Below are 57,671 nucleotides of genomic sequence, written 5' to 3' on the forward strand. Positions count from 1 at the left end.
CAAAGTTTAACTAACGATTGCTCCAAAGATCGTTGATTATCTTCACAAAACACACTGTTAACATTATTTTTGATGTTTGATTTTTCGCCGCCACTAATAGCATTTAACTTAGTTAAAAAGGGCACCCCATATCCCAAACTTTGAAGCACCGCTAGCCCAGCCTGACCAAAAGAGACAGATACTATAGCGTGCTGATAGTATTCTTTTAACTTCTCTGGGTCATTGATTTTCCCGAGAAACTCTACTTCTGATCCCAAATTAAGCTGGCTAGACAATGATTTAAGTGACTCACCCTCACTGCCCTCACCAATGAAAGTCAAACGTATGTCTGCTGGGAGTTGTTGCTTAACGTTTGCAAATGCTTTTAGCAAAACATCATTCTCTTTACGTTTATTCAAGCTTCCAACAAACAATATACGATTTTTAACCGGTGACTCGAATGATCTGATCCTACTGCCAACATCAAAAGTGTTGTTACCTACATACATAGTTCGCTCTTCCAAACCATAATCTAGAAAATCCGCTAGAGCTTCATAGGTGTAGAAGACACTTGCATCAGCCCTTTTCATAAAAAAGGCCCTCACGTGATTTGCAATGCGACTATTGGTAATCCATGCTCCCCATAATAGATGTTGTTGGCTAGATTTTTTAAATAATAAGTAAAGTAAAATATTCACCCAGCGAACATCAAATAAAGAGATTACAATGTCGTACTCATCGCTAAATACGGCATTGTATACGCCTGATTGAAACATAAAGGGGCCGAGCTTTTTCACTGGAGTAATTATTTCAGCGTACTTATCGTCTTCTGTTACGCTCGGTTGACCCGAATGCAAGACAGTGACCTGATACTTTTTCGCCAGCTGATTAAAAAAGGGCTTGCGATAGTGCAATATGTAATTATACAAAATCAGCACTTTCTTTTTTCTTCTACTTTTTCTACTCTTTTCATTCTTAGCCGTTCAATCAAACATTATTTCATTTGTTCTAAAAACTTTTCAGGATCAGTGGCATATTGTCCTAGGTCAGACAGTTTTTTATCATCTAAAGTCCACCACTTTGATGCCAGTAATCGTTCAATCAACTCAGGCTTAAACCTCATTCTCAGTATTTTAGCTGGATTACCAGCAACAATTGCATAAGGTGGAACGTCTTTAGTGACAATACTTCCCATTCCTATCACTGCACCGGTTCCGATCGTAACACCTTGTTTAACTATTACATTTTGACCTATCCACACATCATTCCCAACCACAGATTGAAGAGGGGCCACTCTTTGATGCTCAGAGAACTTAGCTTTTACACTATCTCTGCCGTAGTAGAACACAGGTGAAGTTGAAATCCACTCTATCGGATGCATACCACCGCCAATAATTACACCATTAGCAATAGAGCAAAATGAGCCAATATCAACATTACTCATATCGCAGTTGTAGCCGCAAAATGAATGCCGATCCATGCGTACATTCACCATTTGACTGCCAGGTTCAACCTTAGAGGTTGAGTGAATGGTCGAATTGTACAACGAAGTACCACGAGTTTTCTTAATAAACTTGGCATATAAATAGGCGATTGAGAATTTCATGCTCTATCCTAGTTTTTATTGAGCTTAAATATATCGTTCCAAAGATGAACTTGGTATAAACGAAATAACAACCGCTCATATTTGGCCGTCTCGAAAGTGTCACCTGCGAGAACGTCACTCAATGACTTCGTAAAAATAGGCCACTCCAAAATGGGGGATTGACGAAGTTCCTTAACCATAAAACCTTTGGTTTCTGCCTTAATGTCAGAGGAGAAGCCAATTTTATCTCTCTCAAGCTCAGCTTTAAACCGTTGATAAGCGGGCAAAGTGCGTAGCACATATTTGTCCTTGGCATCATGCAACTTAAGCTTATCACCGCGACTAAAGACAAAATCAACGAGGCGATGATCCATAAAGGGAGAGCGATTTTCAACGGAGTTATTCATTGCAACAATATCGCCATAATAAAGCAGATTTTCCAAGCCTAGCTGATGTTGTTCAATCAAATAACGATTGAATGCACTCGCATTAGTTTTGCCATCATCGTTCTTTTTAACCTGTAATGGCTCTGTTGTCGCTTTGTAGCGCGTAAAAAAGCGCTCGTAACCGTAGACTCGACGCATCCAACTCTTGGCAAATGGTGGAAGCATATTACGTAAGAACATTATTACTGATGATATAAAGCCCTGTTTGAGTTGGGCTTTAAAGCACTTAAGTGCTTGCTTAAACTGACCTTTAAACAGGAATACAAAAATCATTAAAATAAAATAATTCTTATATCCAGCCAACAACTCATCAGCTCCTTGACCATCAAGAGCGACTTTTATTCCGTTTTTTTGCTACCGACTCATACAGATAATCAATGGAGATTACAGCTGGTGAAGAGTGACCACGACCTAAGTGCTGAACCAATCGCCGAAGCCTAGCTTTAAATTCTTGTGGGTCTTGTTCTTGCTCACGTGTTGTGAGCTCCATCCCCAGTTTATCTGCAACTGCTTTCGCATATTTACTTTCATCCTCATGATCATTTGAAGCATATGTAAAAGCTGGTATAGGATTTTGCTTGGGACCAAATTGCTCGGCATAGTCAGCAATAATAGTGCTATCTACCCCACCTGATAATAACACGCCAAAAGGAACATCTGAACGTAACCTTAGTTTTACCGCGTCTTTCAGTAACGATTCAAAATCAATAAAGCTCTGTTCGTCAACAGACTGAATTTTACCTTTATAATAGTCCCAATATCGATAAGTCTGAATATTACCCGTGGCATCAATTCGACAATAATGAGCTTTGGGAAACTCTTTAATGGCACTAAAAAACGTTCTTCCCTGACCATCATAACCTCCCTCTTGCAAAAACATCTGAATCAGCCCGTAGTCTATATCGCCGTTGCACAAAGGTGCTAACTGTTGAATTTCGCTGGCAACATAAAAAGTAGATTGATTTTCTAGAATAAAAAGTGGCTTCTGGCCAAAACGGTCTCGAGAAATGAGCATGGACCGGTCAGACTGGTCGTAAATGACTAATGACCACATGCCATTGAAACGCTCAAAACAGTCCCCGCCCCAACAATGATAGGCCTTGAGTACTACTTCGGTATCTGATTCACTCTCAAAATGATAACCGAGACTTCTCAACTCCTCTCTTAATTCAATGTAATTGAAGATCTCTCCGTTATACACCATAACGAGATGCTCAAAAACATAAGGTTGATTGCCGCTATCGGCAATACCAACAATAGAAAGCCTGGTATGGCCAACAAAACAAAAACCATCTGTAAAGTGGCTGCAGTTATCAGGGCCTCGATGAGATACCGACTCGATAGCGGCAATCAGTTCCGCTTCACTGTTATGCTGATCCTTTATATTGAATGAGGCAAAGATTCCGCACATAGAAAAATAACTCCTTCTATCGTTTTAAACGATTAATAGCTTAATAAGTGATGGTAGATGGTAATTTTTCATTGAGCTCTTCAATCAAACATTGCTCAGTGTAATCAGCTCTCATCTTTTTCATCGCCTCAATATGTTCCGTCATTTTTATTAAAGGATCGCTAGCAAATAGCTTCTCAGCCCATTGAGGTTGGTCAAAGTCACAAATAAACCCGAGTTCACCGTATTTGGTAACATACTCATTTACAGGGCTAATATTCGTTGAAATAAAGGGAATAGAATAAGCGATACAATCACAAAGATTACCACTTAGCTTCCCTTCATAATCTCTGTTTTGAGACAACAAGATATAACTTGATTGGCACACCGCTGTTTCGTATTCCTCACTGTTCATCCAATGTTTTATTACTTGGACGTTAGCCTTGTTCTCTATAGTAGACAACAACTCTGCTTGATAATCACCAGGGTTGTAAACGCGATAGTCCCAGATACCCTTTTTATCGGCTAGTACTAAATCTACCAAAGGCTGCAATGTTTTATCGGGCTTAGCTGGGCCAAAAAATGAGAGTATTGGCCTATTTGATAATGAAGCTGCAGACCTTTCGCGATTAACCCCTTGATGGTACTTGACTACCTCAAGCTTTTTTTCGTCTGAAAAATGGATAAGACGATTAATTAAGGTTATCTCGAATTGTGTGTGGCAAAAGACTTTGTCCACAAGTAAAAAGATAGCTTTTAGCAACCAACGCAGTAAACGCCCTTTTCCCGTAATTCGGCCTTTGGCAATATTGTTAGTTGGCACTAAAACATATTGATTGTTACCACCTAAGTTTTTTATCAAGAAAACTAAAATTGATAATTCTTCGAATCCTTGAATCACAACCAAACTGTTTCGCACTCTTGGCGAAGCAAAGACTTTTCTTATCAACTTGGAGCGTCCAGCAAAATCGTCATCTGGTTGCCCCTCAAAAGTGTTAATTGCTCCTTGATGTGAAGGAAAAAGTTTTTGCAGGTTAGCCTTTGAATACGCTGAAGTTATGATATCTGCTTCTATCCCTTGGGACTTGAAATATTTGATCCAGAATACATCGTCAAGAATCATATGTCCGGTTAGCTTGCCCCCTGTCAAAGAGGAAAAAATTAACGTTTTTCTAGTCATTAGCCATTGTCTCGGTGCTATCACCCATCACACTAAGGTTTTCGTCATTAAGTATGAAGTAGGTGCAGTATCGTTGTCGTCGACAACAAAGCCATAACTCCGATATAGATTAAAGGCAGCAACATTGTCTTTATCGACTCTTAATACGATGGATGACAAACCATGTTGATAAGCATGATTAATCAATTCACGCATCATTATTTTACCTAACCCCAGCCCTTTATGAGACTCAATAGCAGCAATTCCGAGCCATACCGTATCTTTGTCTTGATCAAGATGGCCGTACACTACGGGCTTACCATCTATTAACAACAGTAAAGTGGAAAGATGATTCTGCAGAACACTATATTCACGAGTAGAGAAATAGCGAAAAGCACTCAAAGATGAGTGAGCATTGGTCAAAAACTGTTGCAGTAACCTTTGGTCTAACGCATCAGGTTCTGCATTTGAGTCGAGTAATTTAAACGCTAAAGGAGTCGACGTCACTTGATCTAGCTGCGTCAACAGCGTTTGACAAACAAAATCTATATCGTCATCACTAATGAGTGCTCCGCTAGGAAGTACTATTACGTTAGATGCGATATGCTGTGCATTTGGAATTGAGCGCTGACTAATATCAGCAAAAATAGGTAATTCGTCTGCAGTGTAAAAACCAGGTCTCGTTTCGATGCCGTATTTTAATAAACGATCCATTAACTCATCTCTACTGATGCTCAGTAAAGAAAAAGGAATGTAGATAGCAACCGCCCACATTATTGGAGAGCTTATTTTGGGATAGCATTGAAATGAAATTAACGGATGGTTCGATAACGCGCTTTGGTAGCGTTCAAACACTCTTTCTTTTTGTTTTAATATAGCGTCGTACTGTTCAAATTGTGCTACACCGATAGCAGCAAGAACATTGGATAAACGGAAGTTGTTGCCATGTACTTCGTGCCAATAATGTTTCTTCTCTCGACGTAGACCATGACTTCTGAGCAAGACCATTTTTTCATACAACTCGGGATCTTTGCAGCTAACAATTCCACCTTCACCGCTTGAAATAGTTTTTGTGGCATGCAAACTAAAAGTACAAATATCGCCGAACGCGCCGCAATACTTGCCTTGATATTGTGAAAAGATTGCTTCTGCACAATCTTCAATAAGATAAATCCCATGTTTTTTCGCTATGTCTGCTAATTCAGCCATAGCAGACATCACACCGTAATTATGAATACAAACAATGGCTTTGGTTTTGGAGGTGATCAATGCTTTGACGTGAGCAACGTCCATATTCCAATCAAATAATGACACATCTGCAAATACCGGTACCGCATTCATTTGTCTTAGCACATTCGCAGCAGCCATGAAACCGAAACCCGGTACGATAACCTCATCACCAGGCTTGATATCAATGCCTAAAAAAGCCAATTGTAATGCTGCTGTACCATTAGAAACTGCGAGTACATTATTCAAGTCTAATAACGTTGAAAACTGCTGCTCTAACCTACCAACATATTGGCCTCCGGACACCCATTTAGAGTCGATAGCGTCAGTCACATACTGGCTTTCATTACCCCAATGATAAAAATCCGACCAGTTGATTTTCTTTTCATCTGACATTTTTAACTCCCTTCTACATTAAGAGCAGAAATTGTTTTTTTAAGCAATAAGAAGAACCTAGTTGACGCATAGACCAATGAAGTGATCTGTATCGCTAGGATACATAAAATAAAACCGGAAACCCCCACATCTGGAGGCAAAAAGTACAGGGTAACAAGTAGTACAACTGCAAATTTCATAGACATAGAAAAATATTGGCGTTGTTCATCAAGTGCTACCCAACACATCGTGACCAAAGAGTTAAGGTTAATAATCACAAAAAAACTAGCAAATAAAAAAAGCAAGTCCGCTAATGAACGATAGTCTTCTGTAAATATTAACGTGACAAACTCTTCGCTCCAATTAGTTATCACTAATGCTAAAAGCCCTATCGGCAACGTTGACATACACAAATAGCGTTTTAGGGCGCTAAGTATATCCTGCATCTTCCCATTGCTGATAGCACTAGAAATGCTCATCCTAAATACGCGCTCAACTTGACTCTGAAAAATTGATGCTGCGGCAGTAATTTGTAATCCAAGTGAGAAAATTCCCAATTGCTCAAGACCGTATTTATTCTCAAATATAATTCTACTAAACCCACCGTAAGCTAATTGAGCCATAGCAATCATTAGCAAAGAAAAATTGTCGTTCAATAAACGTATCCACTTTCCTTTTGTGGGAAAAGAAAACGCTCTAAAGTAGGGAAGTTGCACTCTAAATTGAATCATCAAACTGATGACATTGGCAATAAAATAAAGCCAGAATACCAAGAGTATACTTGGCTCCATTAGGTTAAGAAATAACGTTACCGAACCGACATAGAGCAAGCGCTCTAGAAGAAAAATATACGAATATACAATATTGCGATGACAAATTTCGAATAGAAAGGCAAGGTTCATCGAAGCAAGAAGTACACAAAATACACCAAATGCCATTTTTCCATCGAATTCAAAAATATAAACGGCCACCAAAAGTGCCATTCCACTAACTAAAAGTGCACTTAGTCGAAATGCAAAAACAAGATCAAATACTTTTTGCTTTGAGTCTTCCGTCACACTCATCTTAGCCGCAGTTATATCAGTGGAATAATTTACGACTAAGCCAACTATTCCCGCAATTACTAGCACATATGAATAAACTCCAAATGTCTCGGGGCCTAGAATATTCGCTAGGTATATAGTTAATAGATAAGAGACCGCGGCGCCAATTATACTATTTTTGGTCAATACTGATAACTGTTTAACTGACATATGCAAGCCTATTTGGGTCATTCAGCTTGCTTGTTTTTACATGATTATACTTTGGAGAGCGCATCACTAAAAACATAAGTGCCGTCAACAATAGCCCACCATTGGTAAAAGAAGCACACGATACTAATACCAATAAACACATGGCCATCATAGAACGATAGGGGTCTAGATTACCTGTTTGTAAAACTAGATAACCATATAACCAAATAATAAAGCCACAACCGAAGCGGAGACCTATGTCTATCCAAGTATCATGAAGATTATAAAAATAACCACTGCGTAGTTCCTGCGGTGTAAATGCGGTTTGTTGCTCAGAAACAAAATTAAACGCGTCATCCTTATCATGTAAGCCTGAACCAAATCCACTACCTACTAATAAAGTATACCAGTCACGACTGAAGAATAGCTTAGTTTCTTCAAAGCGCACAGGGTCGAGTCTTCTGAACAAATCCATGGGATTTTTAGTGGACTGTACTTCAGATAAAAATGCCACTGCCTTATAACTTTTTAAGCGCTCTTGGTTATCACTAATAAATTGAAGTAACGGTAGTACAAATAACAAAACGATAAACGACATCTTGAAAAATGATCGGCCATAATGAATTACTACAAAGAGCAATATAGTTCCCATATAGGTCAATATGATCATTCTTGTAACATAAGCGATTAATACAACCGTGACTAAAGATACTGCCCCTATCGCTAACAGCGTTTTTCTTTTCGCTATAAAATAAAAAGGAACAAGTACAACTAGAGACTTAACTGAATCATAACTTAGATAGGCATGCTCTATGAAACTAAAAAACAATAAGAAGTTAGCTAGTTCAGTTAGTGAAAAAACTACTAGTAAATAGGTGAGCAATTCGATATCGAAACTAAAAGAACGACTTCGAGTACTTCTACATACCACCCCACAAATCAACGCGAATAATAAGAGATCGCGTGAAAGAGTAATAGCGTCTATCGGGATTTCGCTGAGCAATGTTTGAAGTGCATAAATACAACTGAGGAAAAGCACACCTATCGTTCGGCTAATGCTAAAGCGAATATGCTCAAAAACTATATAAATACACGCCAAATAAATGAGATAACGGACCGGCCCTGCTGTAGTTACAAAAACATCAGATCCGTTATCAACACTAATAAACAGTGCAAAGACCACTAAAGTATTACGAAGGGATTTGTCACTAAAGTAGTATATTGCTAACACAAGCGGCACTATACAGACATAACTATAAATGCCAGGTAATAGAAAACGCTGAGCGCCTAATACAGCGCAACAACTAAGCAATATAGTAAGCACAAAAGATCCCGATTTAGACACTACGGTTGAAGTTAAGTGGTTCAAATCACATTCCCTGTGAATACATTCCCAAAATGCCATGCTTTAGATTTTATTAAAGCTGGACAATCTCAAAATGAGGCAAAGGAAACACCAACTTACGACCTTTCATTGATGGCAACTGTTCAAAAAACGCTCTAAAGTGCCATGGTAACACTAACAAATAATCAGGCTCTGAAGCTAACACTGCTTGCTCAGATTCGATAGGGATCAGAGTACCTGGTGTAAACGTACCAAACTTATCTGAATTCACCTCTCCAATACAACTTAGTAGACTCTCGTCAATATTATAGTATTGAAGTAGAACATTCCCCTTTGTAGAGGCTCCAAGCCCACATACGGTTTTACCCTGAGCTTTGGCATTATTCAAAAATTCTAATAAGGCATCGCGCTCGGTATTAACATCAGAATTGAATTTTTCATAAACTGATAGGCCGTCAAGCCCCATTGCGGTTTCATCTGCCAAAATCTTATCTAAGACTGCAGTGTTAGGCTCATAAGAGGCGTCTTTTTTCGCCGCTGTAATAGAAAAGCTACCACCATTTATGTCGTTGAACTCGACATCCAATACCTTTAAACCCGCCTGTTTGGCTATCCAATTAATCTGTTTAAGTGCATAAAACTCTAGATGTTCATGACAAATAGTATCGAATGAATTTGTTCGTAACATGGCGGGGAGATAACTTTGTTCAAATACCCATATTCCTTCATCGGCCAAAGCTCCTTCAATTTCACGTGCAAAAGCCAGTGGGTCTTCTAAATCATAGAACATAGAAATAGAACTTATCACTTTAGCTTTCTGACCATCGAGGGCTTCACGTACAGTTTCAGCTGAGAAAAAGTCCGGCACTAAACGAATTTCCGGCGGGTAATATTCAGAGAACTTCACACCCGTTGGATCAATACCAACTAATTGGTATTTGTTTTTAGGGTAAGCTTGTAAGGTAGTTGAATCATTGCTACCAATATCTATTACTAGGTCATTCGGCGACAAAACACCTAAATCGAGAATTCGTGCAACTTTTGAATGAAGGTGTTCAACCATACTTGCATTGAGTCCCGAACGATAACCATAGTTCATTCCATACATTTCACTCAAATCATAGCTGTGCTTTAGCTGTACCAGACCACAACTATCGGTGCCGTTACACTTAACTAGAGTTAGTGGCCCACTTGTTATGTCCTGTCCTTTGCTTTTCGGGAATACTCCAGTCAACGCCTGATCACCTAAGGTGACAATTTCAGCCAGTTCATTACTGCCACAGATACGGCAGCTAGAAATCTCTTTGATAATATTTGCAGAATTCATTGGTTTATACGACCTTATAAACTTTATTATTTTCGACTACTCACTAGTAACCATGTTGCTTTACTAAACTGTCTCTTTTGGCATTTTTTAGATCGCTTTGTACCATTTCTCTTACCAACTGTTCGAAACTAGTTTGCGGCTCCCAGCCCAATTTTTTCTTTGCCTTCGAGGCATCCCCTAGTAGTGTTTCAACTTCCGTTGGACGGAAATAACGAGGATCGACAACGACTATACACTTCCCATTTTCATCGTATCCTTTTTCATCAACTCCCTTACCTTCCCAGCGAATACTCATTCCGAGTTCTTTCGCTGCAATATTGACAAATTCTCTTACACTGTATTGAACGCCAGTCGCAATGACAAAGTCTTCGGGTTGATCTTGTTGCAACATCAGCCACTGCATTTCAACGTAGTCTCTTGCATGACCCCAATCACGCAAAGCGTCTAAATTACCTAAGTATAAACAATCCTGCATACCAAGATGAATTCTCGCTAAGGCTCGTGTTATCTTACGCGTTACAAAAGTTTCTCCACGAATAGGGCTTTCATGGTTAAAAAGGATACCATTACAAGCATATATACCATAAGCCTCGCGGTAATTGACTGTGATCCAGTAAGCATATAGCTTGGCAACTGCATAAGGACTACGAGGGTAAAAAGGAGTAGTTTCTTTTTGGGGCGTTTCTTGTACTAATCCGTATAACTCACTAGTACTTGCCTGGTAAAAACGCGTCTTTTTCTCTAAACCTAATATCCGAATAGCCTCAAGAATTCTCAAAGCACCAAGAGCATCTGAATTAGCAGTATATTCGGGTTCTTCAAAACTTACTGCCACATGCGATTGAGCTGCTAAATTGTAAATCTCATCTGGCTGTGCTTGCTGAATTATACGCAACAAACTCGTCGAGTCAGTCATATCACCATAAGGCAAAAACAAACGAACATCATCTTCGTGAATATCTTTATATAGATGGTCTATTCTCGAGGTATTAAATGACGAACTGCGACGACGAATTCCGTAGACGATGTATCCCTTAGAAAGCAACATCTCAGCGAGATATGCGCCATCTTGCCCTGTTATTCCTGTTATTAAAGCAACCTTTCTATCAGCCATTTAAACCCTCAAATTCTATATTCTATGTTATCCCAAAGGGGTGATCTTGATCGACTCTGGTACGATGACTACTTCTTTCTGTTTATCATCGGACAAGTCATTAATAAATGCCATCTTAAAAAATAATGGCTGAGTCTTATCAATTACAAAATCGAAATAATATGTTTGACTCTCATCAATCAAAAAACTCTCTTCTTTGAGCTTGATGCCCAGAGCATTATATACCTCTACCTGAAGTATTGGCTTGTCATTACTATGATAGCGACCCCTTGCAGTGTAGCTAAAATTATAACGGCCTTTCTTTACACTAAATAGTTTTGAACTCAATGCCATATTAGCGAGCATTGTCCATTGCTCAGATTGGTCTAAAACGTTTATATCGAAACGGTTGGTAAACCAATCTAAACGTGTGAACTCGCTAATATCATCATAAACAAAATCTTGACAATCCAAAGTTTCTGCTAAGATTGTGGCAAACCCACTCTTACCATTCAAAAAAGTAGGCTCATGACGATAATACTTATATGCTTGTAGCTCAACATCCAGTAGCTCTTGTTTATTAACAACAAGAACAAACGCACTTCTCGGCAGAGCATATGAACACAGACCACTTAAGCCCGATTGCTCAAAACTATAGGGATTGAAACGCCACCCACTGTTCTTCGTTAACTCCTCGCGAGTCATTTTTAGACGATCGTCGACAAAAACAATATCATCTGTAGATACAGTCAAACCATAAGTAATGTTCGCCAATCGAGTACCAACAGATACTTTCTGGTTTGAATAGAGACGCTGATGATAAGAACTAAAAAGGTAAGCCAAAAAAAGCGAAGATATTGTTAAAGCAACTAGTAATAATCTCTTTTGTAATGAACCTTCACTAATGTCAGAACTAACCCTGTTACTGCACGAAGCAACGAAGCTCGCATTACATGTGACAATTGCAAGCAAGTAAGCGGTAAAAATAATCCAAGGTAAGCTATGATCAAGATAGTAGTCAAAACTTAGCCCTACCAAGACCATGCTCAGTAAAGGAGCAACTGTTGCAAGTCTACCAGCAGCTTTTAGTTCCAACAATATCTTAGCTATAAGTACAGCAAGTACCGCAAACCCAACTAGGCCGCTATCCAATAGAATTTGCAATAAAAAATTATGAGCGTTTCCACCGTTAATTGGATTGAGTACTGTCCTAGCACCGCCATTGCTCACTCCGAAATAAGGGTTCTGACTAATTAACTCAATTGATTTTGTCCATAAGTCAAGGCGACCACCAAAAGCATAATTATCAAATCTTGGGATGATATCAGACCAAGCCAAAACCTCCCCATCTGCTAGTACCTGAAGGTATGGCAATAACGAACTGAATTTGATCAGTGCATAAGGAGAAACAAGTACAAGAACGTGTGCAATAATAACGAAAAGAAATAAATATATTAAACCGTGAACTAATGTGCGCTTATTCCGTACCTGCTGTACTGATAGTACAAGGAGTCCCACTGAAAAGGTCAAAAGAAAATTGCGAGAGCCAATAGAACTGCCTGCTAGAAATAATGCTGACATCAAAAAAATAAAGCAACAAAACTCTATTCTACTTATTCTGTTGAAATTATTTTTGAGCCAGATTAAACAGAAAATTACCGCTAAAGACAATATCGTGCCTAAATCGGTGTTTATCTTAAAAATCGCATTAACATTCTGTTCTGGCCAGATTTCAGAACCAACAAAGAACCTTCCTAAAACCTTAGCTGACTGATAGTCATAAACTTGCCACAACGAAAGTAGTGCGATAAATAAAAACAGCAACCAAATAAGACTGTTTGACCATTTGGCGCGGCTCAAAGAGAACCCTCGGTTCCCCTCTGGTAAACTAAATAGCCAAAGAGCAAGAGGCACCGCTGATGACAAAATGATGAAGTATAATCCAAACCGCAGAACATCTTTTTGGCTTGTATAATAGTGCAGATTAAGCCATAGACTGACAAGGCATATTACTTGGTAAGTCAGCAACAGTAATAGTGTTAACTTATTGCGTTTAATAAAAGCCCTAAATCCACAGCTACTCCATATCTTGTAACACAACAATAAAAACAAACAGAGTAAAGCGATTGGCTCTAAAGAAAACTGCCAAGAATCAAACACCGCGTCAGGGCGTGCGGTGGAGAGCAGAATCAAAAACAAAAAGCTACCAACATGGGGCAGTTTTTTAATCATGACTTCTAGCCCAAGTTTCTATCTAGTTGCTTTTTTTGTTTAACACGTCTTTCAATAACTAATTTAAATAGCACTAAAACCAATGCCATCACAAAGCTAATAAAAGACCCAATAATCACGATTAGCGCCTTAGATGGCTTTTTGTATCTTCCCGATGCAAAAGGTGGACTCTCTACTGCGTATAAAGAGACGTCAGAAAAATCAAGTGATAGAGCGTTTAATTCATTTAACTCGTTTAGTAACGAAGCGAGTTCAGGAATAAAAGGGTCGTCAGTTTGCCTGTCTCTTAATATTTGTAAACGCTCATCGTTTTCGATCTCTATAATTTGTACATTTATATCGTTAAGTTCTTGAATAAACTTTGCGTCATCAGCAGCACTTCGCTCTTTCATTTGCGCAAGTACTTGGTCATTTTTGACCGTTTCTATTTCTAAATCTAAAGCATTCAATTCTTCTAGATATTTTGAATCATTATCACGCTCTTTTAGCGTTTTTACTAAAGTTTCTAAATACTTGGTACCCATTAAATACAATGGTAACGATTCGTCACCATTAACATTAATCTTTGTGGTTGTAGGGATACTGTCACCTTCTTTCAACTCATCAAGTGAAGTTGGATAAACGATATTTAAAGCTAGTGCAATTTTATGGGCTTCTTGTGCCTCGGCGATTTTTGTAGAACGATCCTTTTCAGCTTTTAATATCAATAGTTGACGCTTTTGTTGTAGTTTATTTAGCTTGAGCTGATTTGCTTCTTGTAAAATTTCAATCTCTGTTTGACGGCGACTAGTTGCGTTGGTTACTAGTAATTGCTTTTTCAAGCGTAGTTGTTCCAGTTTTTCTGCATTTCCTTCTATTAACCTTTCAATTTCAAACAGGCGCTGTTGCTTATAAACTTCTCTAAGCATCGTGATTTTTTGGTTTATTTGTTCTTTTTTGCCTGCAACCAAAATTTCTTCATTCTTTTCTAACTGTTTAACAATTTTCGTATTAACAAAAGGTAGGTACTGGTTTAAAAAGTCAACTGCCAATAATTCGTTGCGGTGACTGAAAGTAATAGAGAAACGAGTGCCGTCATTTAACAGATTAACGTCTCGTTTATTAGGAATGCGAATATCGTTTTCCATCATAGAAAACAGGCTAGTGAAATAGCGCTGTTTTTCAGCATCCAATGAAGCCTCATCAACATTCGGAAAAAACTCAGGAAGAATCTGCGACTCGTCTATAAAAGCATTAAATGAAACTTTCGAAGTACTGTAATCATAAAAAAGCTTAAACACTTCGTCTGGCTCATACTGAGTAAGTCCATTGTTATTTAGTGAGCTTATATCAGCAAGCGAAGGTCTCGACAAATCTACTGACACTTGGTAGACCTTTGTTTTAAAAGACGCAAGCCCCAAGGACAACCCAATGCCAATGAACGTTATTAAAAGTATCAACTTCCATCTTTCTACAATTAATAAAAAAAACTCAATAAAATCAATTTCGTCTTTTTGATAACTTTGGGTAGTTTCTTCACTACTTAACTTGCTCTGCATTTTAACCCACTAATTATTCTGGTTTTAACTTCAATCCCTGTAAAGGCAGTATAAGTATAAACATTAACGATGATCTAGAATTGTATTTCAGACTATTCACTTAAAGTTTAATTAAACTTATTTGATAGTTCTTACATTTCTTTTTGACCTGCTAGGATGGAAAAATTTAGTAAACCTTGACGGTATTACATTAATTTACTAAGGCATTCTCTTTATTTGAGTACACCGTCTAGCCATTAACTATCAACAGCACATCTAAAATTTAGACTTCATCAATCAAGATAGTTATATCAAGTTATCTAGCTTCTAGTTGTTGTAATTAGTCACCTTTCAACTTATTTTCCCCGCAAACTGTTCATTGGTTCGTTAAATATAACCATAGTGAGTTTGTATTGGGTTGAACGTAGAGCAGTAACCTTCTAGATTAACAAGTACAACATTACAACGTATCAGACTATCACAGATAGCGCGGCAGTATAAATGAACACATCAAAATTTCAAATACAATGTGTATCACCAGTAATAAAGTTAGTGCATTCATATTGTAACAACTCAGCAAAACGAAACCATAAAAAAAGGGCCTGAGTTTTCACTCACGCCCTTTTTTCTATTTCGAGTATTAATTACTCTTCAGTTGCTTCTACTGTTTCTTCTTCAGCTTCTACAACTGGACGGTCAACTAGCTCAACATATGCCATTGGGGCATTGTCGCCAGCACGGAAACCGCATTTAAGAATGCGAGTGTAACCGCCTGGACGAGCTTCGTAACGAGGACCAAGCTCGTTGAATAGTTTACCTACAACTTCTTTATCACCAGTGCGAGCGAAAGCTAGACGACGGTTTGCAACGCTGTCTTGCTTAGCCATAGTGATTAGAGGCTCAATTACGCGACGTAATTCTTTCGCTTTTGGTAACGTAGTTTTGATCACTTCGTGCTTGACCAAAGAACCGGCCATGTTTTTGAACATAGCTTGACGATGGCTGCTGTTGCGATTCAACTGACGACCACTCTTACGATGGCGCATAGTTTTATCCTTCTCTACAAATCAGTTTGATAAAAACCTGATTAATCTTTTTCAGCGATGCTCTCTGGTGGCCAGTTTTCTAGGCGCATACCTAGAGATAGACCACGAGATGCTAGAACATCTTTGATTTCAGTTAGCGATTTCTTACCAAGGTTTGGTGTTTTAAGTAACTCAACCTCAGTGCGCTGTACCAGGTCACCAATATACTGGATAGCTTCTGCTTTCAAACAGTTTGCAGAACGTACTGTCAGCTCTAGGTCATCTACTGGACGAAGCAGAATCGGATCGAATTCTGGCTTCTCCTCTTTCGCTTCTGGCTCTGATACATCACGTAGATCTACGAATGCATCAAGCTGTTCAGCTAGGATAGTAGCAGAACGGCGGATCGCTTCTTCAGGATCCAATGTACCGTTCGTTTCCATGTCGATGATTAGTTTGTCTAGGTCTGTGCGTTGTTCAACACGAGCAGACTCTACACTGTATGCAATACGTTCAACTGGGCTGTATGAAGCGTCAACTAACAAACGACCAATTGGACGATCATCTTCTTCAGAGGAGCGACGGGTAGAAGCTGGTACGTAACCACGACCCATTTCTACTTTAATACGCATGCTGATTTCAGCTTCGCCAGTTAAAGTACAAATTACGTGGTCAGGGTTAACGATTTCTACGTCGCCATCATGCTGAATATCACCAGCAACAACAGGGCCAGCGCCAGATTTCACTAGAGTTAGGGTTGCCTCAGTTTTACCTTCAAGGCGAACCGCTAAACCTTTTAGATTTAGCAAGATTTCAATTACGTCTTCCTGTACACCTTCTTTGGTGCTGTACTCGTGAAGAACGCCATCAATTTCTACCTCTGTTACTGCACATCCTGGCATAGATGACAATAAAATACGACGTAGGGCGTTACCTAAAGTGTGGCCAAAGCCGCGCTCTAGTGGTTCCAAAGTTACTTTGGCACGAGTAGGAGAAACGTTTTCGATCTCAACTAATCTCGGTTTTAGGAATTCAGTCACAGAACCCACAATGCTTCCTCTTTAGTTAGCTTTACTTAGAGTAAAGTTCGACGATCAACTGTTCGTTAATTTCAGCAGACAGGTCAGTTCTTTCAGGAACGCGCTTGAAAGTGCCTTCCATTTTGCTGCTATCTACTTCAATCCAGGTTGGCTTCTCACGTTGGTCAGCCAGTTCTAAAGCAGCAACGATACGCGCTTGCTTTTTAGCCTTTTCACGAACAGAAACCACGTCTTCGGCAGAAACGTTAAACGATGGAATGTTCACAACTTGACCATTAACCATGATCGCCTTGTGGCTTACTAGCTGACGTGCTTCAGCACGAGTACTAGCAAATCCCATACGGTAAACTACGTTGTCAAGACGCTGTTCTAGAAGTTGCAACAAGTTTTCACCTGTGTTGCCTTTTAGACGAGCAGCTTCTTTATAGTAGTTGCGGAATTGTTTTTCCAGAACGCCGTACATACGACGAACTTTTTGTTTTTCACGCAGCTGAACACCGTAGTCAGACAGACGGCCACGACGGGCACCGTGCTGACCAGGCGCTGTATCGATTTTACATTTAGAATCGATTGCGCGAACGCCGCTTTTTAGGAACAGGTCAGTTCCTTCGCGACGGCTAAGTTTGAGTTTTGGACCCAAATATCTTGCCATGATCTTTCTCCAACTGTCCGTCGATTAAACGCGACGTTTTTTCGGTGGACGACAACCGTTGTGAGGAATAGGGGTCACATCGGTAATGTTTGTGATCTTATAACCTGTAGCGTTAAGAGCACGGATCGCAGACTCACGGCCTGGACCTGGACCTTTAACAAAAACTTCAAGGTTCTTAAGACCGTATTCTTGTGCAGCAACACCTGCACGCTCAGCAGCAACCTGTGCAGCAAATGGGGTAGATTTACGTGAACCACGGAAACCTGAACCACCAGATGTCGCCCATGCTAGTGCATTGCCTTGACGGTCTGTAATAGTCACAATTGTGTTGTTGAAAGACGCATGGATATGAGCCATACCGTCTGCAACCTGACGTTTAGCGCGTTTACGCGTGCTACGAGCTGGTGCTTTAGCCATAACTTACTCCCCGCTTACTTCTTAATTGGCTTACGAGGACCTTTACGGGTACGCGCATTAGTTTTAGTGCGCTGACCACGTAGAGGCAAGCTACGACGGTGGCGAATACCACGGAAGCAACCCAGGTCCATCAAACGTTTGATGCTCATAGAGACTTCACGGCGTAGATCACCTTCAACGGTGAATTTAGCCACTTCGTCACGAAGCTTATCAATAGTAGCTTCGTCTAGCTCTTTGATTTTTGTATTTTCTGCAACACCAGCACCCGCACAAATGCTTTTCGCACGTGTGGGGCCAACGCCATAGATCGCTTGGATAGCGATTACAGCATGCTTGTGCTCAGGAATGTTAATGCCAGCGATACGGGCCATTAACAGCACTCCTCTTGTTTATTTGTCGACGACCTAAAAAGCCCGATAGGATACTTACCCGTCGACTAAATTGCAAATTAAGGTTCAAAATACTTTTAAACAAAACTAGCAGAACCTGATAAGTACTGTCAGGTTCTGCTTACAGCTTTGCCAATATTCTGTACCGCTTAGATTAGCCTTGACGCTGCTTATGCTTAGGGTCAGAACTGCAAATTACACGCACAACACCGTTGCGCTTGATAACTTTACAATTACGGCAAATCTTTTTAACTGATGCACGAACTTTCATTACATCACTCCCCTTTCTTTCAAAATTAAGGGGCTAACTTATCGGCCGTAGCCTTTAAGGTTAGCTTTTTTCAGCACAGACTCATATTGACTTGACATCAAATGTGTCTGTACTTGTGCCATAAAGTCCATGATAACCACTACGATAATTAGAAGCGACGTACCACCGAAGTAGAACGGCACATTCCAAGCAATTAGCATGAATTCAGGCACTAAACAAATAAAGGTTATGTACAGTGCGCCAGCCAGTGTAAGGCGAGTCATTACCTTGTCAATGTAACGCGATGTTTGCTCACCTGGACGAATGCCAGGAATGAACGCACCAGATTTCTTCAAGTTATCTGCTGTATCACGCGGGTTGAAAACCAACGCCGTGTAGAAGAAGCAGAAGAAGATAATCGCTGCTGCGTATAACATCACGTACAGCGGTTGACCAGGAGATAGCATAAGCGCTACATCTTGCAACCACGCTGTTGATTCATTCTGTCCAAACCACCCTGCGATGGTACCCGGGAACAGAATTATGCTAGAAGCAAAGATTGGTGGAATTACACCAGCAATGTTGACTTTAAGCGGTAAATGGGTGCTTTGCGCAGCAAAAACTTGACGGCCTTGCTGACGTTTCGCGTAGTTTACCACAATTCTGCGCTGTCCGCGCTCTACAAATACAACTAAGTATGTAAGAGCGATAACAATTACGCCAATCAACAACAGAAACAACATGTTTATGTCGCCCTGCCTTGCTTGTTCCGCAGTCTGACCTATCGCTGTTGGCAGACCGGCAACAATACCAGCAAAAATCAATATAGAGATACCGTTACCAATACCTCGTTCGGTAATTTGCTCACCTAACCACATTAGGAACATAGTTCCTGTGACTAGACTCACTACTGCCGTGAAGTAGAATCCGAAGCCAGGGTTTATCACCAATCCATTAATCAGGTTAGGCAGACCAGTCGAAATACCAATTGACTGGAAGACCGCCAATACTAACGTTAAATAACGTGTGTACTGACTGATCTTACGACGACCTGCCTCGCCTTCTTTTTTAAGCTCCACCATCGGTGGGTGAACCACCGAGAGCAACTGCATGATAATGGATGCAGTAATGTATGGCATAATGCCCAAAGCCAGAACGGATGCACGCTCAAGCGCACCACCAGAGAACATGTTAAACATTTCTACAATGGTGCCTTTTTGTTGCTCGAACAAGTCAGCAAGTACAGCCGGATCGATGCCAGGAATAGGAACATAAGAACCTAGCCTGAAAACAACAATCGCACCTAGTACGAACAACAATCTTGCTTTAAGCTCACTCAAACCGCTTTTCGCGCCTGAATCCAATCCTGGTTTAGCCATCTAGCTTATTCCTCTACTTTACCGCCAGCAGCTTCAATCGCTTCTTTAGCGCCTTTAGTAACCTTCAACCCGCTTACTGTAACAGCGCGTGATACTTCACCGCTCTTAACAACTTTAACGAACTGGATTTCTTTCTTAACGATACCAGCTGCTTTTAAAGTCTCAAGAGACGCAGTATCACCATCAACCTTTGCGATTTCAGCAAGAGTTACTTGATCAGTAACAAAGCTCTTGCGCGAAGTGAAACCGAACTTAGGAAGACGACGCTGGATAGGCATCTGACCACCTTCGAATCCTGGCTTAACACGGCCACCTGAACGGCTTTTTTGACCTTTGTGACCTACGCCACCTGTTTTACCAAGACCTGAGCCGATACCACGACCAGTACGCTTACCAGTAGGCTTTGAACCTTCGGCTGGAGAAATTGTATTTAAACGCATGTCTTACTCCTCCACGATCTCAACCATGTAATATACACGGTTGATCATGCCACGTACGGCTGGGGTATCTTCCAGTTCACGAACATGGTTGATTTTACGAAGGCCTAAACCTTTAAGCGTAGCTTTGTGCTTTGGCAGACGGCCAATTGCACTTTTAGTTTGCTTTACTTTAATCGTTGCCATGTCTGATTACCCCAAAATTTCTTCTACAGACAATCCACGCTTCGCAGCAACTTTCGCCGGGCTGTTCATTTCTGTCAGCGCGTTGATTGTTGCACGTACAACGTTGATTGGGTTTGTAGAGCCGTAACATTTTGAAAGTACGTTTTGTACACCAGCTACTTCAAGTACTGCACGCATCGCACCACCAGCAATAATACCGGTACCTTCAGATGCTGGCTGCATGTAAACTTTAGAGCCAGAGTGACGACCTTTAATAGGGTGCTGTAACGTGTGACCGTTAAGATCTACGTCAACCATGTTGCGACGAGCCTTTTCCATTGCTTTTTGGATTGCAGCAGGAACTTCACGTGCCTTACCGTAACCAAAACCAACGCGACCGTTACCGTCACCCACTACTGTCAATGCAGTGAAACTAAAGATTCGACCACCTTTAACCACTTTAGAAACGCGGTTTACAGCGATCAATTTCTCTAGAAATTCACCATTTTGAACGTCTTGTTTAGCCATTATAAACTCCTAGAACTGAAGACCAGCTTCGCGAGCTGCATCAGCTAATGCTTTAACGCGACCGTGGTATTGGAAACCACTACGATCGAAAGCCACTGCTTTAATGCCTTTCTCAAGTGCGCGCTCTGCGATTGCTTTACCGACTACCGTCGCTGCTTCAGCATTACCTGTAGACTTAAGACCTTCTGCAAGGCCTTTCTCAACAGTTGAAGCTGCAGCCAACACTTCAGAACCGCAAGGAGCGATTAACTGAGCGTAGATGTGGCGAGGTGTACGGTTTACTACCAAGCGATGCGCGGCCAGTTCACGAATTTTTGCACGTGCGCGAGTAGCGCGACGAATGCGAGCTGTTTTCTTATCCATCGTATCACCCACCTACTTTTTCTTAGCTTCTTTACGACGTACATTTTCATCAGCATAACGTACACCCTTGCCTTTATAAGGCTCTGGTGGACGGTAACCACGAATGTTCGCCGCAACCTGACCAACCACCTGCTTATCCGCGCCTTTAACGAGGATTTCAGTTTGGCTAGGAGTTTCAACCGTAATGCCTTCTGGCATTTCGTATACTACAGGGTGAGAGAAACCTAGAGTAAGGTTCAACTTGGCACCTTGTGCTTGTGCACGGTAACCAACACCTAACAATGTAAGTTTTTCTCGAAACCTTGTGAAACACCTTGAACCATTGCATTTAGGATAGAGCGAGCAGTACCTGCTTGTGCCCAACTATTTGCAAAGCCTTCACGAGGAAGTGCTTTAAGTTGGTTCTCTTCCTGTGCAATTTCAACAGCGTCATTAAAAACGCGAGTCAAAGTGCCTTTACTACCTTTAACAGTAACTTCTTGACCAGAGATAGAAACTTCTACACCTGATACAACGTCTACTGGGGCTTTTGCTATACGTGACATTTCAACTCCTCCGTTATGCTACATAACCGATGATCTCACCGCCCATGCCAGCGTTACGCGCTGCACGGTCAGTCATCACACCTTTAGAAGTCGACACGATAGCGATACCTAAACCACCCATGACCTTTGGAAGCTCATCTTTTTTCTTATAGATGCGCAGACCAGGACGGCTTACACGTTCGATAGTGTCAATTACTTGCTTGCCTTCGAAGTACTTAAGCGTAACTTCTAAAACAGGCTTAACGTCACCAGAAGCGGCGAAGTCTGCAATGTAACCTTCTGCTTTCAATACTTCACAAATTGCAACGCGAAGTTTTGAAGAAGGCATAGTTACAGAAACTTTCTGTGCCATCTGGCCGTTACGGATGCGGGTAAACATATCCGCGATAGGATCTTGCATGCTCATTATCAGCTACTCCTTACCAGCTGGCTTTCTTAAGGCCAGGGACTTCACCGCGCATCGCAGCTTCACGAAGCTTGATACGGCTAAGACCGAATTTGCGTAGGTAACCATGTGGACGTCCAGTTACACGACAACGGTTACGTTGACGAGACTTACTAGAGTCACGTGGCAGTTGTTGTAGCTTCAGAACAGCGTCCCAACGCTCTTCTTCAGAAGCGTTAACATCGCTGATAATCGCTTTAAGTGCGGCGCGCTTTTCAGCATACTTAGCTACTAGCTTAGTACGCTTAGCTTCACGTGCCTTCATTGATTCTTTTGCCATAACCCTACACCCTTACTTTTTGAATGGGAAGTTAAACGCGTCCAGCAGAGCACGTGCTTCTTCATTAGAGCTCGCACTGGTAGTGATAGTAATATCCATACCACGAACTTTATCCACTTTATCGAAATCGATTTCAGGGAAAATGATTTGCTCACGCACGCCCATGCTGTAGTTACCACGACCGTCGAATGATTTAGGATTCAAACCACGGAAATCGCGGATACGCGGGATAGCGATTGAAATCAAACGCTCTAGGAATTCCCACATACGCTCGCCACGTAGGGTTACTTTACAGCCAATCGGATAACCTTCACGGATTTTAAAACCCGCTACTGATTTTCTTGCAACCGTAACAACAGGCTTCTGACCGGCGATAGCCGTCATGTCAGCTTGAGCATTCTCAAGTACCTTTTTGTCAGCAACTGCTTCACCTAAACCCATGTTTAGAGTGATTTTTTCAATCCGAGGGACTTGCATGACGCTTTTGTATCCGAACTGCTTAGCAAGTTCAGCTACTACTGTTTCTTTATAGAAATCATGCAGTTTCGCCATCGTACTCTCCAATATAATTAAACAAGTTCGCCGTTAGACTTAAAGAAACGTACTTTCTTTTCGTCTTCGAAACGGAAACCAACGCGATCTGCTTTGCCCGTTGCCGGGTTAACAATCGCAACATTAGAAACGTGAATAGAAGCTTCTTTCTCAACGATACCACCAGCAACACCCAATTGTGGGTTAGGCTTAGTGTGTTTCTTAACGAGATTAACGCCTTCTACAATTACACGGTTATCAGCAATAAGCACGCGAAGAACTTTGCCTTGCTTGCCTTTGTCTTTACCCGCTAATACGACTACTTCATCATCACGACGAATTTTATTAGCCATTATCGTGACTCCTTATAGTACCTCTGGGGCCAATGAGATGATTTTCATGAAGTTTTCACTTCTCAACTCACGGGTAACCGGGCCAAAGATACGCGTACCAATTGGTTGCTTGTTTGCATTAAGCATAACAGCCGCGTTACCGTCAAAACGGATGGTAGAACCATCTGCACGACGAACGCCTTTTCTAGTACGCACCACCACTGCGTTCAGTACGTCACCTTTTTTAACTTTACCGCGAGGAATTGCTTCCTTAACAGTAACTTTGATGATGTCACCGATACCTGCATAACGGCGATGCGAGCCACCAAGAACCTTAATACACTGAACCCTGCGAGCGCCGCTGTTGTCTGCAACGTCCAGGTTAGTTTGCATTTGGATCATGTTAGTGCTCCGCTCTTAAAATTAAGACTCTCCCGAGTCGTTAGTGCTGCTAAAAACAACTGGATATCGTTGCTTTTATGTACATACCCCCATAAAAAGGGCGCGAAATAATAACAGAAAACTTTTTGAAGTGATAGCGGTAAATTGAATTATTTTTAAACTAAATGAACAATAAAAAAGCCCCGGTTAAAAACCGGGGTCAGCAATCTCTGAATTGATAATCAAGCAGGATTTTTGAGCATGTATTTAATGATTCAAAGCCGCTATTCAACGGCGCTTAGTAGCCTTCAATAATCTAACTGTAACTACAGCTTAGGATATTGAGTCATTGGCGCCGTTTTTCAAGTCACTTTATTCCATCTTTAAAACAAGGTTTCATAGCTAGCTGTGATACCAGTAAACCTAAGTCACTTTTTTCGTATAGAGCCTCGACGTTTTAAGACGCAAAACATTGGAAATATCACGCAATATTAGTAACTTAAAACCCAATGCGCCCATCACTTAATACAAGATTTTAATTTCGTAACCTGTAGACGTGTTCGCAGGCTCCACTGTCACAATGTAATTTTCTTCTTCAGTAAAACCAAACAACGACGTTCTATCTAGTAGAATTTGTTCATCGTTGTCATCTTCATACACAGCAATCACTTCATAGTAATCAGATGGAAGAACACGACTTGCACTTTCAGCAAATTCTAAGTTTTGTAAATCGTACTCAGCGGTGTCAATCGTTTCGTCGTTGCGAACTAGGTAGAAATCAACATCATCGTAATCGCTCACCAAGTTAATGAAGTTTACCGTTTTGTCATATGCTTGTGGCAAGCCACTCTCTAAAAATGTAGCCGCACCGAGTTTATTGTCTGCGCTGTAAATTAGTATCGCTTTACTTTCACCCTGATTGAGCGTGATGAGTTTATTGCTCAGTGCCACTGATGAATTTGAAGGGTCACTCACCGTAACTCTGTAATCTCCATAGCGGATTGCACTGAAATCAGATATTTCTCCTGCCGCTAAACTAAAGTTAACCTCTTCTTCGTCTGTGTTACCGCCAAAAGTAACATTCAGTTCAGTGTCGATTTCCGTTGAATTGTATATACGATATTGGGAATCAGCCTCAACATCGGTTAAGGCAGTGACAGTAGACGAATTTAAGATAGTGTCTACTACCAGTCCATTTTGGATTGCGCCACTCACGTCTCTAAGTGTTAGCAAATATTCCGTAGAATAGGCAAAGTTAACCGTTTGCGACTCAAAAATAACGTCATCGCTACCTGGTTGAGTTAAGTAAATGGTGTATTCCCCCTCATCAAAGTCATCGCTGTCTTCGTCTGTATCCCAGTATTCTAGCTCTGTTGCGTTTCCCGTGGTAACCGTTCCCAGAAAATGTGCAGCTTCGAACGGATCTCCAGACTCACTCATATAAAAATCATATGAAGATTCATCCGCCGCAACAGATAGTGCAAAAATTCTAAAGTGGTCTTCTAAGGTTTCTCGCTCAAACGAATACGTTGTAAATATAGGCGAGTTGAAATCTCCACTCATCACAACAATGGTCTTATAACCGTTGCGTAAGTTAGCCGTTAACTCATCAATGTAGACTTCTTGGTCATCAGAATCTGTGCGAATGAACTCAAGCTCTATGTCGCCATCCTCCATAGAAAACAGAGAAGTAGTGTCACCAAATTGCGCAGAACCAAAACTGTCACCATCTATCTCACGCATTTCCACATTCGCCCCATTCGGAGAGGCATTGTAAAACTGAATATAAGCATAGGTGTAATCTGAATCTGTGCTATCAGAGCCACCACATGCGGTCAAACCAATAATTGCTGTAAACGCAACAACGAGCGAGCGAATGACAGTTAACGATGTCAATTGCATAAATTGAATATCCTTTAGAAGTTTCTTTTTAAAACGAGCGTAAGTAATGCATTGTGAATGCATTGAGATCCTCACAATGTTGCATTATGGTAAGTTTGCTCGCTTATGGTTCACGGCTTTACGCAATCTTTGCAAAGCTGACTTTTCTTTAAGGTTTATTGACAATTTAAGAAAATTATTTCGCTAATAAGTAACCTCTTGTATGCGACATATGCTTTCAATTTGGGTAATACCAAATAGCGTATTGCACACGTAATATGGCATTAATTGCATGCATGTTGTGGTTGACTAATAAACCAATAGCAACATAAGGACGTTCGTAACAATTAGAGATAGAGGGAATAGGAAATAGTAGAGAAGACTAAGAACACACGTTATTTCGAGACCCCTGAGAATTTGGCAGTGCAAATCAGGCGCTTCAAAAGCGCCTGTAAAAAGTAGTTTTGTTTAATTTCAATAAAGCCAGTACAACGAAACGAGTGCACTGGCTATCACGATATAGCGCTAGCCTCGCTGTCTTACGATTTCGTATAAACATACGCCAGTAGCAACAGACACATTTAAACTTGTCACACTACCTGCCATGGGAAGCTTTACCAGTTCGTCACAGGTTTCTTTGGTGAGTCTGCGCATGCCTTTACCTTCCGCGCCCATTACCAGTGCTGTCGGCCCTTTAAGGTCAACATCATAAAGGGTTTTATCAGTTTCACCGGCAGTACCCACAACCCATAAACCTTTGTCCTGCAAATGTTTGAGTGTTCGAGCTAAGTTGGTTACTTGAATAAGGGGAACAACCTCAGCTGCACCGCAGGCTACTTTTCTAACAGTACCGTTTAGGCTTGCGGATTTATCTTTGGGCACCACGACAGCATGCACACCAGCCCCATCTGCAGTGCGTAAGCATGCACCTAAATTGTGCGGGTCGGTAATACCGTCTAACACCAAAATAAACGGTTGGGTTTCACGTGCAAGGATTGTGTCTAAATCAGCTTCATCAAGCACACGAGCAGGTTTTGCACGTGCAACCACACCCTGATGCTGCTCACCATTCACTTTGTCATCAAGTGCTTTTCGCTGACAAAATTGCACGGAAATACCAAAGCGACGAGCCTGATTTACAATGGTTGTGAGGCGCTCATCATTACGACCTTTTAGCACTAACACTTCCATAACACGCTCAGGTTCATTTTCTAAAACCGACTGCATGGCGTGTAAACCGTATAACCATTCTTGCTGCGCCATTTAACGCTTACCTCTTTTATTTAGCTTTAACGTCTTGCCACTTTTTGAACTACCTTTACCAGCAGACTTTGATGCCCCGTGATTAGGACTAGACTTACCTTTGCTGCCGCCTCGAGTGCTAGGTTTAGGATCACGAGTGGACTTTCGCACTGACTTCACTTTGACTTTCTTCCCGCCAGCGCCGCGCAGCATAGACTTATCAAGTAATAAATCAATCTTTCTTTCATCTAAGTTGACCGCTGCCACTTTTACTTCCACCGTATCTCCTAACCTAAATTGACGGTGGCCCGACTCACCTACTAATGCTTGTTTCACATCGTCATAGTGATAGAAGTCATCATCAAGCGATGTTATGTGTACAAGGCCATCAATGTGGTACTCAGTAATTCGAATAAACAAACCAAAGTTTGTAACAGAACTCACTACACCTTCGAAACTATCGCCAACGTGGTCAAGCATGAATTCACACTTGAGCCAATCCGCCACATCGCGAGTAGCGTCGTCTGCACGACGTTCAGTCATAGAGCATTGCTCACCCAACTGCTCTATTTCATCGATGGTATAACTCTTCGCGCCACTGACAGCCTTTTTACCTTGTTGCTTGGCAATAATGCCCTTCAATGCTCTATGCACGACTAAATCGGGATAACGACGAATAGGCGACGTAAAGTGCGCATAGGCTTCAAGCGCCAGTCCGAAATGCCCGACATTGTCGCCGTCGTATATGGCCTGTTTCATTGAACGAAGCAACATGGTTTGAATAAGCTCTTCGTCCACCCGCCCACGTGTTTTAAGTACTACGTCAGTAAACGCTGCGGGCTCCGCATCTTCCGTAATGCGGTGGGGAATGCCAATTTCACCTAAGTAACTAGTAAATGCAGTCAGTCTGTCTGCATCTGGCTTATCATGTACACGATATAAGGCCGGTGCTTCGTGCTTCTCTAGCATCAAGGCTGCACTCACGTTAGCCATGATCATGCACTCTTCAATAAGCTTGTGCGCGTCGTTTCTTACTAAAGGTACAATATTTTCAATTTTGCGCTGTGCATTAAATACAAACTTAACTTCTTGAGTTTCGAATTCAATTGCGCCGCGTTTTGAACGGGCGTTTTTTCAGAGCGCGATATAAATCGTGTAAATTTCGAAGGTGTGTTACGTGAGACTCGTAGCGCTGATGTAGTTCTTTATCGCCTTGTAAGATATTCCACACTTTCGTGTATGTTAAACGCGCATGAGAGTTCATCACTGCTTCGTAAAACTGGAACCCTTCCAATACACCCTGCGCGCTAATGGTCATTTCACAAACCATACATAAACGGTCGACTTCAGGGTTTAAGGAACATAATCCGTTCGACAACACCTCCGGTAGCATGGGAATCACTTGGTCAGGAAAATACACCGAGTTTCCACGCTGTTGCGCTTCATCATCAAGGGCTGAGCCGGTGCGAACATAATGGCTCACATCAGCAATGGCTACCCACAACTGCCAACCACCGTTGTCTAGAGGCTCACAGTACACAGCATCATCGAAATCACGTGCATCTTCACCGTCAATAGTAACCAGCGGCAGTTGTCTTAAATCGATGCGACCTTCTTTAGCGTCATCGGGAACTTTGTCGGTCAAGCTTTCTATCTGTTTAGTCACCCCTTTGGGCCATTGATGCGGGATGTCAAATGTCCTAAGCGCCATCTCTATTTCCATGCCCGGCGCCATGTGTTCGCCAAGTACTTCAACGATTTTACCCACAGGGCTCATTTTGCGTCGAGGTCGCTGCGTAATCTCAACTACTACAACTTGTCCCATACGCGCGCCATGTGTACCTTCAGGGGGAATAACGATTTCGTGTTGCAGTCGACTATCGTCAGGTACAACCATGCCAAAGCCTTGCTCAACAAAATAGCGACCTACAATAGGTTCGCTGCGAGGCTCGATGACTTGGGTAATAAAGGCTTCTTTTCTACCACGACGATCCGTTCCGCTAATGCGCGCTTCTACAACGTCATCGTGCATGAACAAATTCATTTGCCCTGCACTAATAAATAGGTCACCGCTTTTATCTTCTGGGCGCAAGAAACCATAGCCGTCACGATGACCGATAATTCGGCCTTTGATAATTTCATCACGGTTTTGCAGTATGTACTTTTTATGCTTAGTAAACTGAACCTGCCCTTCTCTTTCCATGGCACGTAAACGACGTTGAATGCCTATTCTGGCCTCTTCGTCAAAAGCGTTCACTAAATTACAAATATCAAGAAATGACAAGGGCTTGTCATGTTCTTTCAAAACAGTCATTAAGTATTCTCGGCTTGCGACCGGATTTTCGTACTTTTCTTTCTCGCGCTGATAATGCGGATCATCACTCATGTATTTTCAAATTACCTATCAATTATTTGGTGTATTGGTTGTTTGGTGCACAGTATAACAGTATTTACGGGAAAACATGATTTAAAGAAGAAATAGAAAATTGTAATTACACGTATCGCGTTGCGTCATACTCTGACATCACCATGTCACAATCAAGACGTATAAAACTGCCTGCAACCTCTTGATATTAAAACACTCAAGTAACTTTTCAGTTCAACCTTTATTGTAAAAGCAGGCATTATGGATAGAAGATCGTTTATCAAATTTTCGTCAATGATTGGCGCGGGTATGGCTGTATCAACAGGCATCGCTGGCTGCGTTTCAAACTCACGTCCACAAACTAACGCAATTTTCACTCACGGTGTTGCCAGTGGCGACCCGTTACAAGATGCTGTCATTATTTGGACTCGTGCAGAGCCCGAACCAAGCGTGTTAAAGGCTGACATTTTGTGGGAAGTAGCGAAAGACAACGCATTTGAGCAGATTATTGCAAGTGGCCATGCTGAAGCCATTGCTGCTCGTGACTTCACTGTAAAAGTGGATGTGAAAGGTTTATCACCAGATAGCAAATACTTTTACCGTTTTAGAAGCGCAAACAACCAAAGCGCTACAGGTGAAACCAGAACATTACCCGCTAAACACATCGATAAAATTACATTAGGTATTTTTTCATGTTCTAACTACCCAGCTGGTTTCTTTACGCCTTACATGGAAGCAGCTAAAGATGATGGCATTGACTACGTATTGCATCTAGGAGACTACATTTACGAATACGACGGCAAGGGCTATGCCACTGAACACGCCAAAGAGATTGGACGAACCTTTGCTGAGGATAATGATACCGAACTATTTACCCTTAACGATTATCGCAAACGCTACGCGCTCTATCGTACCGATATTGGCTTGTTGTCACTTCACCAAAAGAAGCCATTTATTGTAGTGTGGGACGACCACGAAATTAGCAATGATACCTATAGAGATGGCGCCGAAAATCATCAAGTGGAAGAAGGCGATTTTTACGCTCGCCGTGCTGCAGCCGTTCAAGCCTATTACGAGTGGCTTCCTATTCGCCCACCTTTTGGTAACGAACGCCTGGAAATTTATCGCCAGTTCACTTTTGGCGATTTATTCGACTTATATATGCTTGATACCCGTGTACTAGCCAGAGACAAGCAGCTTGAATACAGTCATTATCGCGACGCAAAAACCAAAGCGTTTGATCAAGCCGCGTTTACTGCTGATATCAGTAACCCAGAACGAGGCTTATTAGGAAAAGCACAACGAGATTGGCTCTTTGATGCCATGAAAAACAGTAATACCAAGTGGCAAGTTATTGGCCAACAGCTCCTTATTGCACGAATGCTGTTTCCGGTATCCATCTTTAATGGTGTACCTCGCGAACAAATAGCACCCCATGTGCACAAACTTGCCAACCTAAAGCGCAAGCAATTAGAAGGTGGCACATTAACTCAGCAAGAAATTCAGCAAATTGAAACCGTAATGCCGTATAACTTAGATGCTTGGGACGGTTATCCTGTGGAACGTGAGCAGTTTCTGACACAACTCAATACATTAGAAAAACCTATAATTGCCCTAGCAGGTGATACGCACAATGCTTGGCATAATAAGCTCACGTTGCAAGATGGTACCGAAGTAGCGGTTGAACTTGGCACACCCGGTGTCACTTCTCCCGGCATGGAGCATTATCTCAGTATGGATAATGATACTGCTAAGACAATGGCTGAAGATCTTCCTGTCCTCATCGAAGACTTACAGTACTGCAACTTGCATCAGCGAGGATACCTTACCCTTGCCATTACCCACGATGATGCTATTGCAAAATGGCATTATGTGGATGCCATACTTACCCCAAATGGTAAGGTGAGCGATATCCACACATTTGTAATTAGCGCGTAATTTACGATTTTCGTAAACATAAAAAAGCCGCCATTTCTGATTAGGAATTGGCGGCTTTTTACTGTGGAAGTAGTTAATGGCTCTAGCTAGATTGCTAGAGCGCCACTCAGTAAGAGATATTGCCGTTAAAAAGCATAATACAAACGCACGCCAGCAATTCTTGGCATACCGCGAACAAACGTAGGAATACCTATCCCGCCGCCAGTGTTACCAGCGTCGATAAGGAACTCTTTATCAAACAGATTATTCACGTAAAACTCATAGGCAAATTCACTATTTTCTCGATTGAGCTTCAGCGAGAAGTCAGTCAGTGAATACGTATCTTGAGACATCCCCGGATAGTTACTACTTTCAAAGAAAACCTCTGACTGGAAACTTGTCAACCAGTTTACGTCCATGGTCCAATTGTCAAAATGAACAACTTTGTTGATGTTGATAGCCCCACTCACTTCAGGTGCAAGTCTGAATTTATTACCGCCATATTGGAAAGGCGAACCATCAGATGTGTTATCAGCAAATTCTGCGTCTAAGAAACCCAGGCTTGCCGTGAAGGTAAGAGTATCGCTGTAGTTATAAGTGGCCATGCCTTCGATACCAGACATGGTCGAGTCACCCACGGTTACCGTTATAGACTGCAATGTTTCTTGGTCGGTATAGCTTTGCTGGTAGTCGCTGTACTCATAAGTAAAGATTGCCCCTGAGAATATGAAGTTAGCACTTTGATATTTAACCCCTAAATCGTAGCTATCTACTATTTCAGCTTTGGTTATTGTGGTGCCTGCTGCACTCGCATCAACAACAGGTGAGCGACGACCTTTCGCGTAGTTGGCATACAGGTTCCAATTGTTGTTCACGTCATAACTTACTGCAAAGCGCGGCAGCGTATCCGTAAAATCCCCTTCCCCTTCAAAAGTGAATGGGCCACCCGGTAAAGCGTAAGTATTGCGGGTAAAGCGGGTCTCATCGATATAGCGCACACCGGCGGTAATATTAATATCATCGGTTACAAAGTAAGACACTTCAGCCACATAAGAGGCAATATCTAGTTCGGCTTCAAAGGTATAGGGGCCTTGGATAAGAATAGGTGGAAGATCTGGATTGGAAATCGGTGTGCCATCGGCGTTGAACAATGATGAAACCAAAATTTGTCTAAGTGCTTCAATTTCCTCTAACGAGGCGTTAGTGGCTATATTTTGGTTAAGCGGAATATTCGAGCTAGCTTCCAATTGCGCTTTCACCGCATCAAATGTACCTCGAATGAATGGGTCAACCATAACGTAGTAAGGCAAAATTGAATCATCCTGAGAAATAGAGGCACCAATAAATCCGGCCCATTTGTCACCTGAATCGTATACCAAGCGTACAGAGCCACCTTTTAGCGTGGCATCATTCTCAAAATAGGCGTCTTGAATACGCAATGCTGTCCCGTCTGCATCAAAACCTTCGCTTACCTCAACGTCTTTATAGTAAGCATCTGCGTGAAGATTTAACGTTGAACTAAGAGCATAATTCGCAGAAATATCGTAAGACTGTAAGGTGCGTTCAATACCTAGTTCACTGCCTAGGCTGAACTCTGCGGCTGTGTAAGGGCTAGTATCGCCGCCCTTCGGTGCAATAGAGCCCGATTTAAACGCAATGCCAGGTTGATCGTTATACTCTAAGGCAGCACGGGCTATAACTTTTAGCTTGTCATAGTCCATTTTCCAAGTACCGCGAATCGCTTGTACAGATACGCCTTGGAGGTCTTCACTGCTACAAGGAACCGCATTCCCCTTGTGGTCATACATATTAGCGTTACCGTAATAAGAACCTTCACTACAAGCATTATTCTCAACGATCCCATCCATCTCACGATATAGACCCGCTACGCGAAAACTATGGTTGTCGTTAACCGGTAAGTTGAACATGAACTCAAGCTCTTCGCCTTGTTCACTGTTGTAGCCTAATTGCACTTTTCCTTCTTTAACATCTGAAGGTAAATTAGAGTGAATACTAATGGCACCGTTGGCAGCTGCTACACCAAACAAGGTTGGTTGTGGGCCTTTTAGTACCTCAACACGGGCTATGTCATATAACGCCACACTTGATACTGTTTTTTTACTGATGTCGAAACCATCTTGGTAAACCGAAATCCGCGGTGTCGCAGAAACCGAAGATACATCATCTGTTACCCCGCGAATATTAAATGAAGGCAAGCTCACGGCTTGTTCTTGAATTTGCACATTGGGCAAGATACGAGAAAGCTCGTCCAATTCCATAATATTGGTGCGTTCTAAAAACTCGGCACCAATAACATCCATAGTAACAGGCACATCCATAACAGACTGTTCGCGCATTTGTGCGGTAACAGTGATTTCTTCTATATAGTCATTATCTGCTGATGAACTATCAGGTACTTCAATTTGAGAAAATGCAGGAGCTGCCAGAGAAAACAATACGGCGCTTGCAATAAGAGAGCGGGTAAACATAAAACATTCCTTTCGTGTGTGCTGAATATTTTTATAAGACTCGCTGTAAATAAGAACAGCGAAGCACAAGAATGTAGAGTGACTTTAAGAAGGTTCGATGACGCAAACGTGACAAGTAAGAGGCAGTTTTGTGACAGATAATTGTTTTAAATATCAGTCTATTAATGAAGGAAATAGATGTAAAAATTAAAAGCTTGATTAGTTAGCGATAATTGCAGCGCTTACCTTGCTGACTAAATGGGGTGTAAATGGGTTTATGATGTGATAGATACACGCCTTCTTTGACAATATTCAGTTACCACGCCCTATGCTAACGGGAAAGCGCAAAAAATTTTAACGCACTTTGATGTCGTTATTTTTACCTAGTTTTAGCTGTCTAAAGGACGGCGTGCAGCACGCACCGCTTTGGGATGCATTAATGCTTCTAACTGAGAGAGGTAACCTGCAATTTGTTGGTGCTGTTGTTTATCATCGGTAACCGAGTTGTATAGCCAATGGTACGCATCTTCATAATCGTAAGGGCTTCCATAACCTTCTAAAAACAACTCAACTAGGCGAATTTGCGCTTTTAAATTTTGTAATGCCGATGCTTCACGCAAATACACAACCGCGCGGGATTTGTCTTGCTGAACAAGGGTGCCTTTAGCGTAGTAACGACCTAATTGTTCCAAAGCCGCAGGGAAACCTTGGTTTGCTGCATCTTCCATATAACTTATTCCACGGGCTGGCTCTGCATCAACACATACACCCCACGCAAGCATGTCTCCCCATAGAAACTGATAAGCCGGTACTTTTAATACATCAGCGCGCGCTTCAATATCTTGAACTAACTGACAGCGGTCTTCCACAACCTTGTTTAGATGTGTATTCGCATTAATCATTTCTATGAGTTTATCTTGGTCGTACAACTGAACAGCGCGAAGCTCTTCAAGCGTTTCACCTTCAAGCGCCACTGCATGAGGCGCTACCAAAGCAGACGTTAAACCGAATAAAAATAAAGAAGAAAGTATGCTTTTCATAACCATTGCTTTAGTCAACATTAATAAGCGTAAACATTGATGATCGTATACATGTTATCGACTAAGTATAGAATATCTTAACGGGAATGTGCTGTTATTCATTCTCAACGGTACTGAGAATGAATAACAAACCTTTCGATGAGTTAATTTCTTACACTTGAACTCACAAGGCACACTAACTAGTGACTGCTTTTCCTTGGACATAAGGCCGATTGAATATGGCGAGCATGGTCAGCTAAATCTATTCCTAAATCGGTGAGGTAGCCACCGTCTGACTGTGTAATTAACCCTTTCGTGTATAAACGAGATGCCGCGTTTACCATAGATTGGCTAGCATCGTGATGAATTTTCAAACCTTGTAGTAGGCTATCGGTTGGAAACTTAAGTAATAAGTTTAGTTCGTCGAGCATGTCCTGATCGAATATCGTCATGTGACCACCTTAGGCAAAGGATTTATAAATAGCGCTTTTTTTCTGATTATGCGCACTTTCCTATATCACACCCAATTTACGATGCTGTAAAGCGTAATTTTAACAACCGAACGTAAATTCTGTGATTAGAGCCCGTTTAACACCTCGAACTGATCGGACTTTGCTTCGAAATAGTATATTCTTGGCATATAGCAATGATGTGGAAAAACCAACTCAAAATGAAGTACAAAGATTTACGTGATTTTATTCGACAATTAGAAGCCAAAGGTGAGTTGGTACGCATCAACCAGCCCATTGATACCGATTTAGAAATGACAGAGATTGCAGATCGTACTCTTCGTGCTGGTGGACCTGCGCTTTTATTCGAAAATCCGAAGAATCACACTATGCCTGTACTTGCTAACCTTTTCGGTACACCTGAACGTGTAGCCATGGGAATGGGGCAAGACTCAGTCGAGGCGCTTCGCGAGGTAGGTAAACTGCTGGCTTACTTAAAAGAGCCCGAACCGCCAAAAGGCCTTAAAGATCTATGGGAAAAGCTTCCCGTGTTCAAACAAGTTTTGAATATGCCCACAAAAGTGCTAAAAAAAGCACCTTGTCAGGAAGTCGTGATCACCGGTGATGATGTGGACTTATCGACAATCCCTATTCAACGCTGCTGGCCCGGCGATGTTGCCCCATTAGTAACATGGGGACTAAGTATTACGAAAGGCCCACACAAGAAGCGCCAAAATTTGGGAATTTATCGTCAGCAAGTTATAGGCAAAAATAAACTTATTATGCGCTGGTTGTCCCATCGTGGGGGGGCGTTGGATTTTCGCGAGTGGTGTCAAACAAACCCGGGCGAACCCTACCCTGTGTCGGTGGCGTTAGGTGCTGACCCTGCCACTATTCTCGGTGCGGTAACCCCTGTTCCAGATACACTTTCAGAATATGCTTTTGCGGGCCTACTTCGTGGTGATAAAACCGAAGTGGTTAAGTCGATTAGCAACGATTTACAAGTACCAGCAAGTGCAGAGATTGTTCTTGAAGGTTACATTGCACAAGATGAAATGGCACCTGAGGGGCCATATGGCGATCACACGGGGTATTATAACGAAGTAGATGACTTCCCCGTATTCACCGTTACACACATTACTCATCGAAAAAACCCTATTTATCACTCTACATATACTGGCCGCCCACCTGATGAGCCGGCCATTTTAGGCGTAGCACTGAATGAAGTATTTGTACCCATATTGCAAAAGCAATTTCCTGAGATTGTAGATTTCTATCTACCGCCAGAGGGTTGTTCTTATCGCATGGCCGTTGTCACTATGAAAAAGCAATATCCGGGTCACGCCAAGCGCGTAATGATGGGCGTATGGTCTTTCCTCCGTCAGTTCATGTACACAAAATTTGTTATTGTTTGCGATGACGATGTGAATGCCAGAGACTGGAACGATGTAATTTGGGCGATTACCACGCGAATGGACCCCGCCCGTGATACTGTAATGATTGAAAATACCCCAATTGACTACTTAGACTTTGCTTCTCCTGTATCGGGTTTGGGTTCAAAAATGGGTATGGATGCCACCAACAAAATGCCCGGTGAAACCGACCGAGAATGGGGTGTACCTATTGTTATGGATGAAGACGTTAAGAAACGGGTAGATGATATCTGGGATGAACTTGGTATTATGTAGCTAACAGACGCAAAGCGAGCTGATTCAAAGCAAGCATAATCGAAGCAAACAGAATAAGAGCTACCAAAGGCGACACGCTGAACCAAAAGGTAAAAAGAGAAGACATGTCACACGTTATTTGTAAGGTTGCAAGCATTACGCCTTTAACCGAAGTTGTAAAAAAAGTGGAATTAACGCCACAGTCTCCTGTCAGTTTTAAAGCAGGCCAATACGCCATGGCGATTATGGGCGAAAAAGATATGCGCCCTTTCTCTATAGCAAATGCCGCGTACGATAATAATCGTATCGAGCTTCATATTGGTGCAGAAGCGGGTAATCGATATGCCGGTGAAGTACTTGAACGTATGCAAGCTGACGGAGAAATCACCCTTAGTATTGGTAACGGCAATGCCTTTTTACAAAGTAATGGGCTGCCTATTGTACTTATTGCCGGTGGTACTGGTTTTTCTTATGCATATTCTATTTTGCAGGAACATTTGCACAGTAAGGATACAACCCCAATCACTCTATATTGGGGGGGCAGACATGCGCAAGATTTGTACTTGACAGATAAGCTAGCAGCGCTAGCTGAAGCTAACCCACACTTTACTTTTGTGCCTGTAGTGGAATTTGCAGAGGACGATTGGACAGGCAGAACCGGTTGGGTACACCATGCCGTTATGGCAGATCACGCTAACTTCGAAAATGTACAGGTGTATGTAGCAGGTCGTTTCGAAATGGCAAAGGTGGTACGCGATGACTTTACGCAACGAGGATTGAAAACAGAAAATCTGTTTGGCGATGCCTTTGCTTTTATCTAAATAGATGTATTTAACAGGCTCTAAGTAAATATCGAATTTTCATTGTACCGAAGCCGACTATTTGTCGGCCTCTTTGTTCTTGCGATAAAGTGCCACATTGCACGTTCGCTCCCGTTGTTCCATAAGCCTGCATTCGCTAATGTTACTAAACAGTACTACTCTGCCTAGAGCCTGTGTAAATAGTAAAACGCTCAATTGTAGAAAGCACATAACAAAAATAGTAAAAAAATGGGAACGAACAATGATAAAAAACATTCCTCGCACAAGTAAACCTTCTTTACTGAACCTAGTGCTTGCCCTTGGCGCACTTTCTTCGTTTACAGCCAATGCCAATAGCGAGCAACAACAATCGCTTTACGATATTGCCGATGCTATATCAGCTGAGCGTATAGAAAGTGATATTACAACCCTCGTTAATTTCGGTACACGACATACATTGTCTGAAACCAAATCTGACACCAGAGGTATTGGTGCAGCTCGCCGCTGGATTAAATCAGAGTTCGACAAAATTTCTGCTGAATGTGGCGGTTGTTTGGAAGTGTATTTTCAATCCGAAGTGATCAGTGGTGAAAAACGTATTCCCGACCCTGTTGAAGTCGTCAGCGTTATTGCCGTTCAACGAGGTACTACTGATCCAGATAGGTATGTGATCATGTCAGGAGATATCGACTCCCGCGTATCTGATGTTATGGATTTCACTTCTGACGCGCCTGGCGCAAACGATAATGCTTCAGGCGTCGCAGGCACTCTTGAAGCAGCGCGAGTTCTTTCAAAGTACAAGTTCAACGGCACTATTGTTTACGCGGCTCTAGCCGGTGAAGAGCAAGGGTTGTTTGGTGGTCGTATTATGGCGAAAAAGGCCAAAGAAGACGGCTGGCGTATTAAAGCCGTATTAAATAACGACATGATAGGTAACATTGAAGGCGTTAACGGTGTTATCAATAACGCCACGGCACGCATATTTGCAGAAGGTACCCGTGTAACTGAAACCGAAGATGAAGCTCGCCGCAGACGCTTTACCGGTGGCGAAGTAGATTCACCAAGCCGTAATTTGGCCCGTTATATTGATAAAATAGCCGACCAATATATTGAGAACCTAAATACCATGGTGATTTACCGACTTGACCGCTTTGGTCGTGGAGGCCACCACCGACCATTCAACGACCTAGGATATCCGGGTATTCGTATCATGGAAACCAACGAAAACTACACACGTCAACATCAAGATTTACGTACTGAAGATGGCATTGTGTATGGTGATACACTAGAGGGTGTAAATTTTGATTATGCCGCCAAGCTCACTGGCTTAAATGCGGTTTCGCTTGCCGCTATGGCATGGGCACCTAACCCACCAAGCAAGGTCACCATTGAAGGCGCGGTTCAACCTTCCACCACGCTGAAATGGAGTGCACTTGACGAAGCCCAAAACCCGCAATTAAAAGGTTACAAAGTATATTGGCGACACACCGATGCCCCGCAATGGGAGTACAGTAAATTCGTAGGGAATGTAACAGAAGCCACACTAGAAAATATTGTTATCGATAATTATTTCTTTGGCGTTGCAAGTGTTAATAAAGAGGGCGTTGAAAGCGTTGTTGTGTACCCCGGTGCAGCTGGAAGTTTTGGAGAGTAAATACAACGGTCCTCCATCGAATTTCGACGGTATTGGGTAAGCCCAGTACCGTTGGTTTTGACTTCCTCACTTTGAGTGTTTATTGGAATAACAAGTAGAACTACATTACAGTGTACTAAACGCATTGTAGTAGCACGGAGATGTAAGCTTGCTTGAATTGATATCCGCCACTCGCCTAAGACAAAAACGTATCAGTACCCTTCTTTTTGGTGTTTTTGCCTCTTTACTTCTGTCTAGTGCCAGTGCGAATGAAAATCGAGCTAGCGTTACACTTGGTGCAGCGCCATTTGAAACCTATGTTAGCAATGATGGCGAGCCCGCCAGATTAAACGCCATTGTCAGTGAAGCCTTTGATTCAACTGAATTAGACATTCAACTACACGTTATGCGCGACGCGTTTCTTGGCAGTGCGCTATTAACAGGCAAAATTGACGGTGAGTTTGCCTTTGTCGATTTAGGAGAAAATAACAGCCAATTTATTCTTTCCGACATTTATTTACCTCTTTACCTTTATGCTGTTAGCAAACGCGATAATGTGAACCACATCACGCTTTTTCCACACTTAAAGGATAATCGCGTGGCTATTGAAAACCGTTTTGCAAACACACCCGAACTGCGAATGCTAAAAGAGGTAAAATGGTCTAGAAACCCTTCAACCTTTGACGCCTTTCGCCAACTTGCTGATGAAAGAGCCCCCTACCTGATTACCTCACAACTTCTCGCGCAAGAATTTAATACGCTACTAACAGACACAAAAGGTGCGCGTATTTACTTTTCTCAGAAACCGCTTGTAGTTACCGGTTTTAGATTAGCCATAAATAAAAACGTTAGCCATGCAAACCGGATAATTGACGCATTTAATGCTGCTATTAATACAATGCAAAACGATGGGCGATTTAACAAATTACTCGCGCGGCCTTGGTTAACCAAAGACGTAGATGGTGACGGTATTGCAGATTTTATAGGCAGCGCATCTACAACCCATAAAAGCCATACTACACACAACGCCTACTCTCTAGATGGGAAACCTACCGCTACGGATAGTCGGTATTTTATCGATAATCGGCCTTATACTTCTCTTTCAGATGCGCAAAAAGTGCTGCCAAGTGAAAATGAAATTCCTGCTAACACATCGCTATTAGATGCTACAACTTACCAGAAAATAATACGCAGCTGGTAATAGCAGATTTAATATTGAAAGGTCATATCGAAAGTTAATATTGGTAGAAGATACACCTCGCTAGATTACGCTATATCACAAGCATAACCAAAGCGAGATGTAACACGCAGAAATAGGCAGCTCACAGTTTAAAATGAATAAGTCACACCCAAGGTTGCTGTTGTACCCAATCCTTTAATATTGTAACCACCATAGGTGTAAGATTGTGCACGTGATGGGTAGTAGTCACTATTAAAGAGGTTTTCAACCCCCATAAACGCGTTCCAATTTTCAGCAAACTGATATTGCCCGCTCAGGTTAACAATATTGTAGCTTGATATCGGCCCCTGATCGCCAACATAGTCACCATCAGCATTGGGCGAGAATCGCTTTCGGTCCCCTACATGTAAGTAGCTTACCGTTAAAGATAAGTCGTCATAGGGCTTCCAATTCACATTGGCTGTTGCTTTAGGAGGGCTAATTTGGCGAGACCCCAAATACACATCTGCTTCAGTGTTTTTGCCTTCTACATAGCTATAGGTTGCTACTAAACTTAACGTGTCTGAAATACGGTAATCAAGTAGCCCCTCGTAGCCCCAAATCTCTTGCGGTGCGCGTACAGGTTCATAAACCCCTGTTACTTCGTTGAAGCTATTGGTTGTACCTAATTCTGAGGTACTTCTATAAGCTGCGACTTCAACACGAACTTGGTCAAAAAGTGACGTGAAACCTATTTCGTAGTTGTCGATGATCGATGCTTCGGTTTGAATTAACCCTATATCATCCACTGTCGCGGCGCGCAGTAAGCGCCCTATATCGGCAATATCAGAACCTTGGGAGTAATTGAAAAACGGACTAAATACTTCGCTCCAATTGTACTTAATTGCAATGTTGTACGTTGTAGCGTCATAGTCGATGGTATCCCCTTTAACCTGCAGAGGAACGGAGCACTGAGTTTCAGACCGGCACAGCTTCAACGTTTCATAATCATCTACCGACAGGTCAATGCTTTCTCTTCTAACCCCAGCTTTAACAATAATATCGTCGTTAATTACCCATTTGGTTTGTAGAAAGCCAGCTAAACTATCCATTTCCATTTCAGGTACCCATACGCGCCCATCCACTAATGGCTGTGAGGTTGTGTCTTTTAGCGCATCAATACCATAAATAAACGTGGCCTCAACCCCCTCAAAGTCTACCGCTGTATTAAATGTCGCGCGGGCGCCACGCTTTTCTGAGCGAATGATTGACTGGCCACCATCATAGCCCTCATCAGGGTTGGCAAGATTTGGTGAAAAGAAGAACACGTTTTCAATATCTTGCGTATAAACGTCCAAGGTCATTTCACTATTTGCAAAGATATTGCTGTCGGTATACTTAACGGTAATATTTTCATTTCCGTCTGGGCCCTGAGGTTTTCCGCGCTTTTGTAGCGCTTCAGGTACGTGAATAGCGTAAGTTTTTACCCCTTCATTAATATCCCCAGGTACATCTGCCAAATCCGTTTTTTGTTGTGAACTAAAGTAGTTATAGCTGAACTGAAGGCGCTTCTCTTGATCAAAATCGTAGCCTAATTTGGTGAAGTAGTTTTGAGTCTCTGCGTCTGATAATCCATATTGTAAACCTAAAATATCCCCTTCTGCGTCGCGCTGAACGCCATTTTCTTCGTAGCTTGCCGTAAAGAGATAATCAAAATTTTCTACTTTGCCATTTACTGCGGCAGACACACGCGCCCCAGCTGACTCTTCAAGTTTAACGGCGCTAAAACGTGAAGATAAACTTACTTGCCCTTGATGTGTATTTTGCGAAGTGGCTTGTTTTGTAATGTAGTTGATAATACCGCCTGACGCGCCATTGCCATAAACCGAGGTCGCCCCCTTAATAACTTCTATTCTCGCAAGCGCACTTGGGTCGATGGTTTTCACCCCCAGCGATCCATTTCGAAGTGGTGTGGATTGCGGCACACCATCAATCATTACCAATGGCGCTCGCCCGCGCAGCGATTGCCCAGTGTTACTAGAACTGCCAGTATCAGGAGCAAGACCTGGAACCATTTGTGCTAACAGGCTTTGCAGTTCAGGGTTAACCTTTAAATGGTCTTCAATCTGCTTTCTTGATATTACGGTAATTGACGCTGGTACTTCGTCGATACTTTCAATAACACGGCTTCCAGACACGATAATGCGTTCTACGTCGTCTTGGGGGCTACTTGCAAGAGAAGGAGCGCTAACCGCAAGGGCAATGAGTGATAACTGGGCTTTAAACATGAAAACTCTTTTAAGAAATTAAGGTTACGAGAGGCGCGTTATACTAAAGGTGTAGGACATAGATGTAAAGCAAATGATAATTATTATCATTTTGGTTGTTTTATAAATACGTCGTGGTTGTGAGCTTACTATTTAAAATGCCGCTTTAACCAAAAATAGACACCGGATATTGTGAAGAATAAAGGTAGCAAAGCGATGAATATCCAAATGAACTCAAGCACTGGGCCGCCAAAGCTGCCTATGTGAAACTTGTATTTAAAGTTCCATACCTGCGTTGCCACATTGGCTTTAGAGGCATCGTAAAACCCTGTTACTTGTGCTGTTGATGGGTTTGTCCAAACCCAGCTATACGCATGAGACTCACCGGGGTTTTGCACCCTAAAACCTATGTGTTCGCCTGCTTTCTTGGGAAAGTAAATGCGAAAAAGCGAAGCATGTGGAAAAACAGAAAGTACATTTCGATAAGATTCATCGAGAGCTAAAGCATTTAATTCAATGTTACTTGCTAACGCCGCAGGCACCGGCCTGGTCTCTACTTTCGAAAAAGTGAGCGTTTCTACAACCTGCTGCGTGACATTTTTCCAATTGAACGCCATTCCGCTAAACGCAATCAAGATAAGTGGAATAGCCAGATAAACACCTAGCACTGTATGCAGCTGATACATAAGTATACGAAACTTAGCGCGCCGCTTAATCACCAAACGTTTCAGTCTATTTCTAGGCTTTACCCAAAGGTAAAAACCCACAATCACTTCCAATAAGAGCACCAACGCACAAATCGACACCCAATGTCTAAAAGGCTTATCTCCGTCGCTATTTTGATATAAAAGCCACCGATGAATGGCCATTGTAAATCCATAAAACGTACTGTAGTAATCGTAGCGATGCACTACTTCGGCCGAATAAGGATTAATGCTTACATACTCGCCATTTCCAAGTTTAACTTGCCACGCCAAATGGGCTTTTGACTCTGGCATCAACAGTTCAACCTGTTCGCCAGTCTGCGCTTCTAGAGTAGTCACGATTTGAGAAAAAGGCAGCTTGTCCCCTCTCTTATCAACAGTCCACTTTTCTGGCTGCACAGCAGTTTGGATATCTTTCGCATAAATCAAAAGCGCACCGGTAATGCTTAAGCATGAGATAAATAAACCAAAGACAAGAGCAAAAAGAAGGTGAAGCCGTCGTAACCAAAGTTTCAAAAGTGGCGCTCGTTTCTAACAAAAAACAAACGCGAATAGTAACGATTCTCAAAAATAGATCAATGGATGATTTTTTATTTATGTGAGTGGCAGCAATTTTAAGTCTTTACAAATATCTACAACCCGACACACAAAAACATTGATCTAAATCAAACACCGCATTAAACTTTCAGTAATTTCTGAAACTTCAGCAGGAAACAAAAATGAAGATGACACCACTTATTACCTCAGCAGTTATGCATTTTGGCGAAATGGGTAGCCGTTGGGGATTCAATAGAACAGTCGGGCAAATTTTGGCGCTTATCGTATTAAACGATGAACCTATTTCAGCGCAAGAAATTGCTGATGCGCTAAATATTTCTCGAGGTAACACCAGCATGGGCCTTAAGGAATTGCAGTCTTGGCGCTTGGTTAAACAACACCTTGTTCCCGGAGAACGCAAAGACTTTTTCATTCCCGCCGGTGATATTTGGACATTGGCCAACCGTGTTTTTGAAGAGCGAAGAAAACGTGAAATAGACCCTACCATGAGTCTATTGCGCGATTTACTGCTCGATGCGCCGGGAAATGATAAAGAAGCTAGTGCACAACACAAGCTTAATGAGATTCACGATTTGCTTGAGTCAGTAACTGCGTGGTCGGAAGAACTACAAAATTTAGGCCCAGAGAAATTAAACACGTTAATGAAACTTGGCTCTGGCGTAGGCCGCATGCTTGATCTGAAAGACAAACTATTACCGGGTAAAAACAGCGTTAACTAGACCACCCTTAAGGAGCCAGCTATGGATGCATTCTTACTGTCGCGATTACAATTTGCGCTTAACATTAGCTTTCACATTCTTTTTCCCACCATCACCATGGCGATGGGGTGGTTTCTATTCTACTTTAAGCTGCGCTCAAACATTACTGGTCACCCAGTGTGGATGCGCATGTACCGCTTCTGGGTGCGTGTCTTCGCGCTTAGTTTTGCGTTAGGCGTGGTCAGTGGCGTAACAATGTCCTTTCAATTTGGTACCAATTGGCCTGGATTTATGGAAAAGGTGGGAAATGTAGCCGGCCCACTTTTGGGCTATGAAGTACTTACCGCCTTTTTTCTAGAAGCTACTTTTCTAGGCATTATGTTATTTGGTATTCGCCGCGTACCTAACTGGTTACATACCGCATCAACGTTAATTGTCGCTTTAGGTACAACAACATCGGCATTTTGGATATTAGCGCTCAACAGTTGGATGCAAACACCACAAGGCTTTGAGGTAATAGACGGTGTGGTGTATGCCACGAATTGGAAAGAAATTATTTTTAATCCCTCTTTTCCCTACCGCTTTTTTCACATGATGTTAGCTTCTGGGCTCACTGCGAGCTTTTTGATCGCGGGCCTCTCTGCATACCGCTTATTGAAAGGCGACGACAAATTAGCCCCTAAACTAGCATTTAAAACCGCAACATACACCGCTGCTATTCTCATCCCGCTGCAAATATTTGCAGGTGATATGCACGGCTTAAATACCTTAGAGCATCAGCCTCAAAAAGTAGCGGCGATGGAAGGGTTGTGGGAAACCACAAAAGGCGCTCCATTGCTTTTATTTGCAATTCCAGATGAAGAAAGTAAAGAGAATCATTTTGAAATTCCCGTTCCTTATGGTGCAAGCCTAATACTCACCCATGAAATGAAAGGCGAATTAAAGGGGCTAAACGAATTTGAAGGTGAATACCCTCCTGTCGCGCCCGTTTTCTATGGTTTTCGCGTTATGGTAGGCGTAGGCATGTTAATGCTACTTGTATCATGGCTTGGCAGTGTGTACTTGTTACGTGGCAAAAAACTCCCTGTTTGGCTAAGCAGAACCTTTGTAGGTATGGCGTTTAGTGGTTGGGTGGCTACATTGGCAGGATGGTATGTAACTGAAATTGGTCGCCAACCTTATTTGGTTAGCGGTGTACTAAAAACGGCAGATGCCGTAACACAGCTTCCACCAAGTAACATTGCATTCTCTTTCACACTTTATCTAGTTATCTATGCGGCGTTACTGGTTGCCTATATCCGTACACTGATGTTGATGTGCCGACGTTCGGTAGAAATTGAAGAGATCACCGCAGAAGAACGCCAGCAATCTAAGCAAAAACCCCCCCTTTCTTCCACAAATTCAGCCACGGCATAAGGAGTTATTATGTTTGATACCCTCTCTACTGAAATGTTGGGCAATATTTATGTAGGTTTGTTAGGGCTCTCGGTATTGCTCTATGCCATTCTAGACGGCTATGACTTGGGTGTTGGCGTACTATTCCCCCCAAGAGAGGAAGACTTTAGAAACGATATGATAGCGTCAATTGGCCCATACTGGGACGCCAACGAAACTTGGTTGGTATTGGCCATTGGCCTTTTGCTTATTGCTTTCCCGCAAGCACATAGCGCGTTTTTGCAAACCCTTTATATACCTGCCACATTAATGTTGGCTGGCCTGATATTGCGTGGTGTTGCCTTTGACTTTCGTGCCAAGGTAGCTCAAGTAAAAAACGTAAATGGGATTTGGCCTTCAAGTATGGCTCATTGCTGACTACCTTAGCCCAAGGGTACATGCTGGGCATTTATGTTACGGGATTGCGCACAGACATGTGGGCACAAGGGTTTGCCTTACTGGCTGCCCTTGGTGTTACCGCAGCTTACGCTTTTATTGGCGCGTGTTGGCTAATTGTGAAAACGAAAGGCGAACTTCAGCAAAAAGCGTACTATTGGGCACGCAAAGGGCTATTCATTTTAGCCTTGGGAATTGTAGCGGTAAGTGTGGCTAATCTTGCCTTGCACGATGAGGTAAGTGCACTTTGGTTGTCAGCTCCGTGGGGCTATGTATTATTTGCTATTCCCACCGCGTGCTTTGGGTTGCTATTACTCTGCGGTGTACTTCTAAAGAAATTGCCTAGCGCAAAAGGCAAAGGTGAATGGCTTCCGTTCTTTATAGCACTATTGGTGTTTTTGTTGTGCTTTACTGCATTTGCCATTAGCTATTACCCTTTTATCATTCCAGGGAAGATGACAATACTTGAAGCTTTAAGTGATGCAGATTCACTGCGATTCTTACTTGTAGGTGTTGTTATTGTTGTACCCGTTATTTTGGCCTACACCGCGTTAGTGTACAAAATATTTTCAGGAAAAGCGGAAAAGCTGTCTTATTACTAAGGCAGCTGCTCAAATAAAAGCACTAAATATATAGCAGATACCATTTTCAGTGTTTAGATAAACCGGCTTCTTGTTTACTAATTAGATCCTGAGAAGAAAAAATTGAATATTACACATTGACATTAAAGTGTAATATTACTATATTTCATTTGGGGTAATTTTATTAAGAAGGAGCCAAAATATGGAAAATGTTTTTCACTCATTTTCAAGGTTCTTCAAGCGCGCTCACCCCTATACGGTGGCTCATTATATTGGCCGCAAAAATGCGCAGCGTATCCTCGGATGTAAAATTAAAAAGAAATCCAAGATATTCGCAGAACAGCACGTTGAAGACCAAAATCATTTATGATCCTTGGGGCCTATTATAGGCCCCATTTTTTTGCACTTCCATTTATTACAGGCAAGCACAAGGTACTCGCCCTACTTTAACATCCGATGACGATCCATATCCCTTTTTACATAATGAAAATCACATTGGCTAACAAAACACTGAATATAAACTTACGTTAAACCAGTTTAAAAGTATTTACATTAGCTTGTAATTCTTGCGCTAGCCCTAACAAGTTTTTAGCCTCGTTATTAACGTCATTATTCGCCGACTTTACGTTGTCACCTAATAGCTGAAAATCTAGAACGCCCTCTCGCGCCACAGTAACTTGTGCTTTGGCATGTTGAACCAATGATGATGCATCAGTACTTACTTTCACAAGTGAAAGAATACTCTCCCTTCCTGTATCTAATGTACTCACTAGCTCATTGGCAAGTGCCAACGCGTTATGAGCCTTATCTTTATTCGATGACATGGTAGACACCGATGTTTTTATCGACTCGACAATGTTCTCTAACATGCTGTTGATCTCAACGGTAGATTGATGAGTGCGAGATGCTAAAGTCCGCACTTCATCAGCTACCACTGCAAACCCTCTACCCGACTCCCCAGCCCTTGCCGCTTCAATTGCTGCATTAAGTGCTAACAAGTTTGTTTGATCGGCTATTTCAGCAATGGTTGATACAACACTCGACACGTTTTTCCCATCGCTCTGTAAGCGGTCAAGTGAATATGCCGTCTTATCGATGTCGCTTGTTAAATCCGATATCGCTTGCGCTGTGTTTTCAACCTCATCTCGACCTCGAGCTACTTGCTCTGCACTAGACTGCGCTTCATTGGCTGCGCGTTGTGATAACTGTAAGCTTTGCTCCATTTCTCCAGAGAGTGTATCCATTATAGACACCAGTTGCTTAATATCGCCTTGGAAGTTGCTAATTGCGCTAGCAGAATGGGTTGTTGCACCGTCAAGGGCCGTTGACGATTGATTCAACTCGTTTACTGCGGACTGCACCTCTTGCATGCCTTTTAAGAATACCTGAAGCAAACCTTGAACACTTTGCGTAATGGCATTTAGCTCTGCAAGTTGCTGATTGGGCAAGTGTGTCGCCAAACGGCGAGAACGCGCAAGTGTATTGAGCGTCTGTGACATCACTTCAATCGGATTCGCAATATGTAACTTAGATAAAATGTATCCCACTACTGACACCAACAACAGCAAAAAAACTAATGTGAATATTATCCACTTGCTCGCGTTGAGTTCAGAAGAAATCGCCATGGTTCTGTCACTGGCGGCCTTCTCAACTCCCCTTCTTAAATCACTTAATGAAGTATTAAGTGCACTGGATGCAGAAGTAATAACAGTGAGATTATCCCTCGCATTATCCCAACTAACAGAAGATGCTGACATAGTAGATTGAAGCGCAGTAATTGCGGCGAGTAACTTATTGAATTCCTTTTGCGCTGCACTTCCGTTGTTGCTGGAAAGCGAAGCAAACTGTTGCGAAATTGATTGAGCAATCTGCTTTTTGCGTTTATCAAATTGCTCTGCGCCGAGTGTGGTTCCATACAATGAGTATGCTATTAACACTAGCTCTTTGCTGTCACTGTGAATACTGTTGATGGCATTAAGTGAAGGAAGAGTTTGCGAAACATACGTATCCACTAGCCCTTCTACGCGATCATTATTCTTAGTGAGGATAACTGCACTAAGTACAGCAACAACAATAACCAATGCATAGCCCAGTAAAATTCTTTGTTTGATGGTGTTAAACATGCACGTCCTCATTAGTTAAGTTAGTGGGTGCATACTTTTTCCTGCGCCCTTTTATTGCTATTGCTACATTAAAGTAAACTTATCGTACAAAAAGGAGACCGCTATCATCTTTTTTTCATTTCACAGTTTTAGAAAAAAGCTTGAAGGCCTGTCTGCGCTCGACCTAGGATAAGCCCATGTACATCATAGGTTCCTTCATAAGTATTTACAGTTTCTAAGTTGATCATATGACGCATAACATGAAACTCATCTGAAATACCATTTCCCCCATGCATGTCCCTGGCTTTTCGCGCAATATCTAACGCTTTACCACAATTGTTGCGTTTCATTAGTGAGATCATTGCAGGGTCGTAAAGTTTGCTATCAATTAACCTTCCCAATTGCAATGCCCCTTGAAGCCCAAGGGTAATTTCAGTTTGCATATCGGCAAGTTTTGTCTGAAATAACTGTGTTTGCGCCAAAGGTTTCCCGAATTGATAACGATCTAATCCGTATTGACGAGCAGCGTGCCAACAAAACTCGGCAGCACCCATTGCCCCCCAGCTAATACCATAACGAGCCATATTCAAACAACTAAATGGCCCTTTTAAACCTGATACTTTCGGCAACATGTTTTCATCGGGTACAAACACCTTGTCCATCACTATTTCACCCGTGATAGACGCATTCAAAGATAACTTACCTTTGATCTCTGGTGCACTTAACCCTTGCCACCCCTTCTCTAAAATAAAGCCGCGTATTGCATTGTCTTCATCTGCATTTTTAGCCCACACGACAAACACATCAGCAATCGGCGAATTGGTGATCCACATTTTCGCTCCTGAGAGATGAAATCCCCCATCGACTTTTTTAGCGCGCGTTTTCATGGATGCAGGGTCTGATCCTGCATCAGGCTCAGTTAGTCCAAAGCAACCTATGTATTCACCTGTGGCAAGCTTTGGTAAATACTTCTGTTTTTGTTCCTCGCTACCAAATGCGTTTATTGGGTGCATAACCAGTGATGACTGCACGCTCATTGCACTTCGATAACCACTATCAACTCGCTCTACCTCACGCGCAATTAGCCCATAAGACACATAGTTCACTCCCGAGCAACCATACCCATTAATGGTAGCACCCAATAACCCCATCTCACCAAACTGACGCATGATATTAGGATTGAATTGCTTTTGACGGTTGGCCTCAACAATACCCGGCATCAAGGCAGTCTGACAAAAATCTCTCGCTGAATTACTGATCATTCGCTCTTCATCAGTAAGCTGCTTATCAAGCATTAACATGTCATTCCAATGCGGGTTGGGTTGGCTCATTACATATACCTTTCTTATAAATGGTTAAGCGGGACAGCGGTTGTATATTTTATTTGTTCCATCGCAAAGCTTGAGGTGACATCAGAAAATTCGATGCCGTTAACCAAGCGCTTATAAAAGTGATCAAAGCAATCCATATCGGTGACCAGAACTTTTAATAAATAATCGTATTCACCCGACATGCGATAGCACTCCACAACCTCATCAAAAGAAGCTGCATGTTTAGCAAAGGTTGCAAGCCATTTTCCATCGTGTTTGCCTGCTTTCACCTGTACGAATACAGTCATGGCTAGACCCAATTGACGTGCTTGTAGAAGAGCAACTCTATGTGAAATGACACCTTTCTCTTCCAATTTTTGAATACGTCGCCAGCAGGGCGTGACCGTCAACCCAACCTGCTCAGCAATTTCAGAAACAGGGAGCTCAGCATTTTGCTGAAGCAACGCTAATATAGCTTTATCTACATTATCTATTGAATTGTACTTCACGATAAAATCTGCGCTCTATATTACAGTGTGTTAAAGCCACCATGGTTGACTGAAGTCAACATTTTCAGCGGGAACAATATATTTGAATGGTGCTTTAAAACTACTCCAAAATGCCTCTTCTAGTTCGCTATCGTTAAACGTGAGCTGACCTTGAGTACTATATTGGCTAAGCAGTGTGCGATAGGCATCGATGGGCATTTGTGGGTTTGATTGGCGAAAAATGACCGTACCACCAAACTCTTCGTATAAAGACTTCTCAGTGAGGTACTTAAGGACTTGGAGCTTTGCTATTTCTTCAATTGCTTTGGGCGACGCATTGTCCTCGTGAGCACTATTTGCTGGCCTACTATTCTTTTGACTATTTTCGCCACCAAATTTATCGATAAATTTACGGACAAGTTGCGCATCGGCAACAATTCCCTTTTTTGATGCATAGTCGTTTAATAGCTGTTCAAGCACTTTATTCGAGGCATTCATATCGACGGCAAATGATAGCATTTCAGCATAATTACCATTGGCGCCTTCGCGCATTTGTTTGCGCACATCTTCACTTGGCAAAACATCTGCAACCGCAATAGGTTGACCGAGTACCATAACGAGAACGTCTTGTGACTCTACTTGGTGCTGTATTGACGATGGTAGTGTACTTTGCGCTTGCGCATGTTTGATGACAAGAAGGAATACACTCAACAATAACGTTCGAAAAAACATGACAACTCCCTTTATAAACAGCAATACCAGAAAACAAAGAAATGATTGCAAGAATGTATTGCTCTTTGCGAAATATTCTAACGGCTAGTAAAGCATTAAACGGCAAGGGAAAGCAATATAACGGCGAAGATGGAGTGGTGACTAAAGGACGAGAGAAACGGAGATAGAGAAAGAAAAACGGCGGTCAATTGACCGCCGTTTTTGAATTCTTAGATAGCTTGCACGTTAGCAGCTTGAAGACCTTTTTGACCTTCTTCAACTTCAAATTCTACTCGCTGACCTTCTGGAAGCGTTTTGTAACCGTCAGAGATGATCGCACGGAAATGAACGAATACGTCCTTACCGCCGTTATCTTGAGTTAGAAAACCGTAACCTTTATCAGCGTTGAACCACTTAACTGTGCCTGTAACTTTAGACATGTCGTATAGACCTCAAATTTCGTATTAAATTGCGCATGAGCGCGTGTAACAAGTTTCTTTAGAGTCTTTAAATTGGCGGAGTATTGGGTCTTACTTACGAATGGACAAACAACTTACAACAAATTACCGGGTAACTCGAGTGGTTTAACATATAGCAAATAATACAAAATCGCGTCTATTTAAAGACTTTGGCTTAAAGCCATGTGCACTATAACACTCTTCGGGACGATTAATATACAAATTAATTGCTAAACTCGCGATTTCATAAAAAATTCATTCTTCTGAAAGCGTCACTAACACCCTTTACGCCACGCTAGAAACCAGAAAGTAGCGCCAATAACGCCAGAAAACGCAGGAAAATACCAAGATAAGTCGTAAATAGGCAAAATTGTAGCCAAAAGAACAAATGTCGCACCCACTACACTCAAATGAGTGGTCTGAGTAGTTTTCTTCTGTTCAGCCAGTAAAGCTGTATGATTGCGCTGCTGTTGTAAAGGTAAGCGTTTGATTTGCTGTAAGCTGTCGTACAGTAGGTCTGGCATTTCAGGTAACTTTTCCGACCAGAATGGCAAGTTTTCTTTCACCTTTCCCATCATGGCTGAAAGTCCAATTTGTTCTTTCATCCAGTTTTCTAGAAACGGCTTAGCGGTTTGCCACAAATCCAATTGCGGATACAACTGTCGCCCTAGCCCTTCTATATAAAGTAAGGTCTTTTGTAATAGCACTAATTGTGGCTGTACCACCATATTGAATCGACGTGCGGTGTTGAACAGCTGCAATAACACGTTACCAAATGAAATCTCTGCCAATGGCTTTTGGAAAATAGGCTCACACACTGTGCGAATTGCCATTTCAAATTCATCGATATTGGTGTCTTGAGGCACCCACCCTGAATCAGCATGCAATTGTGCAACTTTGCGGTAGTCGCGATTAAAAAAGGCGATAAAGTTCTCGGCCAAATAACGCTTATCTTCGCGATTCAGCGTACCCACAATGCCGAAGTCAATGGCAATATATTGTGGGTTCTCGGGGTGTTCTCTAGAGACAAAAATATTGCCCGGATGCATGTCTGCATGGAAGAAACTGTCGCGAAACACCTGTGTAAAGAATACTTCAACGCCGCGTTCAGCCAAGGTTTTCATATTGGTATTTTGCGCAAGTAACGCATCAATATTAGAGATAGGTAGGCCATAGATACGTTCCATGACCAAAACATTACTGCGACAGTAGTCGCTGTAAATTTTCGGTACATAAAGCGCTTCTGAACCTTCAAAATTTCGCCCTAACTGAATGCCGTTTGCAGACTCACGAAGTAAATCCAATTCATCTACAATGGTTTTTCGATACTCAACTACCACTTCAACCGGTCGCAATCGCTTACCGTCAGGTAGCCAGCGCTGAAGTACACTGGCTAAACTAAACAGTAATTCCATGTCTGCCACAATGGTGTCACGGATATCTGGGCGAAGCACTTTAACCACCACGTCTTCGTTGTTGTGTTTTAACTTCGCGGCATGAACTTGGGCAATAGAGGCTGACGCTAGCGGTGTGGTTTCAAAATCGCTGAACAAGTCATGTAAATCATCCAGCCCTAAGGCGCTTTTAATAATGGCTTGTGCAGCGTCAGACGAAAACGGTGCAACCTTATCTTGTAAGCGCGCCAGTTCATTAGCAATAGCTGGTGGCAGAAGATCACGTCGAGTCGACAGCATCTGACCAAATTTAATAAAAACCGGCCCCAATGCTTGCAGTGCAAGTGTAATACGCTCGCCCGCAGATTTGCCTTCGTGCTTGTTGCGTATCCAGAAAATACTATGACGCATAGCGCGCGCATACCAAGGCAGCCACTTGGCAGGAATTAGTTCATCAAGGCCGTGTTCTAACAATACCTTGTTAATTCGGTACAACCTAACAATACGCATGCTAGTCTCTTTACTTTAACTTTTCTTCTAAACGACGCAGTCTGGCGTCTACACTGTCGGTGTGATCGCGAAGCGCGTTAACTTCATCACTAAAATGCATCACAGCTAATTTGTGCGCAGCTACCTGCTTCTCTTCTACAATTGCATTGCCAAATAGGCGCGCTGCAGTAGCCAAGGTAGTCTTCGCTTTTTCATGAATAATTGAGGCTGTTTTTACCGACTGATGCGCAAATACATCGTTGGTTTTTGATGCCAGTAACTCTTCTACATCAATTTCTAATTGCTGAAATAGACCACTTACCTGCTGCGCAACATTTAATTCTCCTTCTAAGAAGAGTGCTTTTTGTTGTATTAATCGGGTAAGTTGACTGGTTTCTTTCAGCTCTGGCAGCGTTTGTAATGAAGTTTTAATGCAGCAGTCTCGGGGGCCAAGTTGGCTAACCACATCTTCAAACGAACCGTGCTCGGTTAAAACGTCCACGCTGTCTGAAAATGAGAGCGTTACACCATATGGCAAAGGAGAGACAAACGCAGTTAACCTTGCGCCATTGAGTGCTTTTAAACGTTTCTCACTTTCATCGTCTAACGACAGAAGCTTATTAATGGCCGATTCAACAGTAGCAGCAACCAAAGCGGAAGTAGGCATTAAAACTTATATCCTCGATGAAGTGCCACAATACCACCGGTTAAATTTTGATAATCGCACTGCTCAAAGCCAGCCTCTTCAAACATGCCTTTTAATGTTTCTTGATCAGGGTGCATGCGAATGCTTTCAGCGAGATATTGATAGCTCTCTGCATCATTAGCCACCAATTGCCCCATTTTTGGCAAAATGTGAAATGAATACATATCGTAAATCTTGCTTAATTGCTCAGAGGTAGGCTTAGAGAATTCAAGTACCAACAATCTACCACCCGGTTTAAGCACACGATAAATAGAATTGAGCGCATTTTGCTTCTCGGTAACGTTGCGAAGGCCAAAGGCCATTGTTACAACATCAAAGTGATTATCGGGAAACGGTAAAGCTTCAGCATCGGCTTGTACATAATCTATATTGCTTACCAAACCGCGGTCGCGGAGTTTGTCTCGCCCTACTTTCAGCATAGACAAATTGATATCGGCTAAGGTCACGCGCCCCGTAGGCCCAACAAGTCTTGAAAATTTTGCGGTTAAGTCACCAGTACCACCAGCAATATCCAATACTTTTTGGCCAGCTCGCACACCGCTGCAATCAATAGTAAAACGCTTCCAAAGACGATGAACCCCCATCGACATCAAGTCATTCATTACATCATATTTGGCGGCCACGGAATCGAATACGTTGGCAACAAGTGAGGCCTTTTGCCCTTTATCAACTTGCTTAAAACCAAAATGAGTAGTGTGCTCTGCCGTAGGATCTACTGATGTAGAGGGAGTCTGATTGTCGCTCATGACAGTCCTGTTCTATGAAAAGTTTACGTAAAGCTGAAGTGTATCGGATTGTGGTGGCAAGCAAAAGCTTTATGCCACCCTAGTATTGGTTCCCCAACTAAAAGCGACAATAGCGCTAATCTCTTGAAGTGACCGCCCGCTTTGTTGCTGCCATTGTGCAAATGCGGTATTTGCCGCATTGAGTGACTTTTGCGATGTAAGCCCGCCGTCAATAATGTCATTTTTACGCAAATAATCTTCCACATCACGGGAAAACAAAAACGTGTCAATACCCAATGCACGCAGCATGTACGGACCCGTATTGCCACCAAGCCTTGCCCCGCGCTTTTTCAAAAATGTCCACAACTGGGTAATGTTATTGGCATCAAAACCAGTAACAAAATTACCGAAGCTTCCATGTTCACGGGCCACATCTTTAATCATGATTGCGTTTTCTCTCACCGTCATAACTTTTTTGTAGTTACGCACAATGCGTTTGTCTGAGGCCTTTTGTTCCAGCATTTCATCTGGCATCAACAACACTTTATCCACGTCAAAACCAAAGAAGACAGTTTCAAAGTCTGGCCATTTTTGCTCTATTACTCGCCACACAAAACCTGATTGAAAAACTTTTTTTGTCATTTCAGCTAAAAAGCGGTCATCGGGAATACTAGCAATTTGCGCTTTCGATAAGGGAGGCTGAAGCATTGCTTCAAGCACTGCTTCTCCTCCTTTGCGTTCACAGGCTCTGCGGTATATAGACTCAAATGATTCCGCCATTACATACTCGCCTCTTGTTAGCCTTTAATACCACTGTGACGAAGCAAAGCATCAACCTGAGGCTCACGCCCTCTAAATGCGACAAACAGCTCCATTGGTGGTTTACTGCCGCCCATTTCCAGAATATTTTCCAAAAATGCCTGACCCGTTTCACGGTTAAATATGCCGTCTTCTTCGAATTTACTGTACGCATCTGCAGAAAGTACTTCAGCCCATTTATAGCTGTAGTAGCCTGCGGCATAGCCACCTGCAAATATGTGCCCAAAGCTATTTTGAAAGCGGTTGAATGAAGGAGGAATAACCACCGCAACTTCTTCACGTACTTTATCAAGCGTGCCTTGAACATCTACATCGCTGCCTTTCTCACTGTGTAGCAAGAAATCAAACAAGCTAAACTCTAACTGACGTACCATTTGCATCGCTGACTGATAGTCGCGTGCGGCTAGCATACGTGCTAACAAATCTGCTGGTAACGGCTCACCAGTCTCGTAGTGTCCAGAAATAAAATTGAGCGCATCCTCTTCCCAACACCAGTTTTCTAAGAACTGGCTTGGTAATTCGACAGCATCCCACGGCACACCGTTAATACCAGACACGCCCGCCACATGAATTTTGGTTAGCATGTGGTGAATACCATGACCAAACTCATGGAACAGCGTTACCACTTCGTCGTGGGTAAATAGCGCGGGTTTATCGCCAACTGGCGCATTGAAATTACACGTTAGGTAGGCCACCGGTAATTGTAAATCGCCATCGCTTTTTAGTCGGCGAACTCTGCATTCATCCATCCACGCTCCACCGCGCTTTTTGGCGCGCGCGTAAAGGTCTAGGTAGAAGCTACCACGCTGAACCTTATTCTCATCTGTGATAGTGAAGTAGCGTACGTCTTTGTGCCACACATCCACATTGGTTTGTTCTGTGATACTAAGTCCATACAAGCGATGCACTACTTCGAACAAGCCCGAGAGCACTTTGTCTTCAGGAAAATAAGGGCGTAGCATTTCATCGGAAATGGTGTATTTTTCTTGTTTCAGTTTTTCGCTGTAATACGGTAGGTCCCACGCAGCCAATTCATCTACATTATGCGTGTCTTTTGCATAGCGCTTAACTTCTTCAAGCTCTTGTTCAGCCTGTGGTTTAGACTTGGCTGCCAAATCCCGTAAAAAGCCGACGACTTGATCCGTTGAGTCAGCCATTTTTGTTG

53 protein-coding genes and 3 pseudogenes (2 of these 56 cut by a window edge) are annotated in these 57,671 nt (G+C 42.2%); 9 read left to right on the forward strand and 47 right to left on the reverse strand.

What is annotated here, in order from left to right:
* The 32 genes and pseudogenes from EYR97_RS09025 to rnr all read right to left on the reverse strand — a co-directional run.
* Positions 1–908, reverse strand: partial view of a glycosyltransferase family 4 protein gene (locus EYR97_RS09025; protein WP_131093518.1) — the 5' portion only. 136 nt of this gene lie to the left of the window's left edge; 908 of the gene's 1,044 nt are visible here — the first part of the coding sequence; the start codon lies at positions 906–908; its stop codon lies off the left edge, out of view.
* 65 nt (positions 909–973) lie between these two features.
* Positions 974–1,585 (reverse strand): CatB-related O-acetyltransferase, encoded by a 612-nt coding sequence (locus EYR97_RS09030; RefSeq protein ID WP_131093519.1) that lies wholly within the window; start codon positions 1,583–1,585, stop codon positions 974–976.
* Between the two features lie 8 nt (positions 1,586–1,593).
* Positions 1,594–2,316: an asparagine synthase C-terminal domain-containing protein gene (locus tag EYR97_RS09035; RefSeq protein WP_307722610.1), complete on the reverse strand. Its 723-nt coding sequence runs from the start codon at positions 2,314–2,316 to the stop codon at positions 1,594–1,596.
* 19 nt (positions 2,317–2,335) lie between these two features.
* A complete protein-coding gene (gene asnB, locus EYR97_RS09040; protein ID WP_131093521.1) occupies positions 2,336–3,421 on the reverse strand; it encodes an asparagine synthase (glutamine-hydrolyzing) in 1,086 nt (361 codons plus the stop codon).
* Positions 3,422–3,461: 40 nt separating this feature from the next.
* Positions 3,462–4,580 (reverse strand): glycosyltransferase, encoded by a 1,119-nt coding sequence (locus tag EYR97_RS09045; RefSeq protein WP_131093522.1) that lies wholly within the window; start codon positions 4,578–4,580, stop codon positions 3,462–3,464.
* 27 nt (positions 4,581–4,607) lie between these two features.
* Positions 4,608–6,182, reverse strand: coding sequence for a GNAT family N-acetyltransferase (locus EYR97_RS09050; protein ID WP_131093523.1), 1,575 nt, complete (start codon positions 6,180–6,182; stop codon positions 4,608–4,610).
* 2 nt (positions 6,183–6,184) lie between these two features.
* The gene (locus EYR97_RS09055) at positions 6,185–7,435 is read right to left on the reverse strand and encodes a lipopolysaccharide biosynthesis protein (protein ID WP_131093524.1); all 1,251 of its coding nucleotides are present in this window, start codon (positions 7,433–7,435) and stop codon (positions 6,185–6,187) included.
* A complete protein-coding gene (locus EYR97_RS09060) occupies positions 7,404–8,762 on the reverse strand; it encodes a hypothetical protein (protein ID WP_131093525.1) in 1,359 nt (452 codons plus the stop codon). Before EYR97_RS09060 ends, EYR97_RS09055 begins: the two co-directional genes overlap by 32 nt.
* A gap of 49 nt (positions 8,763–8,811) precedes the next feature.
* Positions 8,812–10,065 (reverse strand): class I SAM-dependent methyltransferase, encoded by a 1,254-nt coding sequence (locus tag EYR97_RS09065; RefSeq protein WP_207308051.1) that lies wholly within the window; start codon positions 10,063–10,065, stop codon positions 8,812–8,814.
* 43 nt (positions 10,066–10,108) lie between these two features.
* A complete protein-coding gene (gene gmd, locus EYR97_RS09070; RefSeq protein WP_131093526.1) occupies positions 10,109–11,179 on the reverse strand; it encodes a GDP-mannose 4,6-dehydratase in 1,071 nt (356 codons plus the stop codon).
* A 27-nt stretch (positions 11,180–11,206) separates the two neighbouring features.
* Positions 11,207–13,390 carry an O-antigen ligase gene (locus tag EYR97_RS09075; protein ID WP_131093527.1) on the reverse strand — a complete coding sequence of 728 codons (2,184 nt, stop codon included), beginning with the start codon at positions 13,388–13,390 and terminating at the stop codon, positions 11,207–11,209.
* 5 nt (positions 13,391–13,395) lie between these two features.
* Positions 13,396–14,928 carry a Wzz/FepE/Etk N-terminal domain-containing protein gene (locus EYR97_RS09080; RefSeq protein ID WP_131093528.1) on the reverse strand — a complete coding sequence of 511 codons (1,533 nt, stop codon included), beginning with the start codon at positions 14,926–14,928 and terminating at the stop codon, positions 13,396–13,398.
* 623 nt (positions 14,929–15,551) lie between these two features.
* The gene (rplQ, locus tag EYR97_RS09085; RefSeq protein WP_131093529.1) at positions 15,552–15,953 is read right to left on the reverse strand and encodes a 50S ribosomal protein L17; all 402 of its coding nucleotides are present in this window, start codon (positions 15,951–15,953) and stop codon (positions 15,552–15,554) included.
* Between the two features lie 41 nt (positions 15,954–15,994).
* Positions 15,995–16,984 carry a DNA-directed RNA polymerase subunit alpha gene (locus tag EYR97_RS09090; RefSeq protein ID WP_131093530.1) on the reverse strand — a complete coding sequence of 330 codons (990 nt, stop codon included), beginning with the start codon at positions 16,982–16,984 and terminating at the stop codon, positions 15,995–15,997.
* 19 nt (positions 16,985–17,003) lie between these two features.
* Positions 17,004–17,624, reverse strand: a complete 621-nt coding sequence (rpsD, locus tag EYR97_RS09095; RefSeq protein ID WP_012519214.1) for a 30S ribosomal protein S4 — start codon at positions 17,622–17,624, stop codon at positions 17,004–17,006.
* Between the two features lie 24 nt (positions 17,625–17,648).
* A complete protein-coding gene (gene rpsK / locus EYR97_RS09100; protein ID WP_013786215.1) occupies positions 17,649–18,041 on the reverse strand; it encodes a 30S ribosomal protein S11 in 393 nt (130 codons plus the stop codon).
* A gap of 14 nt (positions 18,042–18,055) precedes the next feature.
* On the reverse strand, positions 18,056–18,412 hold the full coding sequence (rpsM, locus tag EYR97_RS09105; RefSeq protein ID WP_012519216.1) for a 30S ribosomal protein S13: 357 nt from the start codon (positions 18,410–18,412) through the stop codon (positions 18,056–18,058).
* Between the two features lie 172 nt (positions 18,413–18,584).
* Complete coding sequence (rpmJ, locus tag EYR97_RS09110; protein WP_012519217.1) at positions 18,585–18,701, reverse strand: 50S ribosomal protein L36; 117 nt, start codon at positions 18,699–18,701, stop codon at positions 18,585–18,587.
* A 38-nt stretch (positions 18,702–18,739) separates the two neighbouring features.
* Entirely contained in the window at positions 18,740–20,059 is a 1,320-nt protein-coding gene (secY, locus tag EYR97_RS09115; RefSeq protein WP_131093531.1) for a preprotein translocase subunit SecY, read from the reverse strand.
* A 5-nt stretch (positions 20,060–20,064) separates the two neighbouring features.
* Positions 20,065–20,499 (reverse strand): 50S ribosomal protein L15, encoded by a 435-nt coding sequence (gene rplO, locus EYR97_RS09120; protein ID WP_131093532.1) that lies wholly within the window; start codon positions 20,497–20,499, stop codon positions 20,065–20,067.
* Between the two features lie 3 nt (positions 20,500–20,502).
* A complete protein-coding gene (gene rpmD, locus EYR97_RS09125) occupies positions 20,503–20,682 on the reverse strand; it encodes a 50S ribosomal protein L30 (RefSeq protein ID WP_014950907.1) in 180 nt (59 codons plus the stop codon).
* 6 nt (positions 20,683–20,688) lie between these two features.
* The gene (gene rpsE / locus EYR97_RS09130) at positions 20,689–21,189 is read right to left on the reverse strand and encodes a 30S ribosomal protein S5 (RefSeq protein ID WP_012519221.1); all 501 of its coding nucleotides are present in this window, start codon (positions 21,187–21,189) and stop codon (positions 20,689–20,691) included.
* A gap of 9 nt (positions 21,190–21,198) precedes the next feature.
* Positions 21,199–21,552, reverse strand: coding sequence for a 50S ribosomal protein L18 (rplR, locus tag EYR97_RS09135; RefSeq protein ID WP_131093533.1), 354 nt, complete (start codon positions 21,550–21,552; stop codon positions 21,199–21,201).
* A 12-nt stretch (positions 21,553–21,564) separates the two neighbouring features.
* Positions 21,565–22,097: pseudogene (rplF, locus tag EYR97_RS09140) on the reverse strand (50S ribosomal protein L6).
* Between the two features lie 13 nt (positions 22,098–22,110).
* The gene (rpsH, locus tag EYR97_RS09145; protein WP_131093534.1) at positions 22,111–22,503 is read right to left on the reverse strand and encodes a 30S ribosomal protein S8; all 393 of its coding nucleotides are present in this window, start codon (positions 22,501–22,503) and stop codon (positions 22,111–22,113) included.
* 13 nt (positions 22,504–22,516) lie between these two features.
* Entirely contained in the window at positions 22,517–22,822 is a 306-nt protein-coding gene (rpsN, locus tag EYR97_RS09150) for a 30S ribosomal protein S14 (protein WP_071980725.1), read from the reverse strand.
* Positions 22,823–22,834: 12 nt separating this feature from the next.
* Positions 22,835–23,374 (reverse strand): 50S ribosomal protein L5, encoded by a 540-nt coding sequence (gene rplE / locus EYR97_RS09155; protein WP_071816102.1) that lies wholly within the window; start codon positions 23,372–23,374, stop codon positions 22,835–22,837.
* A gap of 17 nt (positions 23,375–23,391) precedes the next feature.
* A complete protein-coding gene (gene rplX, locus EYR97_RS09160; protein WP_012519227.1) occupies positions 23,392–23,706 on the reverse strand; it encodes a 50S ribosomal protein L24 in 315 nt (104 codons plus the stop codon).
* 12 nt (positions 23,707–23,718) lie between these two features.
* Entirely contained in the window at positions 23,719–24,087 is a 369-nt protein-coding gene (rplN, locus tag EYR97_RS09165; protein WP_012519228.1) for a 50S ribosomal protein L14, read from the reverse strand.
* Between the two features lie 501 nt (positions 24,088–24,588).
* Positions 24,589–25,968 carry a DUF4397 domain-containing protein gene (locus EYR97_RS09170; protein ID WP_131093535.1) on the reverse strand — a complete coding sequence of 460 codons (1,380 nt, stop codon included), beginning with the start codon at positions 25,966–25,968 and terminating at the stop codon, positions 24,589–24,591.
* A gap of 504 nt (positions 25,969–26,472) precedes the next feature.
* Positions 26,473–27,210, reverse strand: a complete 738-nt coding sequence (gene rlmB / locus EYR97_RS09175; protein WP_131093536.1) for a 23S rRNA (guanosine(2251)-2'-O)-methyltransferase RlmB — start codon at positions 27,208–27,210, stop codon at positions 26,473–26,475.
* Positions 27,211–29,575 (reverse strand): annotated as a pseudogene (gene rnr / locus EYR97_RS09180) (ribonuclease R).
* Positions 29,576–29,815: 240 nt separating this feature from the next.
* Here rnr and EYR97_RS09185 point away from each other — a divergent pair.
* Entirely contained in the window at positions 29,816–31,492 is a 1,677-nt protein-coding gene (locus EYR97_RS09185) for an alkaline phosphatase (RefSeq protein WP_131093537.1), read from the forward strand.
* A 125-nt stretch (positions 31,493–31,617) separates the two neighbouring features.
* On the opposite strand, the gene EYR97_RS09190 is transcribed toward EYR97_RS09185, so the two are convergent.
* The 3 genes from EYR97_RS09190 to EYR97_RS09200 form a co-directional block, all read right to left on the reverse strand.
* Positions 31,618–33,960 carry a TonB-dependent receptor gene (locus EYR97_RS09190; RefSeq protein ID WP_131093538.1) on the reverse strand — a complete coding sequence of 781 codons (2,343 nt, stop codon included), beginning with the start codon at positions 33,958–33,960 and terminating at the stop codon, positions 31,618–31,620.
* A gap of 368 nt (positions 33,961–34,328) precedes the next feature.
* Complete coding sequence (locus tag EYR97_RS09195) at positions 34,329–34,979, reverse strand: tetratricopeptide repeat protein (RefSeq protein WP_131093539.1); 651 nt, start codon at positions 34,977–34,979, stop codon at positions 34,329–34,331.
* Positions 34,980–35,158: 179 nt separating this feature from the next.
* Positions 35,159–35,410: a TIGR02647 family protein gene (locus tag EYR97_RS09200; RefSeq protein ID WP_131093540.1), complete on the reverse strand. Its 252-nt coding sequence runs from the start codon at positions 35,408–35,410 to the stop codon at positions 35,159–35,161.
* Between the two features lie 218 nt (positions 35,411–35,628).
* On the opposite strand from EYR97_RS09200, the gene ubiD reads away from it, so the two are divergent.
* The 4 genes from ubiD to EYR97_RS09220 all read left to right on the forward strand — a co-directional run bounded on the left by ubiD (position 35,629) and on the right by EYR97_RS09220 (position 40,708).
* On the forward strand, positions 35,629–37,095 hold the full coding sequence (gene ubiD / locus EYR97_RS09205) for a 4-hydroxy-3-polyprenylbenzoate decarboxylase (protein WP_131093702.1): 1,467 nt from the start codon (positions 35,629–35,631) through the stop codon (positions 37,093–37,095).
* A 104-nt stretch (positions 37,096–37,199) separates the two neighbouring features.
* The gene (gene fre / locus EYR97_RS09210; protein ID WP_131093541.1) at positions 37,200–37,895 is read left to right on the forward strand and encodes an NAD(P)H-flavin reductase; all 696 of its coding nucleotides are present in this window, start codon (positions 37,200–37,202) and stop codon (positions 37,893–37,895) included.
* A 241-nt stretch (positions 37,896–38,136) separates the two neighbouring features.
* Positions 38,137–39,528, forward strand: coding sequence for a M28 family metallopeptidase (locus tag EYR97_RS09215; RefSeq protein WP_131093542.1), 1,392 nt, complete (start codon positions 38,137–38,139; stop codon positions 39,526–39,528).
* A gap of 148 nt (positions 39,529–39,676) precedes the next feature.
* Positions 39,677–40,708 (forward strand): ABC transporter substrate-binding protein, encoded by a 1,032-nt coding sequence (locus EYR97_RS09220; protein ID WP_131093543.1) that lies wholly within the window; start codon positions 39,677–39,679, stop codon positions 40,706–40,708.
* A 128-nt stretch (positions 40,709–40,836) separates the two neighbouring features.
* Here EYR97_RS09220 and EYR97_RS09225 read toward each other — a convergent pair whose 3' ends face one another.
* Positions 40,837–42,954, reverse strand: a complete 2,118-nt coding sequence (locus EYR97_RS09225) for a TonB-dependent receptor (RefSeq protein ID WP_131093544.1) — start codon at positions 42,952–42,954, stop codon at positions 40,837–40,839.
* 128 nt (positions 42,955–43,082) lie between these two features.
* Positions 43,083–44,153: a PepSY domain-containing protein gene (locus tag EYR97_RS09230; protein ID WP_131093545.1), complete on the reverse strand. Its 1,071-nt coding sequence runs from the start codon at positions 44,151–44,153 to the stop codon at positions 43,083–43,085.
* A gap of 203 nt (positions 44,154–44,356) precedes the next feature.
* On the opposite strand from EYR97_RS09230, the gene EYR97_RS09235 reads away from it, so the two are divergent.
* The 4 genes and pseudogenes from EYR97_RS09235 to EYR97_RS21875 all read left to right on the forward strand — a co-directional run bounded on the left by EYR97_RS09235 (position 44,357) and on the right by EYR97_RS21875 (position 47,674).
* Positions 44,357–44,914, forward strand: a complete 558-nt coding sequence (locus EYR97_RS09235; protein WP_131093546.1) for a GbsR/MarR family transcriptional regulator — start codon at positions 44,357–44,359, stop codon at positions 44,912–44,914.
* Positions 44,915–44,935: 21 nt separating this feature from the next.
* Positions 44,936–46,309 (forward strand): cytochrome ubiquinol oxidase subunit I, encoded by a 1,374-nt coding sequence (locus EYR97_RS09240; protein WP_131093547.1) that lies wholly within the window; start codon positions 44,936–44,938, stop codon positions 46,307–46,309.
* Positions 46,310–46,318: 9 nt separating this feature from the next.
* A pseudogene (gene cydB / locus EYR97_RS09245) lies at positions 46,319–47,325 on the forward strand (cytochrome d ubiquinol oxidase subunit II).
* Between the two features lie 181 nt (positions 47,326–47,506).
* A complete protein-coding gene (locus EYR97_RS21875; RefSeq protein WP_165478013.1) occupies positions 47,507–47,674 on the forward strand; it encodes a hypothetical protein in 168 nt (55 codons plus the stop codon).
* Positions 47,675–47,831: 157 nt separating this feature from the next.
* Here the strand turns inward: EYR97_RS21875 and EYR97_RS09250 are convergent, their stop codons facing one another.
* From EYR97_RS09250 to prlC, 10 genes are all read right to left on the reverse strand, one after another.
* A complete protein-coding gene (locus EYR97_RS09250) occupies positions 47,832–49,427 on the reverse strand; it encodes a methyl-accepting chemotaxis protein (protein ID WP_131093548.1) in 1,596 nt (531 codons plus the stop codon).
* Between the two features lie 128 nt (positions 49,428–49,555).
* Positions 49,556–50,737, reverse strand: a complete 1,182-nt coding sequence (locus EYR97_RS09255; RefSeq protein WP_131093549.1) for an acyl-CoA dehydrogenase — start codon at positions 50,735–50,737, stop codon at positions 49,556–49,558.
* A 14-nt stretch (positions 50,738–50,751) separates the two neighbouring features.
* Complete coding sequence (locus EYR97_RS09260; protein ID WP_131093703.1) at positions 50,752–51,210, reverse strand: Lrp/AsnC family transcriptional regulator; 459 nt, start codon at positions 51,208–51,210, stop codon at positions 50,752–50,754.
* A gap of 45 nt (positions 51,211–51,255) precedes the next feature.
* On the reverse strand, positions 51,256–51,936 hold the full coding sequence (locus EYR97_RS09265) for a hypothetical protein (protein WP_131093550.1): 681 nt from the start codon (positions 51,934–51,936) through the stop codon (positions 51,256–51,258).
* A gap of 209 nt (positions 51,937–52,145) precedes the next feature.
* The gene (locus tag EYR97_RS09270) at positions 52,146–52,355 is read right to left on the reverse strand and encodes a cold-shock protein (protein ID WP_012519905.1); all 210 of its coding nucleotides are present in this window, start codon (positions 52,353–52,355) and stop codon (positions 52,146–52,148) included.
* Between the two features lie 293 nt (positions 52,356–52,648).
* Entirely contained in the window at positions 52,649–54,277 is a 1,629-nt protein-coding gene (ubiB, locus tag EYR97_RS09275; protein WP_131093551.1) for a ubiquinone biosynthesis regulatory protein kinase UbiB, read from the reverse strand.
* Positions 54,278–54,287: 10 nt separating this feature from the next.
* Positions 54,288–54,923, reverse strand: coding sequence for an SCP2 domain-containing protein (locus EYR97_RS09280; RefSeq protein ID WP_131093552.1), 636 nt, complete (start codon positions 54,921–54,923; stop codon positions 54,288–54,290).
* Positions 54,923–55,708, reverse strand: coding sequence for a bifunctional demethylmenaquinone methyltransferase/2-methoxy-6-polyprenyl-1,4-benzoquinol methylase UbiE (gene ubiE / locus EYR97_RS09285; protein WP_131093553.1), 786 nt, complete (start codon positions 55,706–55,708; stop codon positions 54,923–54,925). The genes EYR97_RS09280 and ubiE overlap by 1 nt, the downstream gene beginning before the upstream one ends.
* 69 nt (positions 55,709–55,777) lie before the next feature.
* Positions 55,778–56,467: a DNA-3-methyladenine glycosylase I gene (locus EYR97_RS09290; RefSeq protein WP_131093554.1), complete on the reverse strand. Its 690-nt coding sequence runs from the start codon at positions 56,465–56,467 to the stop codon at positions 55,778–55,780.
* Between the two features lie 17 nt (positions 56,468–56,484).
* Positions 56,485–57,671, reverse strand: the 3' portion of a protein-coding gene (gene prlC, locus EYR97_RS09295) for an oligopeptidase A (protein ID WP_131093555.1). It continues 850 nt past the right edge of the window; only the last 1,187 of its 2,037 coding nucleotides appear in the window; its start codon lies off the right edge, out of view; its stop codon occupies positions 56,485–56,487.

Source organism: Alteromonas sp. KUL42, assembly GCF_006538325.1.
Classification (GTDB): domain Bacteria; phylum Pseudomonadota; class Gammaproteobacteria; order Enterobacterales; family Alteromonadaceae; genus Alteromonas.

Bases quoted from the DNA above. Each gene is read 5' to 3' on its own strand.
- rlmB (WP_131093536.1), bottom strand. From the start codon at position 27,210: ATGGCGCAGCAAGAATGGTTATACGGTTTACACGCCATGCAGTCGGTT.
- rpmJ (WP_012519217.1), bottom strand. From the start codon at position 18,701: ATGAAAGTTCGTGCATCAGTTAAAAAGATTTGCCGTAATTGTAAAGTT.
- EYR97_RS09225 (WP_131093544.1), bottom strand. From the start codon at position 42,954: ATGTTTAAAGCCCAGTTATCACTCATTGCCCTTGCGGTTAGCGCTCCT.
- rpsM (WP_012519216.1), bottom strand. From the start codon at position 18,412: ATGGCCCGTATCGCTGGCATTAACATTCCTGAGCACAAGCATGCTGTA.
- EYR97_RS09255 (WP_131093549.1), bottom strand. From the start codon at position 50,737: ATGAGCCAACCCAACCCGCATTGGAATGACATGTTAATGCTTGATAAG.
- EYR97_RS09290 (WP_131093554.1), bottom strand. From the start codon at position 56,467: ATGGCGGAATCATTTGAGTCTATATACCGCAGAGCCTGTGAACGCAAA.
- EYR97_RS09190 (WP_131093538.1), bottom strand. From the start codon at position 33,960: ATGTTTACCCGCTCTCTTATTGCAAGCGCCGTATTGTTTTCTCTGGCA.
- rplO (WP_131093532.1), bottom strand. From the start codon at position 20,499: ATGCGTTTAAATACAATTTCTCCAGCCGAAGGTTCAAAGCCTACTGGT.
- rpsD (WP_012519214.1), bottom strand. From the start codon at position 17,624: ATGGCAAGATATTTGGGTCCAAAACTCAAACTTAGCCGTCGCGAAGGA.
- EYR97_RS21875 (WP_165478013.1), top strand. From the start codon at position 47,507: ATGGAAAATGTTTTTCACTCATTTTCAAGGTTCTTCAAGCGCGCTCAC.
- ubiE (WP_131093553.1), bottom strand. From the start codon at position 55,708: ATGAGCGACAATCAGACTCCCTCTACATCAGTAGATCCTACGGCAGAG.
- ubiD (WP_131093702.1), top strand. From the start codon at position 35,629: ATGAAGTACAAAGATTTACGTGATTTTATTCGACAATTAGAAGCCAAA.
- rpsE (WP_012519221.1), bottom strand. From the start codon at position 21,189: ATGGCTAAACAAGACGTTCAAAATGGTGAATTTCTAGAGAAATTGATC.
- EYR97_RS09270 (WP_012519905.1), bottom strand. From the start codon at position 52,355: ATGTCTAAAGTTACAGGCACAGTTAAGTGGTTCAACGCTGATAAAGGT.
- EYR97_RS09170 (WP_131093535.1), bottom strand. From the start codon at position 25,968: ATGCAATTGACATCGTTAACTGTCATTCGCTCGCTCGTTGTTGCGTTT.
- EYR97_RS09050 (WP_131093523.1), bottom strand. From the start codon at position 6,182: ATGTCAGATGAAAAGAAAATCAACTGGTCGGATTTTTATCATTGGGGT.
- EYR97_RS09280 (WP_131093552.1), bottom strand. From the start codon at position 54,923: ATGCCTACTTCCGCTTTGGTTGCTGCTACTGTTGAATCGGCCATTAAT.
- EYR97_RS09235 (WP_131093546.1), top strand. From the start codon at position 44,357: ATGAAGATGACACCACTTATTACCTCAGCAGTTATGCATTTTGGCGAA.
- ubiB (WP_131093551.1), bottom strand. From the start codon at position 54,277: ATGCGTATTGTTAGGTTGTACCGAATTAACAAGGTATTGTTAGAACAC.
- rplE (WP_071816102.1), bottom strand. From the start codon at position 23,374: ATGGCGAAACTGCATGATTTCTATAAAGAAACAGTAGTAGCTGAACTT.
- EYR97_RS09030 (WP_131093519.1), bottom strand. From the start codon at position 1,585: ATGAAATTCTCAATCGCCTATTTATATGCCAAGTTTATTAAGAAAACT.
- gmd (WP_131093526.1), bottom strand. From the start codon at position 11,179: ATGGCTGATAGAAAGGTTGCTTTAATAACAGGAATAACAGGGCAAGAT.
- EYR97_RS09185 (WP_131093537.1), top strand. From the start codon at position 29,816: ATGGATAGAAGATCGTTTATCAAATTTTCGTCAATGATTGGCGCGGGT.
- secY (WP_131093531.1), bottom strand. From the start codon at position 20,059: ATGGCTAAACCAGGATTGGATTCAGGCGCGAAAAGCGGTTTGAGTGAG.
- EYR97_RS09240 (WP_131093547.1), top strand. From the start codon at position 44,936: ATGGATGCATTCTTACTGTCGCGATTACAATTTGCGCTTAACATTAGC.
- EYR97_RS09250 (WP_131093548.1), bottom strand. From the start codon at position 49,427: ATGTTTAACACCATCAAACAAAGAATTTTACTGGGCTATGCATTGGTT.
- EYR97_RS09265 (WP_131093550.1), bottom strand. From the start codon at position 51,936: ATGTTTTTTCGAACGTTATTGTTGAGTGTATTCCTTCTTGTCATCAAA.
- EYR97_RS09055 (WP_131093524.1), bottom strand. From the start codon at position 7,435: ATGACCCAAATAGGCTTGCATATGTCAGTTAAACAGTTATCAGTATTG.
- rplN (WP_012519228.1), bottom strand. From the start codon at position 24,087: ATGATCCAAATGCAAACTAACCTGGACGTTGCAGACAACAGCGGCGCT.
- rpsN (WP_071980725.1), bottom strand. From the start codon at position 22,822: ATGGCAAAAGAATCAATGAAGGCACGTGAAGCTAAGCGTACTAAGCTA.
- rpsK (WP_013786215.1), bottom strand. From the start codon at position 18,041: ATGGCTAAAGCACCAGCTCGTAGCACGCGTAAACGCGCTAAACGTCAG.
- EYR97_RS09065 (WP_207308051.1), bottom strand. From the start codon at position 10,065: ATGAATTCTGCAAATATTATCAAAGAGATTTCTAGCTGCCGTATCTGT.
- EYR97_RS09200 (WP_131093540.1), bottom strand. From the start codon at position 35,410: ATGACGATATTCGATCAGGACATGCTCGACGAACTAAACTTATTACTT.
- EYR97_RS09075 (WP_131093527.1), bottom strand. From the start codon at position 13,390: ATGATTAAAAAACTGCCCCATGTTGGTAGCTTTTTGTTTTTGATTCTG.
- rpmD (WP_014950907.1), bottom strand. From the start codon at position 20,682: ATGGCAACGATTAAAGTAAAGCAAACTAAAAGTGCAATTGGCCGTCTG.
- EYR97_RS09045 (WP_131093522.1), bottom strand. From the start codon at position 4,580: ATGACTAGAAAAACGTTAATTTTTTCCTCTTTGACAGGGGGCAAGCTA.
- EYR97_RS09215 (WP_131093542.1), top strand. From the start codon at position 38,137: ATGATAAAAAACATTCCTCGCACAAGTAAACCTTCTTTACTGAACCTA.
- fre (WP_131093541.1), top strand. From the start codon at position 37,200: ATGTCACACGTTATTTGTAAGGTTGCAAGCATTACGCCTTTAACCGAA.
- rpsH (WP_131093534.1), bottom strand. From the start codon at position 22,503: ATGAGCATGCAAGATCCTATCGCGGATATGTTTACCCGCATCCGTAAC.
- EYR97_RS09195 (WP_131093539.1), bottom strand. From the start codon at position 34,979: ATGAAAAGCATACTTTCTTCTTTATTTTTATTCGGTTTAACGTCTGCT.
- rplQ (WP_131093529.1), bottom strand. From the start codon at position 15,953: ATGCGCCATCGTAAGAGTGGTCGTCAGTTGAATCGCAACAGCAGCCAT.
- EYR97_RS09080 (WP_131093528.1), bottom strand. From the start codon at position 14,928: ATGCAGAGCAAGTTAAGTAGTGAAGAAACTACCCAAAGTTATCAAAAA.
- asnB (WP_131093521.1), bottom strand. From the start codon at position 3,421: ATGTGCGGAATCTTTGCCTCATTCAATATAAAGGATCAGCATAACAGT.
- rplR (WP_131093533.1), bottom strand. From the start codon at position 21,552: ATGGATAAGAAAACAGCTCGCATTCGTCGCGCTACTCGCGCACGTGCA.
- rplX (WP_012519227.1), bottom strand. From the start codon at position 23,706: ATGGCTAATAAAATTCGTCGTGATGATGAAGTAGTCGTATTAGCGGGT.